Genomic DNA, 50,468 nt, shown 5'->3' with positions numbered 1-50,468 from the left:
CACCATGGCAAAGGCAAAGTTTGAACGGAATAAACCGCACGTGAACATCGGGACCATTGGTCACGTTGACCACGGCAAGACGACGCTGACGGCGGCGATCACGAAGTACTTTGGCGACTTCCAGGCCTATGACCAGATCGACGGCGCGCCCGAAGAGAAGGCCCGCGGCATCACCATCTCGACCGCGCACGTTGAGTATGAGACCGAAGCGCGTCACTACGCGCACGTCGACTGCCCCGGCCACGCCGACTACGTCAAGAACATGATCACCGGTGCCGCCCAGATGGACGGCGCGATCCTGGTGGTGAACGCAGCCGACGGCCCGATGCCACAAACGCGCGAGCATATCCTGCTCGGTCGTCAGGTGGGCATCCCCTACATGGTTGTTTACATGAACAAAGTTGACCAGGTGGACGACGAAGAGCTGCTGGAACTGGTGGAAATGGAAATCCGCGAGCTTCTGTCCTCTTACGAGTACCCCGGCGACGACATTCCTGTGATCCCTGGCTCGGCCCTGGCCGCGATGGAAGAGCGTGATGACAACATCGGCAAAGACAGCATCGTTGCCCTGATGGCCGCTGTCGACGAATACATCCCGACCCCTGCACGTGCGGTTGACCTGCCGTTCCTGATGCCGATCGAGGACGTGTTCTCGATCTCTGGCCGTGGTACGGTTGTGACCGGTCGTGTTGAGCGTGGCGTGATCAACGTCGGCGACGAGATCGAGATCGTGGGCATCAAGGACACCTCCAAGACCACCTGTACCGGTGTTGAGATGTTCCGCAAGCTGCTGGATTCCGGTGAAGCTGGCGACAACATTGGTGCGCTCTTGCGCGGTGTTGACCGTGACGGTGTTGAGCGTGGCCAGGTGCTGTGTAAGCCGGGTTCGGTGAAGCCGCACACCAAGTTCGAGGCCGAGGCCTACATCCTGACCAAGGACGAAGGTGGCCGTCACACGCCGTTCTTCGCCAACTACCGCCCGCAGTTCTACTTCCGTACAACGGACGTGACCGGCACGGTTGAGCTGCCTTCTGGCACCGAAATGGTGATGCCGGGCGACAACCTGAAGTTCAACGTTGAGCTGATCGCGCCGATCGCGATGGAAGAAGGCCTGCGCTTCGCCATCCGCGAAGGCGGCCGCACTGTTGGTGCCGGGGTTGTCTCGAAGATCACTGAGTAACGGGGTGCGGGCGTAGCCCGCGCACCGGGTGGGATGCGGCAGTGACTTCGCAGAAGTCATGAGAGCGTCCCACTCAGACGATCTCTGGGCCTGACCCGGTTGAGAATGAAGAAAGGCCGCTGGAGAAACCCGGCGGCCTTTTGCTGTGACGCATCCCACCCTACGCGCCCCAGACCTTTCGAAAGGTCTGGTCAAAATCCTTCGAAGGATTTTTCGCCACCGGCAAAGGAAGTGCGCAGAGGGCGGAGAGCGCCTCGTGTCGTTTTGGCCAACCGGTGACCGTTTCCCAAGCCGGGGTAAAACCCCGGCTTAACCACAGCACAACCGTCGCGAACCTCAAACCACGACACCGCCCGCTTTGCCGTCGCGCGAACGATGGGCTATCACCATCGACATGACGACATTCCCATCACCCGACACGCTTTACCCTATGAAACTCGCGTCCGCACGGGATCATTCAGGCACGGTTTTTCTGACCCCTGCGACAAAGGACCACCCGCGGCTCGACGTCGGCGACTTCACCTATGCCAGCGCCCATCAGCCACCCGATGACTGGGCGTTTCACCTGGCACCCTACCTCTATCCGTTCTCGCCGGAGATGCTGCGCATCGGCAAATTCTGCCAGATTGCGGATGGCGTCACCTTCATCACATCCTCGGCCAATCACCGGTTCGACGGGTTTTCCAGCTTTCCCTTTGGCATCTTCGATGGCGGGCTGCTGGACACACCTGCAATGCCTGATCCCGGCCCTGACACGACCGTGGGCCACGATGTCTGGCTGGGGCAGGGGGCGACGGTCATGCCCGGTGCCAGTATTGGCAACGGCGTGATTGTGGCCGCCCGGGCCGTGGTGGCAGGCAAGGTGCCGGATTATGCCATTGTTGGCGGAAACCCCGCGCGGGTCATTCGCATGCGGTTTGATGACACGACGATTGCGGCCCTCAACTCCATCGCCTGGTGGGACTGGCCGATTGCGGACATCCGCGCGCAAGAGGCCGCGATTGTCGGCGGTGATCTGATCGCGCTCCGCGCTGTGGCAGATCAGATCGGGCGCGCCACCTGATCGCTCTGGTCGTTCAGAAACCCGGTCAGACTGTCCCGCCACGCCGCGTTGTCGTCTCGCCGCCCCGGCGCACCGTCCCACCGCGCAAAAACCACCCGACCGCGGGCGAAGGGCAGGGGCAGCCACATCTGATCCCATGTCTTCAGCTTTCGCCCACGAGACGTGCGATAGGCAAAGCCGTAAACCGGGCGCTGCATCGCACGAGCCCAATCAAGCGGCGCGTCCTTGACCTGCCGCGCAGGGCCCAAAGGCCCGTCAGCAGCGATCCCAATGCTTGATCCTTCGCGCACCCGGCGCAGCACAACGCGCGACGCCGCCAAGTTGGATGTGCCCTCGGCCATTTCCATCGGCTGCAGTCCCGATTGCCGCTGCAACGCGCCCGAGACACGGCCAATCGGCGAACTGGCGTAAAGGGTCGACAGTGGTCCCATCTCAAGCGGCCACAAGAGCGGGCCCATCAACGAACACTCGTGCCACATCACCACCAGCACTGGCCCCTCGGCCAGATCAGCCGCCAGATCGTCAAACCCTTCGCGCTGCCAGCGCGTTGTTGCCCGGCAAAACCGCAGGTACGCCCCGGCCAACCCGGCCAAAACGCCCGCCAACAGCTTTGAATGTTCGATCCGCCTGCGCAATGTCATGCCCCTTCATGACATTTTACGCGTGCCGTGCAAGTCAGCCCCTTGCGCGGCCCGCTTGGCTGGGCTAACCCATGCCTCGGTCTTAGGGGTATAGCTCAGTTGGTAGAGCGGCGGTCTCCAAAACCGTAGGTCCCGGGTTCAAGTCCTGGTGCCCCTGCCAGACCACATTCCCCGGACATCAGTGATCATCGGGACGGCGGTGCAGCCTATGGACAAGCAACCAGACCAGACCACTGTCGCGCTGCATATCGGCGCGCACAAGACGGCCACCACCCATCTGCAACGGTCCTTGCTGGCAGCAACGGACGATCTGCGCCAGCACGGCGTGCAGTTTCACGGGCCGCGCAGCTTTCGCTGGGGCGAGCCCTCTTTGTTGCAGCGGTTTTCAATTGCAGACGGGCCGAAAGGCCCAGTGCAGACCGTGGATGCACAGGCCTTTGACGTGCTCGCGCAAGGGGCCCGGCGGCTGATCCTGTCAGAAGAAAATTTTGCCGGCACCCTGATGAATGACAAGGGTCGGTTGCGCCGCCCGCTTTACCCCGATGGGCCGCGCCGGATTGCAGAACTTGCAGCACGAATGCCGGTAGACGGGATAGACCTCTACTTGGGCATCCGCCACCCCACGACGCTGCTGAATTCCGCCTTCAGCCAGCGCCTGCATGCCAAACGCGACATCACGCTTGAGAAGTTTCTCAAGCGCAATGCGATTGAACTGGTCGATTGGGTCGGGTTGATCGCCCGCCTGCGTGACCTTGCCGGAATCAACAGCCTCACCGTCTGGTGTTACGAGGACTACGCCACGCTTTTTGACCGCATCGTCGCGGGGCTGACGGGGGGGCTTGTGCCGGGCGGCGTGCCTGCATTGGCGGAAACGATGCATGGCGGCCTGTCAGAACTGGCGGTGACCCTGCTGCTGGCGGATGACACGATCAGCGTGGCGGATGCGATGCAAAGCTGCCCGGTGGATGCCGACAACCCGCGCTTTGACGCCTTTGACGCGGCCGCCCACGCTCTGGGGCAGGAATTCTACGCCGCACAACTGGCGCAGATTGACGCGATGCAGGGTGTCACGCGCATCACGCCGTGAACTGGGCTTGAAAACGTGCGCCGGGGGCCGTATGTCGCGTGGATCAACGCAGCAAAGGCACCTCACATGGCCATGAACCCCGTCAAGTTTGTCAACGAAACCCGCGCAGAGATTGCCAAGGTTGTCTGGCCCACACGGCGCGAAGTCATCATGACAACCATCATGGTGTTCATCATGGCGGCGTTGACGGCAATTTTCTTTTCGCTTGTTGATCTGGTGATCCGTTCGGGCCTGCAAGGCGTGCTCGCCTACTTCGGCTAAGGCCCGGTTGCCAGAAATCGCCGCCCGCCACTTGAAAACACAAGGGCAGGGCGGTAGTAGGCCAACATCCCCGAAAAAGGCGCGCTGCGAATCAAGTTGCGCGCCCGTTTTTTATCTTTCGGGCGGATGGCAGACCCATCCGGAACAATGGAACAATCTGGCCCGTCAGGGTCATGCGCACGAAGGTGGCCCAGACATGGCGAAACGTTGGTATTCGGTGAGCGTTCTTTCAAACTTTGAAAAGAAGATCGCTGAACAGATCCGCCAAAAGGCAGAAGAACAGGGTCTTGAGGACCAGATCGACGAAGTGCTGGTGCCGACCGAAGAAGTGATCGAGGTGCGCCGCAACAAGAAGGTCACGACCGAACGCCGCTTCATGCCCGGCTATGTGCTGGTGCATATGGAACTGTCCGACGAAGGCTATCACCTGATCAATTCGATCAACCGCGTCACCGGTTTTCTGGGCCCGCAAGGCCGCCCGATGCCCATGCGCGACGCCGAAGTGAACGCGATCCTGAACCGTGTCCAGGAAGGCGAAGAAAGCCCACGCACCCTGATCCACTTCGAGATCGGCGAGAAGGTCAAGGTCAACGACGGCCCGTTCGAAGACTTCGACGGCATGGTCGAAGAAGTCGACGACGAGAACCAGCGCCTCAAGGTCACTGTCTCAATCTTTGGCCGCGCCACACCGGTGGAACTGGAATACACGCAGGTGACAAAGCAGGGTTAGGCTCTGCTGTTGACGACAAACAAGCGCCGCTCTTTGGGGCGGCGTTTTGCGTTGATGTTCGTTGAATGATGTGTGGCGAGGCGGGACGAAGCAGAACTTCGCGACGAGCCGGGACCTTCGCCGATCCGCGGGTGGGCGACCCAACAGAAACGCTTCTGCGCTTTATGGTTGTCAGGTCATCTTCCACATCAGCGGTGCGCGCGGGTGGCAAATCGCCAACCCGTCGGGGCGGCATCGTCCATTGTCTCTCGGACCAATGGCGAGACACAGGACGATCGCTGGGCCCGGCGGGCTAAAGCCCTTGTTCCGGGCCCAACAGCGCGCTGAATGAATGTCGGCTCTGAGCTCAAAGCAGACAGTTAGTGTAGCTGGCTCTAAGACACCGAAGCTTCAAAGCATTCGGTGTGAAACACCGCCCATTGTCTCCGCGCCATCATCCCTCACGAACCCAGCATCGGCATTGTCCCTTGCGGCACGTGGCGCGGCACTCAACACGCTGTTTCACCGCACTTTGGGCTTGATTTGCCCGCCCGCCCGTTCTATCTGCCGCCAGTCGCCACAAGCGACACCCCTGTGGGAGGCGAGCGGCACGCGTGGCGCGACCCGGACCACACAACGAAAGGCCCCGCGGTCGCGACCAAGGGGCGTTGCATAAGGAGATGGCCAATGGCCAAGAAAGTTATGGGCACGCTCAAGCTGCAGGTTCCTGCAGGTGCGGCCAACCCCTCGCCCCCCGTGGGCCCTGCGCTGGGTCAGCGCGGCATCAACATCATGGAATTCTGCAAGGCCTTCAACGCCAAGACCGAAGCGCTGGAAAAGAACGCGCCTTGCCCCACCGTGATCACCTACTACCAGGACAAGTCCTTCACGATGGAAATCAAGACGCCACCTGCGTCTTATTACATCAAAAAAGCGGCCAAGCTGCAGTCGGGTTCAAAAGAGCCGGGCAAATCCGTGGCAGGTTCGATCACCGGTAAGCAGGTGCGCGAAATCGCCGAAGCCAAGATGAAGGACCTCAACGCGACGTCCATCGAAGGCGCTATGCTGATCATCGCGGGTTCTGCCCGCTCTATGGGCATCGAGGTAAAGTAAGATGGCAAAACTTGGTAAGCGCACAACCGCAGCCCGCGCAGCTTTTGCTGGCAAAGACAACGTCACCGTCGCCGAGGCTGTCAGCCTTGTGAAGGACAACGCCAAGGCGAAGTTCGACGAAACCATCGAAATCAGCTTGGTGCTGGGTGTTGACCCGCGTCACGCCGACCAGATGGTCCGTGGCACCGTATCCCTGCCCAACGGCACGGGTAAAACAGTCCGCGTGGCTGTCTTCGCCCGTGGCGAAAAGGCAGACGAGGCGAAAGCCGCAGGCGCTGACATCGTTGGCGCAGAAGATCTGATGGAAACCGTACAAGGCGGCACCATCGACTTTGATCGCTGCATCGCCACGCCCGATATGATGGGTGTTGTCGGGCGTCTTGGTAAGGTCCTTGGCCCACGCAACCTGATGCCCAACCCGCGCGTTGGCACCGTGACGATGGACGTGGCCCAAGCCGTGGCAGACGCCAAAGGCGGTCAGGTGCAGTTCAAGGCCGAGAAAGCCGGCGTTGTGCACGCAGGCATCGGCAAGGCGTCCTTCTCTGCGGCACAGATCGAAGAGAACGTGAAAGCCTTCGTTGACGCGGTGCAAAAGGCAAAGCCGACCGGCGCCAAAGGCACCTACATGAAAAAGATCGCGCTGACCTCAACCATGGGTCCGGGCGTGTCTTTGGACATCGCAAACGCAACCGGCAACTAAGCCAGGGTCTTGTGAGCTCAGAATTGAAGGGGCGGTCCGCGAGGGGCCGCCCTTTTTTCATTGGCAGGTGGCCGGGTCACCGTCACACAGCTTTGATCCCGCCTCAAATGCGGCGACCATCGCTTGCAACTGCGCAAAACGCCCAGTCCCGCGATACGCCATCGCGCCCAGATCGCGCAGGTCTGACGCGCCATCATATTCGGCACAAACAAAGGCATCGGTGTTGCAGGCCAAAAAATGCTCATTCGGTCGGTCATAGTAGAACATGCGGTCCAGCCGCACGTTGCCAAAAATGAACACATCGCGCGCGTCCATCAGATTGGCGACCGCATCCGCGTCATAAGCCCCGGTCAGCATCAGGATCAAATTGCGCAGATCAATCATCGCAAATGCGTCGTCATGCATGGCCTGCACTCCGTCCGGGTGCCGTATGATCAGCGGCAGCCAATTGCGCAAAATCTCACCCTCCAGCGCGGTCCCCGGTGCCGTTTCGCGCGCCTCGTCCGAGGTGATGATGACCACCGTATTGTCCAACACACCGCGTGCCTCTAACCCCTCCATCAGTGCTGCAATCGCCGCGTCCGCATAGCGTGCGGCGCGAACGCGGGGGTTTGTCACCTGCGGCTCAAACGCCTTCGGCACGTTGTAGGGGCTGTGGGTGCCTGTGGTCAGCATGGTCGTCAGCCATGGCGCATCGGGGCGAAAGCTGTCGATCTGCGCCAGCGTTTGTTCCACCAGCGTCAGATCATCAACACCCCAGCCATTGCGGCTGTGGGCATTGGTGAAGTCCGCGTCGCCTTTGATGGTGTCATACCCCAGATGCGGCAGCGTCGCGCCTTTGTTCATATAGGCCAGCGGGGCCGCCTGCAGGAACGCGGTCTGATAACCCGCGTCGCGCAAGATACCGGGCAGGGCGATGGTGGATTCCGGCGCGCCGGGCGCGATGTCATACCAACGCATGGCGACCCCGGTCACATAAGGCTGCAACCCGGTGTGACTGGCATAAAGCCCATTGGCGGTAATCATCTGATGGCCGAAATACTGGGTAAACTGGATGTTCTCTGCCGCCATCGCTTGCAGGTGGATCATCTGCGCCTTGGCTAGCGTGTGTTGCGAGATGCCTTCGACAAACACCAGCAACACATTGTGTTGCCCCGCGAACCCGGTCAGCGGCGGGTTGTCATTGGCCAGCGAACCCGGCGCAAGCGTACGGCTGTCCAGCGGCGCATCCGCGGCCCCCAGCATCGGCGCGATGGGGTGCGATTGCACCCAGATCGGATGCTGCAGGTTCGCCGTGACCGGCACCGCCAGCACCAGCGCCAAAGCGGGCACACCAATGCGCGCCAGCCCCCGCAACGGGGGCCACTGTACCAGCGCCAGCAGGATCAGCCCAAGACCTGCAAACTGCGCAAACTTGCGCAGCAGCGCCGGGGTGGTCTGTCCGGCCACGAACGTGGGATCAAACGCCAACCCCAGAAATGCCAGATCAATATGTGCATCGTTGGTGCGGATATGGTCCAGATTGGCAGCATAGAAGAACGCCAGCAGCACGATCCCCACGATGGCCCCGATCCGCCCCGCCGGCAGCAGCGCCAGCGCCGCGATCAGGCTGAACAGGATGTCATTGCGGACCCCCAGAAAGACCTCTCGCCAATGCAGACGCAGGTATTCATGCAGAATGTTCAGTCCTTCGGCGGTGTTGTAATGCCAATGGAACGTGGTCCCATAGGCAAAGTGTTGCAGGCATTCATAGCGGTGCGCAAAGCTGAGTGCCGTGATCACGGCCACAAGCAGACACCAGCGCGACCACAGATCACCGCGGCCCGTGCGCGGGCGAAGGATGGTCGCCAATTGGGTGTCAAACGCCATCCAGTGACGCTAAGCAGCATTGGTTAACGGTTTGCTAACGCTGTCTGGTCCAGCGGCACGGTATCCTACTCTGCCACACAAATCGAAGAGCAGATGGAAATGCGGGACCACCCCGTCACGGTGGCCTCTATCTCTGGCGTAACTCGGTTGGCCGTCTTTGGCTTGTTAACTCCTTCTCATGTTGGTGAGGCTATATCCGTCGCAAAGTAAGATTCGAAGGAGCGCCAGAATGTCGGTGCAAAGTCTGAACTCACAAGAAGAACGTTTTCGAAAACGTGCTCTTTCCGTATACATTTCTTGCCTTGTGATTTTTGTGGCCATGACGGCGGTCCAACGGTTTTCGTCCGAAGCAGCGAACGAAAAAAGCTGGATTCCCTTCATCCTCGTTACAGCATTCACCATCTCAGCGTCGGTCTGTGTCTATCGACGTTGGCACGCCTATGCTGTGTCGCGGGTCGCGCTTTATGTTGGTGGGGCAGAGACTTTCTTTTTTACGGGTGTCAGTGGCGGGCTGACGGGGTTCCATGCGTCGGCCGTCTTCCTCTTGCCATCCATCTGCGCGTTGCTTTTTGGCAGCAAAGAAACGGTCGTGTTCACCATATTTATGCTTCTTGGTGTCTACGGCCTTTATGTATTTGATCCGGTTCTTCCGCCGTTTTTCATCGATTCTGTCACCGACTTGCGGCTTTCGGCCCTGGCACTTGGCTGCATGTTGATGGGAAATGTTATTATCCTTGTGTATCTGGTCCGTGAAACCGAACACCGGGAAAAGGAACTTCGCGAACTGCTTGCCGCACAACTCTATGCCGCCACACATGATGAACTGACCGGGCTGGCGAACCGGTCAGCCGTGAAATCCTATCTCAATGGACTTGATCCCGACAAAGATGAAGTATCGATCTACCTGATCGATTTGGATGGCTTCAAGCATGTGAATGACACATACGGGCACGGCGCAGGGGATGAGGTTCTGGTTAAGGTCGCCCGGGCGCTGCAAAAAGCCGCAGCCGGCTCGAACCTTGTTGCGCGACTTGGCGGGGACGAATTCTTGATCGCATCACAACATGCGCCCGCGGATCTGGCAGCGCAACTCGATGCCACGGGGCTCGGCCGCAAATTGGTGGATGCACTGAATGTGACACTGACATTTGGTAGCGACAAGGTAACATTGTCCGGCTCCGTGGGGAGCGCACATTACCCAAGCGATACACGTGACGCCGCCGATGTCTTGCAAAAGGCGGACGTTGCACTTTACCGCGCCAAAGATATGGGGAAGGCGCGCTATGTGCGTTTTCTGAAAGAACTTGAGGAATTAGGGCGGATGCGCGCCTGAGATGCGCGCCTGACAGGATGTGAAGGTTCCGTGTGGGGTTCGGGCGTCAGCCGGGTCCGCTGAATGCAGCAAACGCTTGGCAATTTGACCTCAAGGCATTATGCGAACCCCTGAATTGGGGCGTTTGATTCGTCCCGGTTCATATTCGTCCAAGACGGTGGGTGGCCCATAGGGCCGTAATTCCTGCCTGAGACGGGATAGACCAGAATGCACCTGCGGTTCTCCGCGGCTTCACCCTGGCTCCACCCCGTATCACGGACTGTGAATGTTGGGGTGTTCGCATCCCAGCAAAATTGAGCCGGAGGGGAAACCCTCCAAACTTGGAGTGAAACTGTGGATAGAGCCCAGAAAGAGAAACTGGTCGACGAACTCGGCCAAATCTTTGAAAGCTCTGGCGTCGTTGTGGTTGCCCACTACGAAGGCATGACAGTTGCTGAAATGCAGGACCTGCGCGCGAACATGCGTGAAGCGGGCGGGTCTGTGCGCGTTGCCAAGAACAAGCTCGCCAAGATCGCCCTTGCTGGAAAGCCATGCGAAAGCATCGCTGAATACCTGGGCGGCATGACCGTACTTGCCTATTCCGAAGACCCTGTCGCTGCTGCGAAGGTCGTCGATGCATATGCCAAGGAAAACGACAAGCTTGTCGTTCTTGGCGGTGCAATGGGTGACACGGCACTTGACCCTGCTGGTGTGAAATCAGTTGCCGGTATGCCAAGCCGCGAGGAGCTTATTGCTTCCATCGCGGGTTGCATCGGTGCACCTGCTTCCAACATTGCCGGGGCCATTGGCGCGCCTGCTTCCAACATCGCGAGCGTTCTTTCGACCATCGAAGAGAAAGCTGCATAACGCACCTGACACACCTTGGGGCATCTGCCCTGACGTTAGAACACACTATTTAGAAACGGAAAAAGCAAATGGCTGATCTGAAGAAACTGGCGGAAGAGATTGTTGGTCTGACCCTTCTCGAAGCACAAGAACTGAAAACCATCCTCAAGGACGAGTATGGCATCGAGCCCGCCGCTGGCGGCGCAGTGATGATGGCTGGCCCCGCTGATGGCGGCGGTGACGCTGCTGCGGAAAAGACAGAATTTGACGTGGTCCTGAAGAACGCAGGCGCACAGAAAATCAACGTCATCAAAGAAGTCCGCGGCATCACAGGTCTCGGCCTGAAAGAAGCCAAAGACCTGGTCGAAGCCGGTGGCAAGATCAAAGAAGGTGTCGACAAGGCAGAAGCCGAAGACATCAAAGGCAAGCTGGAAGCAGCTGGCGCCGAGGTCGAACTGGCCTAATCTACTTTGGGCGGGCGCGTTTTGCGCGCCTGCCCATTTTGCTGCAGTATGTAAGGGGGGATAACAGGTGCGATACCTTTTTCTGTGCCCCGATTCACGCAGCGCCTCCGGCGGGGTTGCCGTCATCTACAACACCGTGAAGGTCCTGATTGATGCAGGATATGACGCGCAACTCGTGCATAACGCGCCTGATGCAGGTCATCCTGATTATCTGATCGACATTCCCATTTGCTATACGCCACAGGTGCACAAGATCGCGCGCCGCTGGGCCGGTCGGCGGCACCGCCTGATGGGCGCGCTGACCGATCTGATGCCCAAAGCCCGACCCGCTAAGGCGTTGCCACTGCTGCAATTGGCACCAAGCGACGTGATCGTTGTGCCAGAGTTTCTGACGGCCGAGGCGCTGCTGGCCTTTCCCGACAACCGCGTGATCGTCTATGCGCAGAACCCCTTTGCCTATCTGCGGTCTCATGCGCGCGCAGTTGAGGCGGGCGTTGATCCGGTTGCACGGGTCAGCTGGTTCCTGGGCATTTCCGATGTGAACCGCGATGCCTATGATCTGGTCGGGGCCAGCCCCACATCCTATTTCACCGTCAATCCCGAATTGCAGCTGTTTCCGTTCCAAAAGGACAAGAAACCGCTGATCTCTTACATGCCGCGCAAGCGCCCGGAAGAGGCAATTTTCATCGACCGTGCCCTGCGCCGCCGTGGTCTGATCGGCGATTACGATCTGGTGGCGATTGACGGCATGACCCGCGCCGAAGTGGCAGAGGTGCTGAAAGACACGCGCATCTTCATATCGCTCTTGCGGACCGAGGCGCTGGGTTTCCCCGCAGCAGAGGCGATGGCGGCAGGCTGTATCACCGTCGGTTATACCGGGCTCGGGACGCGCGAGTATTTTGATGAGACGACTGGCATCGAAGTGACCGAAGGCGACACCTTTGGCGTTGTCAAAGCGGTTGAGGCTGCGGTGGCCGAATATGCGCAATCGCCGGATCGGCTGGATGCCATGCGCGCCCATGCCTCTAAGCGGATTCACGACAATTACAACGCCACGACGTTCCAAACGCAGCTGCGAGCAGCGTGGCAGGAAATCGATCAAACTCTAAACGCAGTTTAGGGCTGGCAGGGTGGCGCCGCACGGTCCGAAAAGGTGCAGACTTGATTTTTCCAGAAAACCCGTTCGGACCCTTGAACTTTGACCGAATCTCACTTAATTGGGCGTTTCTTGGCCCAACCACGGAAAACTTAATGCTTTAGCACTTGTCTTTCAAAATACCGAACTCCGGTGTTTTGACAGGTAAGTTGGTCGTTTCGAGCGAGATGTTTGGGCGCATCTCAAGGATGGAAGCGACATTACCGCAATCGGACGCGTTTTGGTTCCCACCCAAAGCGCGTTTACGACATTATGGAGACCCGGCTTTATGGCTTCAACCTTCCTTGGTCAGAAACGTCTGCGCAAATACTACGGTAAAATTCGCGAAGTCCTTGAAATGCCGAACCTTATCGAGGTTCAAAAATCATCCTACGATCTGTTCCTGCGCTCTGGCGACAGTGACACGCCGCTTGACGGCGAAGGCATCAAGGGTGTGTTCCAATCGGTATTCCCGATTAAGGACTTCAATGAAACCGCCGTGCTTGAATTCGTCAAGTACGAGTTGGAAAAGCCCAAGTACGATGTTGAGGAATGTCAGCAGCGCGACATGACCTACAGCGCACCGCTCAAGGTCACACTACGTCTGATCGTCTTTGATGTGGACGAAGACACCGGTGCCAAATCGGTCAAGGATATCAAGGAACAAGACGTGTTCATGGGCGACATGCCCCTGATGACGCCCAACGGGACGTTCATCGTGAACGGCACAGAGCGTGTGATCGTGTCCCAGATGCACCGCTCACCCGGCGTGTTCTTTGACCACGACAAGGGTAAGACTCATTCTTCGGGCAAGCTGTTGTTCGCCTGCCGGATTATCCCATACCGTGGCTCCTGGCTCGACTTTGAATTTGACGCCAAGGACCTTGTTTTCGCGCGGATCGACCGCCGTCGTAAGTTGCCTGTCACCACGCTGCTTTATGCGCTGGGCCTCGACCAGGAAGGCATCATGGATGCCTACTATGACACCGTCGACTACAAGCTCGACAAAAAGGGCAAAGCCTGGACCACCAAGTTCTTCCCTGATCGCGTACGCGGCACCCGTCCGGCGATGGATCTGGTTGACGCCAAAACCGGTGAAGTGATTGCCAAAGCAGGTGAGAAAGTCACCCCGCGTTCGGTCAAGAAACTGATCGACGAAGGCAAGGTCACTGACCTGCTGGTCCCCTATGACAGCATCGTCGGCAAATTTGCCGCGCGTGACATCATCAACGAAGAAAACGGCGCGATCTATGTCGAAGCCGGTGATGAGCTGACGCTGGAAATGGACAAGGACGGCGAAGTGATCGGCGGCACGCTGAAAGAACTCGTCGATGCGGGCATCAAGACGATCCCCGTGCTGGACATCGATAACGTCAACGTCGGCGCCTACATGCGCAACACGATGGCCAACGACAAGAACATGAACCGCGAAACTGCGCTCATGGACATTTACCGCGTCATGCGCCCGGGCGAGCCGCCCACCGTTGATGCGGCCTCGGCCCTGTTTGATACGCTGTTCTTCGATTCCGAACGCTATGACCTCTCGGCCGTTGGCCGGGTCAAAATGAACATGCGTCTCGATCTGGATGCCGAAGACACCATGCGCACCCTGCGCAAGGAAGACATCGTCGCCTGTATCAAGGCGCTGGTCGAACTGCGTGACGGCAAAGGCGATGTGGACGACATCGACCACCTCGGCAACCGTCGTGTGCGGTCCGTGGGCGAGCTGATGGAAAATCAGTACCGCGTCGGCCTGTTGCGGATGGAACGCGCGATCAAGGAACGCATGTCTAGCGTCGAAATCGACACCGTGATGCCGCAGGACCTGATCAACGCCAAGCCCGCAGCGGCGGCTGTGCGTGAATTCTTCGGCTCAAGCCAGCTGTCGCAGTTCATGGACCAAACCAACCCGCTGTCCGAAGTCACGCACAAGCGTCGCCTGTCGGCCCTCGGGCCGGGCGGTCTGACCCGCGAACGTGCAGGCTTTGAGGTGCGCGACGTGCATCCGACCCACTATGGCCGGATGTGTCCGATTGAAACGCCGGAAGGTCCGAACATCGGTCTGATCAACAGCCTCGCGACCTTTGCGCGCGTGAACAAGTACGGCTTTATCGAAACACCCTACCGCAAGGTCGAGAACGGCACCGTGACTGACGAAGTCAGCTATATGTCCGCGACCGAGGAAATGCGTCACACCGTGGCGCAGGCCAACGCGAACTTGGATGAGAACGGCTCGTTCAAGAACGAACTGGTGTCGACACGGATGAACGGCGACTACACGCTGGCATCGCGCGACACGGTTGACCTGATCGACGTCTCGCCCAAGCAGCTGGTGTCTGTTGCCGCCTCGCTGATCCCGTTCCTTGAAAACGACGACGCCAACCGCGCGCTGATGGGCTCGAACATGCAACGTCAGGCCGTGCCACTGCTGCAGGCCGAAGCACCGCTTGTCGGCACCGGCATCGAAGAGGTCGTGGCCCGCGATTCAGGTGCTGCGATCATGGCGAAACGTGCGGGTATCATCGACCAGGTCGATGCGTCCCGTATCGTTGTGCGCGCCACCGCAGATCTAGAGGTCGGCGACCCCGGCGTTGACATCTACCGGATGCGCAAGTTCCAGCGTTCCAACCAGAACACCTGCATCAACCAGCGTCCGCTGGTGAAGGTGGGTGACACCGTCCAGAAAGGCGAAGTGATTGCCGATGGGCCAAGCACCGACATGGGTGAACTGGCGCTGGGCAAGAACGTGGTCGTCGCGTTTATGCCGTGGAACGGCTACAACTACGAAGACTCGATCCTGATCTCCGAGCGTATCGTGCGCGACGACGTCTTCACCTCGATCCACATCGAGGAATTTGAAGTCGCCGCCCGTGACACCAAGCTTGGGCCAGAGGAAATCACCCGCGACATCCCGAACGTGGGCGAGGAAGCCCTGCGCAACCTCGACGAAGCCGGCATCGTCTACATTGGTGCCGAAGTGGGCCCGGCAGACATTCTGGTTGGTAAGATCACACCAAAAGGCGAAAGCCCAATGACGCCAGAAGAAAAGCTGCTGCGCGCCATCTTTGGTGAGAAAGCGTCCGACGTGCGCGACACCTCCCTGCGCCTGCCGCCGGGTGACTTTGGCACGATCGTTGAGGTCCGCGTCTTCAACCGTCACGGCGTCGAAAAAGACGAACGTGCGCTGCAGATCGAGCGGGAAGAGGTCGAACGCCTCGCCCGCGACCGCGACGACGAATTGGTGATCCTTGACCGGAACATCTACGCCCGTCTGAAAGGCATGATCCTTGGCAAAACGGCTGTCAAAGGCCCCAAAGGCTTCAAGGCCAACTCTGAGATCACCGAAGAGGTGCTGGAAGAGCTGTCCAAAGGCCAGTGGTGGCAGTTGGCGCTGAAAGACGAGGCTGACGCACAAGTGGTCGAGGCCCTGAACGAGCAGTACGAGGCGCAAAAGCGCACGCTGGATGCCCGTTTTGAAGACAAGGTCGAAAAGGTCCGCCGCGGCGATGATCTGCCCCCGGGCGTGATGAAGATGGTCAAGGTCTTCGTGGCTGTGAAGCGCAAGCTGCAGCCCGGCGACAAGATGGCCGGTCGTCACGGCAACAAGGGTGTCATTTCCAAGGTTGTGCCGATGGAAGACATGCCGTTCCTTGCGGATGGTACACCGGTTGACTTCTGTCTGAACCCGCTGGGTGTGCCGTCGCGTATGAACGTGGGGCAAATCCTTGAAACGCACATGGGCTGGGCCGCGCGCGGTCTGGGCCTTGAGATTGACGAAGCCTTGGGTGAATACCGCCGCTCCGGCGATCTGACACCTGTGCGTGAAGCGATGAAGATTGCCTACGGCGATGATGTCTATTCCGAAGGCCTTGAAGGCATGGATGAGGATCATCTGGTCGAAGCCGCAGGCAATGTCACACGCGGTGTGCCGATTGCCACGCCGGTCTTTGACGGTGCCAAAGAGGGTGACGTGAACGACGCGCTGGTGCGTGCCGGGTTCTCAACCTCTGGTCAGTCGATCCTGTTTGACGGTCGCACCGGTGAACAGTTCAGCCGTCCAGTAACGGTCGGGGTCAAGTACCTGCTGAAACTGCACCACCTGGTCGATGACAAGATCCACGCGCGTTCCACCGGGCCTTACAGCCTTGTCACGCAGCAGCCTCTGGGTGGTAAAGCCCAGTTCGGCGGCCAGCGTTTCGGGGAAATGGAAGTCTGGGCACTGGAAGCCTACGGCGCGGCTTACACCTTGCAGGAAATGCTCACGGTCAAGTCGGACGATGTGGCAGGCCGGACCAAGGTCTATGAGTCGATCGTCAAGGGCGAGGACAATTTCGAGGCCGGTGTGCCTGAATCGTTCAACGTGCTCGTGAAAGAAGTCCGGGGCCTCGGCCTCAACATGGAACTCCTGGATGCGGAGGATGGCGAGTAACGGAAACTTTCAAAGTTTCCGGGCCGCAATCTTTCAAAGATTGCGGCACCTCCACCCAATGCACCCCAATTCAAGGAATTGAAGATGAACCAGGAACTGACAAACAACCCGTTTAACCCGCTCACCCCGGCAAAAACGTTTGACGAAATCAAGGTCTCGCTGGCCTCTCCCGAACGGATCCTGTCGTGGTCCTTTGGTGAGATCAAAAAGCCCGAGACCATCAACTACCGCACGTTCAAGCCAGAGCGTGACGGCCTGTTCTGCGCACGCATCTTTGGCCCGATCAAGGACTACGAATGCCTCTGCGGCAAATATAAGCGCATGAAGTATCGCGGCGTTGTCTGCGAGAAATGCGGCGTGGAAGTCACGCTGCAAAAGGTCCGTCGCGAGCGTATGGGCCACATCGAGCTGGCCGCACCTGTCGCTCACATCTGGTTCCTCAAGTCGCTGCCATCGCGTATCGGCCTGATGCTGGACATGACGTTGCGCGATCTGGAACGCATCCTGTATTTCGAAAACTACGTCGTGATCGAACCCGGCCTGACCGACCTGACCTACGGCCAGTTGATGAGCGAAGAGGAATTCCTCGACGCGCAAGACACCTATGGCATGGACGCCTTCACCGCCAACATCGGTGCCGAAGCGATCCGCGAAATGCTGTCCCAGATCGACCTGGAATCCGAAGCGGAACAGCTGCGCGCTGATCTGAAAGAGGCGACAGGCGAACTGAAGCCCAAGAAGATCATCAAGCGTCTGAAAATCGTCGAGAATTTCATCGAATCCGGCAACCGCCCGGAATGGATGGTCATGACCGTCGTGCCCGTGATCCCGCCAGAGCTGCGCCCGCTGGTGCCGCTCGATGGTGGCCGCTTTGCGACGTCCGACCTCAACGACCTTTATCGTCGTGTGATCAACCGCAACAACCGTCTGAAGCGTCTGATCGAACTGCGCGCACCTGACATCATCGTCCGCAACGAAAAGCGGATGCTGCAGGAATCTGTGGACGCTCTGTTCGACAACGGCCGCCGTGGCCGCGTGATCACCGGTGCCAACAAGCGTCCGCTGAAATCGCTGTCCGATATGCTGAAAGGCAAGCAGGGCCGCTTCCGTCAGAACCTTCTGGGCAAGCGCGTCGACTTCTCCGGTCGTTCGGTCATCGTGACCGGCCCGGAACTGAAACTGCATCAGTGCGGTCTGCCCAAGAAGATGGCGCTCGAACTGTTCAAGCCGTTCATCTACTCGCGTCTTGAAGCCAAAGGCCTGTCTTCCACCGTCAAGCAAGCCAAGAAGCTGGTGGAAAAGGAACGCCCCGAGGTCTGGGATATCCTCGACGAGGTGATCCGTGAACACCCTGTCATGCTGAACCGTGCGCCCACGCTGCACCGTTTGGGCATTCAGGCGTTTGAACCCGTGCTGATCGAAGGTAAAGCGATCCAGCTGCACCCACTGGTGTGTTCGGCCTTTAACGCTGACTTTGACGGCGACCAAATGGCTGTTCACGTGCCACTTTCGCTGGAAGCCCAGCTAGAGGCCCGCGTGCTGATGATGTCCACCAACAACGTGCTGTCGCCCGCAAACGGCAGCCCGATCATCGTGCCGTCGCAGGATATGATCCTGGGTCTCTACTACACCACCATCATGCGCGAAGGCATGAAGGGTGAAGGCATGAGCTTTGCCAACATCGAAGAGGTCGAGCACGCGTTGAACGCGGGCGAGGTCCACCTGCACGCCAAGATCAACGCGCGCATGGTGCAGATCGACGAAGAGGGCAACGAGGTGATGACCCGGTTTGAAACCACACCGGGCCGCCTGCGCCTTGGTGCGCTTCTGCCGCTCAACACCAAAGCGCCGTTCAGCCTTGTGAACCGTCTGCTGCGCAAGAAAGAAGTGCAGCAGGTCATCGACACCGTCTACCGTTACTGCGGTCAGAAGGAATCTGTCATCTTCTGTGACCAGATCATGACCATGGGCTTCCGCGAAGCGTTCAAAGCCGGCATCTCGTTCGGCAAGGACGACATGGTTGTGCCAGACACCAAGTGGGATCTTGTGAACGAGACCCGCGAGCAGGTGAAGGACTTTGAACAACAGTATATGGACGGCCTGATTACCCAGGGCGAAAAGTACAACAAGGTTGTCGATGCCTGGTCCAAGTCAAACGACAAGGTCACCGACGCGATGATGTCCACCATTTCGACCACGCCAAAGCTGGACGATGGGGCAGAAGGTGAACCGAACTCGGTCTACATGATGGCCCACTCCGGTGCCCGTGGCTCTGTCACTCAGATGAAGCAGCTGGGCGGGATGCGCGGCCTGATGGCCAAGCCGTCGGGTGAGATCATCGAGACGCCGATCATCTCGAACTTTAAGGAAGGTCTGACCGTTCTGGAATACTTCAACTCCACCCACGGTGCCCGTAAGGGTCTGTCGGATACGGCGTTGAAAACGGCGAACTCGGGCTACCTGACCCGTCGTCTGGTGGACGTGGCACAAGACTGCATCGTGCGCGAACAGGACTGCGGTACTGAGATGGCGATCACGGCAGAGGCTGCGGTCAACGACGGTGAGGTTGTCGCCTCACTGGCCGAACGTGTGCTGGGCCGTGTGGCCGCCGAAGACGTGCTCAAGCCGGGCACGGACGAGGTTCTGGTTGAGTTGGGAGAGCTGATTGACGAACGCAAGTCCGATCTGATCGATCAGGCAGGCATCGCCAAGATGCGTATCCGCAGCCCGCTGACCTGTGAAGCCGAAGATGGCGTTTGCGCCATGTGCTACGGGCGTGACCTTGCGCGCGGTACGCGCGTGAACATCGGCGAGGCTGTCGGCATCATCGCGGCACAATCCATCGGTGAACCCGGCACGCAGCTGACGATGCGGACATTCCACATCGGCGGTGTTGCGCAGGGTGGCCAGCAGTCGTTCCTTGAAGCGTCCCAGCCCGGTAAGGTTGAATTCCGCAACGCGTCGTTGTTGGAAAACACCGCAGGCGAGCAGGTCGTCATGGGCCGGAACATGGTCATCGCGATCATGGGCGAAAACGGTGAAGAGCGTGCCAACCACAAGGTCGGCTATGGCTCCAAGGTCTTTGTGAAAGAAGGCGCTGACATTCACCGTGGTGACAAGCTGTTTGAATGGGATCCATTCACGCTGCCAATCATCGCCGAGAAAGCCGGTAAGGTGAAATACGTCGATCTGGTGAACGGCATCGCCGTGCGCGAGGACACCGATGATGCAACGGGCATGACCCAGCGCATCGTGTCGGACTGGCGTGCCGCACCCAAGGGCAACGAGCTTGCGCCCAAGATCATTATCGCTGGCAAAGACGGCGAACCGATGGTCAAGGACGACGGCAACCCTGTCAGCTATGCGATGTCCGTTGATGCTGTTCTGTCTGTTGAAGATGGTGAAGACATCGCCGCCGGTGACGTGGTTGCACGTATTCCGCGCGAAGGTGCCAAGACCAAGGACATCACCGGTGGTCTGCCGCGTGTGGCCGAACTCTTTGAGGCACGTCGCCCCAAGGATCACGCCATCATCGCGGAAATCGACGGCTATGTGCGCTTTGGCAAGGACTACAAGAACAAGCGCCGCATCGCGATCGAAAGCGCCGAGGACGCAGACGTCAAAGTCGAATACATGGTGCCCAAGGGCAAGCACATCCCGGTTGCGGAAGGTGACTTTGTCCAAAAGGGTGACTACATCATGGACGGCAACCCAGCACCGCACGATATTCTTGCGGTCATGGGGGTCGAGGCGCTTGCAGACTACATGATCGACGAAGTGCAGGACGTTTACCGTCTGCAGGGCGTGAAGATCAACGACAAGCACATCGAGGTGATCGTGCGCCAGATGCTCCAGAAGTGGGAGATTCAGGACAGCGGTGATACCGTTCTGCTGAAGGGCGAGACCGTCGATAAGGCCGAGTTTGATGAAGCCAACGAAAAGGCACTTGCGCGGGGCGACCGTCCGGCACAGGGCGAGCCGATCCTGTTGGGCATCACCAAAGCGTCGCTGCAAACCCGCAGCTTCATCTCTGCCGCGTCGTTCCAGGAAACCACGCGTGTCCTGACCGAAGCATCGGTGCAGGGCAAGCGGGACAAACTGGTTGGTCTGAAAGAGAACGTGATCGTGGGCCGTCTGATCCCCGCCGGGACCGGTGGTGCGACCAGCAACGTACGCAAGATCGCGGCCAGCCGCGACAACGTGGTGATCGAGGCGCGCCGGGAAGAGGCCGAACAGGCCGCAGCCCTTGCCGCTCCGTCTGCCGACGAGATGGCGAACGATGTGGTTGGCGGTGACGAGTTCGACACAATGGTCGTCGACACACCTGAAAGCCGCGACGAATAAGCCGCAGCTTTCACCAAGACTTCAAAAAGGCCCCCGGACATCGCGTCCGGGGGCCTTTTTCGTGGGGCAGGACAAAAGCCATTTTTGCACGGTCACTTTTCACGTTATGCAGGTCCCATTGATTGCGAATTTTTGGCATACCATGCGACACCTCCTGAAAGTGCTTTGCGCGACATGTTTTCTTTTGCCCGCCGCGGCACATTCCGAACGGTTTGCTGACGGTACTTTGGCCCTTGGCGTATTGACCCAAAACGACATCCAGACACGCTATGCCTTTGGTGATTTTAGCCTTGGCGCAACCTATGGCGCATGGGGTGCAGAACTGGGGTTCTTTGGTGTTGTGGGGCGGCTGCATGAAACCTATGCCAACCTGTCTTACAGGGCAGGGGATGCGACCTTTCGGGTGGGTTTTCCCCGACCCGCCTACGATCTAGTCGCGCCGTCAGCGCTGACCGCTATGATGCCCCGCGCGGCGCTCGACGACATTGGCCGCAGCCGCAGCCGGGCCACCTATGGCACGATGTTCGAACCCGACTTCCTGCCTTACGGCGCATCCGTCGCCCATAACTTTGGAACAGGCCGTGCCTACGCGTCCTCCCACGGTTTTCCAAATCAGGACGTGACGATTGCCGGTTTTGGTTTTACCCAACACCGCGGTGAATTCACCTACGCCCTCGCGGCAGAGGCTGTGGCCGAAAACGATGCGATCACCTGGAACACCAAGGCCCAAGCAACCGCGAAGGTTGGCTACTATTCCTTGGGTCTCGGCCTTTTCAACCCCGCCGCCAATGGTCTGCCCCGCATGGCAGAGGTTTCAGCCAGCTACACTTGGGACGGCGGCACGACGCTCACAGGCGTCTATCGCGCAGCGCAAGACGGCGCGTCTGACCTGACGCTGGGCCTGCGCCAGCCGATCACTCGCGCCATCGACCTGCAGGCGGCGGTTCGTCAGAACGAAACAGGCGAGACCCGCCTCAGTGCCGAAATTGCACTGAATTTCTAGCGCATTCCGTGCCGAACTTGATCGGCACCCGCCTTTCCCCTAGCGTCTGCGCACTGCCGCACGCATTTGCGGCGCATGTTCGATTTTGCTTATGGGGAAGCAATGAATATTCGTAAGATGACGCAGGCCTATGCGTCGCCCGATGACCTGCGCGGGGTGTTTCATCTGGTCGTGTCGCTTGCCCTTTATGTGATCTCGATCACGCTGGGCACCATGTTCTATGGTAATCTGGTTGTGATGGCCGTGGCTGTGTTGATGTTCACTGGGGCCTCAATCCGGCTTTTTGGGATCCAGCATGACAACGGCCACAACAGCTATTTCACGTCCCGACGGGTGAACCGGATCAGCGGCGTGCTGCTTGGGGCCTTTACCAACAACGCCTTTCACGCCATGCGCTACAACCACAACCAGCACCACGCCCATATCGGCAACCTCGACCGGATGGAGGCGCACGAGGTGCTGACCTGGACCGTGGCGCAATACAAAGCCGCCGGGTTCTGGCAAAAGGTCTACTACCGTATCTACCGCTCGGCCCCGGTGATCTTTGTGATCGGGCCGCTTTTCATCATCTTCATCCGCTACCGGTTCCCTAAGAACGCGCTGAAAACCGGGTTGGCCGACGTCGCGATGCAAAACGCGCTGATGGCAGCACTGTGGGCCAGCGTCTACCTGATTGGCGGCCCTGTCGCCTTCAAATTCTTCCTGATCGCCGCCGTGATCACCGCCTGTCTGGGCGTGTTCATGGTCTATGTCGGCCATAACCATGAAGAGACCTATTGGTCCTCGGCCCCCGACTATGACTTTGAAGAAGGCTGCCTGAAAGGCGCCTCGGTGCTGGATCTGGGGCCGGTCTTTGACTTCATGACCTTCAACTTTGCCTATCACGACATCCACCACCTGAACCCGATGGTGCCTGCCTACCGGTTGAAACACTGCCACGTCGCCCTGTCGCCGCATCTGACGCCGACCCGTCTGGGCGCGTGGGAGGCGCTGAAATGCATCCAGTGGAAACTCTGGGACGAAGATCAGGGCCGGATGGTTCGCTTTGGCGATATCCGCGACGACAAAGTGTTGCACCCGGCGGAATGATCATGCTGGCGCAGGGTGGGGCGGGCTGATACGCCGCTGTTATGGCACTCTCTGACAACATGCGCGGTGCGGCTCTGATGGCGGCGTCGATGACAGCCTTTGTCATCAATGACGTCTTTATGAAGGCCGTGCTTGTCGACATTCCGGTGTTTCAGGCCACGTTCCTGCGCGGACTGGGCATTACCGCCTGCCTGATCATCCTCTGCCGGATGCTGGGGCAACTTCGGTGGAACTTCGCCCGCAAAGACTGGGCGCTGATCGTGCTGCGCAGCCTGTCGGAACTGATCAGCACCGTGTTCTTCCTGTCTGCCCTGCGCACCATGCCGCTGGCAAACCTCTCTGCGATCCTGCAGGCGCTGCCCCTGACCGTCACACTGGCCGGGGCCTTGGTATTCCGCGAGGCGATTGGCTGGCGGCGGATGCTGGCGATCCTTGCAGGCTTTGCCGGTGTGCTGCTGATCATTCAGCCGGGGGCGGCGGGGTTCACCACCGCGTCGGTCTATGCGCTGGGGGCCGTAGCCTTTGTGACGGTGCGCGATCTGTCCGTCCGGCGGCTGTCACCCGATGTGCCATCGGTGATGGTGGCGCTGCTGGCCGCAATAGGTGTGACGCTGTTTTCCGGCCTTGGATCAACGCTTGTGGACTGGGCCCCGGTCACAGGCCAGTCCCTGGGGCTTTTGGTCTGTGCGATGCTTTGCCTTGTCTGCGGCTATGTCTTTTCTGTGCAAACCATGCGCGTGGGCGAAATCAGCTTTATCGCGCCGTTCCGCTATACCAGCTTGCTTGTGGCGCTGATCCTCGGCTTTGTGGTCTTCGGCGATTTCCCCGATGCGGTCACGCTTCTGGGGGCCTTGATTGTTGTGGCAACCGGGCTCTTTACGCTCTACCGCGAAGCGCGGCTGAAACGCCCCGCGCCACAGCAAATCGGGCGGCTGCGCTAGGGGCCGGGGGCGCTGTTGACAGGGTTGGCGACTCCTTCTATACGCCGCTCATCCGGGCCTGTGGCACCTGCCAGACGCCCGAAATCAAAGTTGAAGTGGCCAAGAACCGACCTAATGCTGGTTTGTTCCTCTGGATACCCAACCGCACCGAACCTCCGGTAAGGGTTCGACTGCGGAATTTTTGTGCTTTGCGGGTCTCGCAGGGCATTTTTGAAACCCCCGCGTCCAATTCGGGCGCATACGTGAAGAGATGGGAACATCAAACGATGCCAACGATTCAGCAGCTGATCCGCAAACCGCGCCAGCCAAAAGTTACACGCTCCAAGTCACAGCACATGGAAGGCTGCCCGCAGAAACGCGGCGTCTGCACACGTGTTTACACAACCACACCGAAAAAGCCGAACTCGGCCATGCGTAAGGTCGCCAAAGTGCGCCTGACCAACGGCTACGAGGTGATTTCCTACATCCCCGGTGAAAGCCACAACCTGCAGGAACACTCTGTTGTCCTGATCCGTGGCGGCCGTGTGAAAGACCTTCCCGGTGTCCGCTACCACATCCTGCGTGGTGTTCTGGATACCCAAGGCGTCAAAGACCGTAAGCAGCGCCGCTCCAAGTACGGCGCCAAGCGTCCGAAGTAAGCCGCGTGGTGGGCAGATTGCCCACCCTACACGCCACCGTAGGGTGGGCAATCTGCCCACCACCGCCCGAAACAAGAGAGAGACCGACACATGTCACGTCGTCACGCCGCTGAAAAACGCGAAGTTCTGCCAGACGCAAAGTTTGGCGATATCGTTCTGACCAAGTTCATGAACAACCTGATGATCGACGGCAAGAAAGCCGTCGCTGAACGCATCGTCTACAACGCTTTTGACCGCGTTGAAGACAAGCTGAAAAAGGCACCTGTGGAAGTCTTCCACGAGGCGCTGGACAACATCAAACCTTCCGTCGAAGTGCGCTCGCGCCGCGTCGGTGGTGCCACCTATCAGGTGCCCGTTGACGTGCGGCCCGAACGCCGCGAGGCGCTGGCCATCCGCTGGCTGATCAAAGCCGCCAAGTCGCGCAACGAAAACACGATGGAAGAACGCCTTGCCGGTGAGCTGCTGGATGCAGTCAACGGCCGAGGCACCGCTGTGAAAAAGCGTGAAGACACCCACAAGATGGCCGACGCGAACAAAGCGTTCAGCCATTACCGCTGGTAAAAGGGAACAACTGATATGGCACGCGAGTATCCACTCGAACTTTATCGCAACTTTGGCATCATGGCGCACATCGACGCCGGTAAGACCACATGTTCCGAGCGCATCCTGTATTACACAGGTAAAGAGCATAACATCGGCGAAGTGCACGATGGTGCGGCCACCATGGACTGGATGGAGCAAGAGCAGGAGCGGGGTATCACCATTACTTCGGCTGCGACCACCACGTTCTGGGAGCGGACAGAAGACGGCACAACGCCAGATTCCGAAAAGCACCGCCTGAACATCATCGACACCCCCGGCCACGTCGACTTCACCATCGAAGTTGAGCGTTCGCTGGCCGTCCTCGACGGCGCTGTTTGCGTGCTTGACGCAAACGCAGGTGTTGAGCCTCAGACAGAAACCGTGTGGCGTCAGGCTGACCGCTACAAGGTGCCGCGCATGGTGTTCGTCAACAAGATGGACAAAATCGGCGCTGACTTCTTCAAGTGTGTTGCCATGGTCGAAGACCGCACAGGCGCACGCGCGATCCCCGTCGCATTCCCCATCGGTGCAGAGACAGAGCTGGAAGGCCTTGTTGACCTGGTCACCATGGAAGAATGGCTGTGGCAGGGTGAAGACCTGGGCGCGTCCTGGATCAAAGCTCCCATTCGCGACAGCCTGAAGGATCAGGCCGACGAATGGCGCAACAAGCTGGTCGAAGCTGCGGTCGAGCAGGACGACGACGCGATGATGGAATACCTCGAAGGCAACGAGCCTGACGTTCCAACACTGCGCGCGCTGATCCGCAAAGCATGTCTGTCGATGGCCTTCGTGCCGGTTCTGGGCGGTTCTGCGTTCAAGAACAAAGGCGTGCAGCCACTGCTGAACGCTGTTGTCGACTACCTGCCAAGCCCGCTCGACGTTGTGGACTACATGGGCTTTAAGCCCGGCGACGAAGACGAAGTCCGTGACATCCCACGTCGTGCCGACGATGAGATGGCGTTCTCTGGCCTTGCGTTCAAAATCATGAACGACCCGTTTGTTGGCTCGCTGACCTTCACACGGATCTATTCCGGTACGCTCTCCAAGGGCGACAACCTGCTGAACTCCACCAAAGGTGGTAAAGAGCGTGTTGGCCGGATGATGATGATGCACTCCAACGACCGTGAAGAAATCAACGAAGCATTCGCTGGTGACATCATCGCGCTGGGTGGTCTGAAGAACACAACAACCGGTGACACGCTGTGTGACCCGCAGGATCCTGTTGTCCTCGAAACAATGACGTTCCCCGATCCCGTGATCGAGATCGCCGTTGAGCCAAAGACAAAAGGCGACCAAGAGAAGATGGGCATCGCGCTCCAGCGTCTCTCGGCCGAAGATCCGTCCTTCCGCGTGGAAACTGACCTGGAATCAGGCCAGACCATCATGAAGGGTATGGGCGAATTGCACCTCGACATCCTCGTCGACCGCATGAAGCGTGAATTCAAGGTCGAGGCCAACATCGGTGCACCGCAGGTGGCCTACCGCGAGACCATCGGTCACGAAGTTGAACACACCTACACCCACAAGAAACAGTCGGGTGGGTCTGGTCAGTTCGCTGAGGTGAAGATGATCATCACGCCAACAGAGCCGGGCGAAGGTTATTCCTTCGAAAGCCGCATCGTTGGTGGTTCCGTGCCCAAGGAATACATCCCGGGCGTTGAAAAAGGCATCCTGTCTGTCATGGATAACGGCCCGCTGGCCGGCTTCCCTGTGATCGACTTCAAGGTGGCTTTGATCGACGGTAAATTCCACGATGTTGACTCCTCCATCATGGCGTTCGAAATCGCGGCCCGTATGTGTATGCGTGAAGGCATGCGCAAGGCTGGCGCGAAACTGCTCGAGCCGATCATGAAGGTCGAGGTTATCACGCCCGAGGAATACACCGGTGGTATCATCGGTGACCTGACATCTCGCCGCGGCATGGTGCAGGGGCAGGATACCCGTGGTAACGCCATCGCCATCGACGCGATGGTGCCGCTGGCGAACATGTTCGGCTACATCAACACACTGCGTTCCATGTCTTCGGGCCGCGCGCAGTTCACGATGCAGTTCGACCACTACGATCCGGTGCCAAACAACATCTCCGAAGAGATTCAGGCCAAATACGCTTAATCGGTGCGGCGGGGTAAACCCCGCCCTACCCACCACCCCGTAGGGTGCGTGATTGCACGCACCGCACACATCAAATCCAAGGAGCCACACCATGGCAAAGGCAAAGTTTGAACGGAATAAACCGCACGTGAACATCGGGACCATTGGTCACGTTGACCACGGCAAGACGACGCTGACGGCGGCGATCACGAAGTACTTTGGCGACTTCCAGGCCTATGACCAGATCGACGGCGCGCCCGAAGAGAAGGCCCGCGGCATCACCATCTCGACCGCGCACGTTGAGTATGAGACCGAAGCGCGTCACTACGCGCACGTCGACTGCCCCGGCCACGCCGACTACGTCAAGAACATGATCACCGGTGCCGCCCAGATGGACGGCGCGATCCTGGTGGTGAACGCAGCCGACGGCCCGATGCCACAAACGCGCGAGCATATCCTGCTCGGTCGTCAGGTGGGCATCCCCTACATGGTTGTTTACATGAACAAAGTTGACCAGGTGGACGACGAAGAGCTGCTGGAACTGGTGGAAATGGAAATCCGCGAGCTTCTGTCCTCTTACGAGTACCCCGGCGACGACATTCCTGTGATCCCTGGCTCGGCCCTGGCCGCGATGGAAGAGCGTGATGACAACATCGGCAAAGACAGCATCGTTGCCCTGATGGCCGCTGTCGACGAATACATCCCGACCCCTGCACGTGCGGTTGACCTGCCGTTCCTGATGCCGATCGAGGACGTGTTCTCGATCTCTGGCCGTGGTACGGTTGTGACCGGTCGTGTTGAGCGTGGCGTGATCAACGTCGGCGACGAGATCGAGATCGTGGGCATCAAGGACACCTCCAAGACCACCTGTACCGGTGTTGAGATGTTCCGCAAGCTGCTGGATTCCGGTGAAGCTGGCGACAACATTGGTGCGCTCTTGCGCGGTGTTGACCGTGACGGTGTTGAGCGTGGCCAGGTGCTGTGTAAGCCGGGTTCGGTGAAGCCGCACACCAAGTTCGAGGCCGAGGCCTACATCCTGACCAAGGACGAAGGTGGCCGTCACACGCCGTTCTTCGCCAACTACCGCCCGCAGTTCTACTTCCGTACAACGGACGTGACCGGCACGGTTGAGCTGCCTTCTGGCACCGAAATGGTGATGCCGGGCGACAACCTGAAGTTCAACGTTGAGCTGATCGCGCCGATCGCGATGGAAGAAGGCCTGCGCTTCGCCATCCGCGAAGGTGGTCGTACCGTGGGCGCGGGCGTCGTCTCGAAGATTACAGAGTAATCTTCGCCGACGCAGGCGCACACCAGTGTGACGCCCTGTGGCAGTGGATTGCCTGCAATCCATGAGAGCAGGGCGGCAGCACCCGGTTGAGAATAGAGAAGGCCGCCGGAGTGATCCGGCGGCCTTTTTTTGAATTCAGTCGTCCAAAGGCATCTCAATTGTGCTTCCGAACCTTGGCAACGCGCGATCAACAAGTAATTTGAATTGTGCCCAGTCAGACGAGGCCCTCATCAACGCAATTAATGATGCAAGATGTTCTCTTAACGCGGGATCGCCAACGTCTTTAGTTAGCCATTGAAAATGCTTATGTTTTCGTCCCCCAGATGGCTGTCTCGGGTTTTTGCTTCTTAGTTCATTCAGAACCCCTGGTGCTAGTCGCTCATACACTAAATCATTGGTGTATTTGCCGACAACGCCGGGGCGTTTCCTGACTGATTGTGGCTTCCATTCCCAATCTCGCAGCCGAAACATCTGTCGATAAAATTCGTCCGGGAAAGTCTTCGCCCACTTGCGGAGCTCCTCTGCAATGAATTGCTCCAAGATTTCATTGAGCGCATTTCGTGCCCTAACATCCTGAAAACCTGTGGCCTCATCGACTAACGCAATAATCCCAACGTGAGCGAGTGCGCGCATCAATATCTCTGCTTGCGCTGCAACATGTTTTTGGTTTGCAGGTAAGACGCCAGCATCTCGCGCTTTAAGGTATACCTCGCAGATCATCGGTAGAATCTCTGCTCTGTATCCGCTCGCGATGCCTCCTGTAGCCATCTGGAACCGTACTGGTTGGCTTTGATCAATCAGTTCTTGTGTAATAAAGGGATTAATCGATTTTCCTTGCAGGATCGCTGGAAGCCTATCATCGCCACCCTCGTTCCTTACATTTGCTTTGCGATGTCGGCCAAGCGCCTCCAAGAAAGTTGCTTGGGAAAGAACCCGAGTCTCATCTTCCAGTACGAAACACTGAATTTCTTTTCCACCAACGTTTAGTGGTTTGTCCGGTGACCCGTACAATGCTTCCGGGACGTCCTTGTTCCATCGGGCTGTTGCAGCACGCTTTGCGATCCTGCTTCGGTCTTCTGGTGAGAGCTTATCCGCACGGGCTTTGCCACCCTTTGAATGATGATCCAATACTACAACTCCATGCTTGCATAAGGTAATTGATGCAAGCATAGCTGGCAAACGTTCCAAAATCAATATGCTTGCACTTCGATTCCCAGCAAGCAAGTATGTCGCCCGTTGCGAAAACGAGTGCAATTCCTGCCAATTTCCTCTTGCCCCATCCCCCCGACTCCCCCTATACGCCCCACATCCAACAGGGGTGCGCCTTGCCGCGCCCCTTATCCGTTGGACCAAAAGACGCGATGAGGGGGTCGGATGAGCCGGCCTCGTCCAATCCGTTAAGGCCCTGTTTGAAAGGGTGATGACATGGCAGCCAGCCAGAACATCCGCATTCGCCTCAAGGCGTTTGACTACCGCGTCCTTGACGCCTCCACGCAGGAAATCGTCTCCACCGCTAAGCGCACCGGCGCCAGCGTCCGTGGTCCGATCCCACTGCCCAACAAAATCGAAAAGTTCACCGTTCTGCGCGGTCCGCACATCGACAAGAAGTCGCGCGACCAGTTCGAGATCCGCACGCACAAGCGTCTGCTGGACATCGTCGATCCCACACCGCAGACCGTGGATGCCCTGATGAAGCTCGACCTCGCCGCTGGCGTGGACGTGCAGATCAGCGTGTAAGGAGGGTTTCAAATGCTCCGTACAGGATTGATCGCAAAGAAAGTCGGCATGACCCGGCTTTTCATGGAAGACGGCAAGCAGATCCCAGTGACCGTTCTGGCACTGGAAAAGCTGCAGGTTGTCAGCCAGCGTACCGCTGAAAAGGATGGCTATACAGCTGTTCAGCTCGGCGCCGGTGCCGCCAAGGCTCGCCGCGTCAGCAAGGCGATGAAAGGTCACTTCGCGGCCGCCAAGGTGGAACCCAAGCGCAAAGTCGCAGAGTTCCGCGTGGCCGAAGAGAACATGATCAACGTCGGCGAAGAAATCACCGCAAACCACTACTTTGAGGGCCAGTTCGTTGACGTTTCCGGCACCTCGATCGGTAAAGGTTTCGCCGGTGCGATGAAGCGTCACAACTTCGGCGGTCTGCGCGCGACACACGGTGTCTCGATCAGCCACCGTTCGCACGGCTCGACGGGTCAGTGTCAGGATCCGGGCCGCGTCTTCAAAGGCAAGAAGATGGCCGGTCACATGGGTGCGGCGAAAGTCACCACCCAGAACCTGCAGGTCGTTAAGACCGACGCTGACCGTGGTGTCATCATGGTCAAGGGCGCTGTTCCCGGCTCCAAGGGTGGCTGGGTCACAATCAAGGACGCGGTGAAAAAGCCGACGCCGGAAAACGTGATCTACCCCGCTGGCCTGAAGTCCATGAAGGAAGAGGCAGAGCGTCTGGCCGCTGAAGCCGCAGCCGCTGCCGCCGCTGAAGAGGAAGCCGCCGCAAAGGCCGCAGCCGAAGCAGAACAGGCCGCACTGGAAGCTGCTGAAGCCGAAGCCGCAAACGAAGCCCCGGCAGAAGACGCCGCAGATGAGGGTGACAAAAATGAAGGCTGATGCAATCAAGCTGGACGGCAAGAAAGCCGGTTCCGTCGATCTGGATGACGCGATTTTCGGCCTCGAGCCGCGCGCAGACATCCTGCACCGCGTTGTCCGCTGGCAGCGCAACAAGGCCATGGCAGGCACACACGACGTGCTGGGCCGGTCCGAGGTCAAATTCTCGACCAAGAAGATCTACCGCCAAAAGGGCACCGGTGGCGCACGTCACGGCTCTCGCGGTGCGCCGATCTTCCGTGGTGGTGGTACCTACAAGGGCCCAACGCCCCGCAGCCACGCCCACGACCTGACCAAAAAGTTCCGCAAGCTGGGTCTGCGCCACGCGCTGTCCGCCAAGCAAGCAGCGGGTGAGCTGGTTGTGATCGACAGCATCGAGATGAAGGACGCGAAAACATCCGCTCTTGCCAAGACCCTTGGCGAACGCGGCTGGAAGCGTGCCCTGATCATCGACGGCGCCGAAGTGCCCGCAGAATTCCTGCAGGCCTCGCGCAACATCGAAACCGTAAACGTTCTGCCCAGCCAGGGCGCGAACGTCTATGACATCCTGAAGTCGGACACGCTTGTCCTGACCAAAGCCGGTGTCGAAGCATTGGAGGCTCGTCTGAAATGAGCGCGAAAGCAGAACACTACGACGTGATCCGCAAGCCGATCATCACCGAGAAAGCAACCATGGCCTCAGAGGCCAACGCAGTTGTGTTCGAAGTGGCCATCGACGCCAACAAGCCGATGATCAAGCAAGCCGTTGAGGCGCTGTTTGACGTGAAGGTGAAAGCGGTCAACACCACGATCACCAAGGGCAAGGTCAAGCGCTTCCGCGGCAACCTCGGCACCCGTAAGGACGTCAAGAAGGCTTACGTGACGCTGGAAGAAGGCAACACGATCGACGTCTCGACCGGTCTGTAAACAGACCTGCATGATTTGGAAAAGCCCTCGCACCTGCGGGGGCTTTTTCTTTTGGAGCGCTGCCGTGCTAGGATCAGCGCAGGAGGGCCAGCCATGTCACACCCCGTCTTCAAAATGAGCTTTGCATCCGTCTACCCGCACTACGTCAACAAGGCGGAGAAAAAGGACCGGACCAAGGCGCAGGTCGACGAGATCATCCACTGGCTCACCGGCTACGACGCCGACGGATTATCCGCCGCCCTGGACGACAAACGCGACTTTGAGGCGTTCTTCGCCCAGGCCCCCGCAATGAACCCCAACCGGTCCCTGATCAAAGGCGTCGTCTGCGGCCACCGCGTCGAGGAGATCGCAGACCCCCTGATGCGCGAGATCAGGTATCTGGACAAGATGATTGATGAGTTGGCGCGTGGGAAGAAGTACGAGAATATTTTCCGTTGAATGACGTAGGTCATTCAACGGTGTGCGCAAAGTCATGTTTCGCAGAAACGTGACAGCGGCACTCATTAGCCATTCCAGAAACCAACCACGCCTGAAACCTGTCGCAACCCAAGCCGGACGCGCGCCTGCCCGTGGGATGGCGCAACAACGGCTCTTCTGCCGTGCTTTATGCCTGCCAAACCCGTCTTCCATACCCGCGAAGCACCCAGCCCCACAAAAGCGCCAGCCCGCCGGAACGGGCAGTCGCTCGCCCGGCGCCTTCGGCTTGTTTCGGGCGGGATTGCGAAACTAGTTTGTTTTCCTGCTCGCCAACAATTCAAAAGCTTCTTCATTTTCGGTGAGTCTTGCCCCGACCATGGCGACGTAGGGCAACAAATTTGATAGCTCGTTCAAGCAACGAACCTTACCTGTCTCTTGTTGAAAAGGTCCGACATGCGCTCTCTTGCCAAATTTGTTGGGTGCCGTTTGAGGTGTAGGGTGCGTCGCCGCTTCACAGAGTTCTCTATACAATTCTGCGTCGACAGGAGGACCCAGCGCGGATTGGCTTTCGATCGCAATACGGACGGCCATGGGTGAAAATTTCTGTGTTCGAGTTTTCCGGGAACTATTCAGCCATTCGTTTCCTGCTGTTGGGTCGACAGCGAATAGCGCCAATAGATTTGCAATCTCTCCCATCGAGCGGCAGAGGTTTAGCGCCTCATCGTAGTAACCCATTGAGATTAGGGTGAGGGCAGCGGAACCGCTGTTAAAGACTCTACCAACAAGCCGTTCAATTACATGACCTCCACCTAAGCAATGATCTTCACAAGTCGAGATGCGATAGATGATGTGTAGAGATATCGCGATGAGCGAGTCGTCGGTCAATTCATCAAGCTTAGTTGCGCGAGATAGGTTGAGTTCCAGCAAGCGACTACAATAGTGAACCTGCTGCCCATAGGTGGCGCCTAAGAATTCGTAGTCTGACATAGTAGACTTTCGTGTGGTTGGATTCGAAGCAACGTTACTATGGACCAGTGTCTTCCCGATACTCCCCTTGCCACCCCCACCAACGCCCCCTATAAGCCGCCCATCTACTCAGCCTCGGATTCGTCCGGGGCTGTGTGTTTGTGTCCCACCGCCGGGGTAAACCCCGGCTTGCGGACATAGGGTAGGTCGGGGTTTACCCCGACTCGCCACGTCTAAACCGGGCACCTACGGGGGCCTCAACCACATAGGGTTCCTTCAAGAACCCGCCAAGCAAACGGAAGAAGCTAACATGGCACTCAAGTCGTATAAACCGACGACGCCGGGCCAGCGTGGGCTGGTGCTGATCGACCGTTCGGAGCTTTGGAAAGGACGTCCTGTCAAATCCCTTACTCAGGGTTTGACCAAATCGGGCGGCCGGAACAACACCGGACGGATCACCATGCGTCGCATTGGTGGGGGCGCAAAACGCCTTTACCGGATCGTTGATTTCAAGCGCAACAAGATGGACATGTCCGCTGTTGTTGCTCGCATCGAATACGATCCAAACCGGACCGCTTTCATCGCGCTGATCCAGTACGAAGATGGCACACAGAATTACATCCTTGCACCACAGCGCCTCGCGATTGGTGACAAGGTGATCGCATCCGCCAAGGCTGACATTAAGCCCGGCAACGCGATGCCCTTCAGCGGCATGCCTATCGGCACAATCGTTCACAACATCGAACTCAAGCCCGGCAAAGGCGGCCAGATCGCCCGTGCTGCGGGGACTTACGCACAGTTCGTTGGTCGTGACGGTGGCTACGCCCAGATCCGCCTGTCTTCTGGCGAGCTGCGTCTGGTCCGTCAGGAATGCATGGCCACCATCGGTGCCGTGTCCAACCCCGACAACTCCAACCAGAACTTTGGTAAGGCTGGCCGCAACCGCCACAAGGGCATCCGCCCGTCTGTGCGTGGTGTTGCCATGAACCCGATCGACCACCCGCATGGTGGTGGTGAAGGCCGCACATCCGGTGGCCGGACACCTGTGACCCCATGGGGCAAGGACACCAAGGGTAGCCGTACCCGCAACAAGAACAAGGCGTCGCAAAAGCTGATCATCCGCTCGCGTCACGCCAAGAAGAAAGGCCGTTAAGAATGGCACGTTCCGTCTGGAAAGGCCCGTTCGTCGACTCCTATGTCTTGAAAAAGGCAGAAACGTCGCGCGAAAGCGGTCGCAACGAAGTGATCAAGATCTGGTCGCGTCGTTCCACCATCCTGCCTCAGTTCGTTGGTCTGACGTTCGGCGTCTACAACGGCAAGAAGCACATCCCCGTCAACGTCACAGAAGACATGATCGGTCAGAAGTTCGGCGAATACAGCCCGACCCGCACCTATTACGGTCACGCTGCTGACAAAAAAGCAAAGCGGAAATAAGCCATGAGCAAGGATAAAAATCCCCGCCGCGTGGCCGACAACGAAGCACGTGCAAAACTGCGCATGCTGCGGACGTCCCCGCAGAAACTGAACCTCGTTGCCGGTCTGATCCGTGGCAAGAAGGTGGAACAGGCCCTCAATGACCTGACCTTCTCCAAAAAGCGGATCGCAGAGGACGTGAAGAAATGCCTTCAGTCCGCCGTCGCCAACGCTGAAAACAACCACAACCTGGATGTGGATGAACTGGTCGTCGCAGAAGCATACTGCGGCAAGAACCTGATCATGAAGCGCGGTCGCCCGCGTGCACGTGGCCGGTTCGGCAAGATCATCAAGCCATTCTCAGAGATCACCATCGTGGTCCGCCAGGTCGAGGAGCAAGCATAATGGGTAACAAAGTCAATCCCGTCGGCATGCGTCTTCAGGTCAACCGCACCTGGGACAGCCGCTGGTATGCAGATACCAAAGACTATGGCGATCTTCTGCTGGAAGACCTTGCAATCAAGGACTTCATCAAGAAGGAATGCGCACAATCCGGCATCAGCCGCGTGATTATCGAACGTCCGCACAAAAAGTGCCGCGTCACGATCCACGCCGCCCGTCCGGGTGTCATCATTGGCAAGAAAGGTGCGGACATCGAAGGTCTGCGCCGCAAGCTGGCCAATCTGACCGCATCGGAACTGCACCTCAACATCGTTGAGGTCCGCAAGCCAGAGCTGGACGCGGCCCTTGTCGCTGAAAACATCGGTCAGCAGCTTGAGCGTCGTGTATCCTTCCGTCGCGCAATGAAGCGCGCGGTCCAGAACTCCATGCGTATGGGCGCACTCGGCATCCGGGTGAACCTTGCTGGTCGTCTGGGCGGTGCTGAAATTGCACGGACAGAATGGTACCGTGAAGGCCGTGTGCCGCTGCACACCCTGCGTGCCGACATCGACTATGCGCTGTACGAAGCGATGACGCCTTATGGCATCATCGGGATCAAGGTCTGGATCTTCAAAGGTGAGATCATGGAACACGATCCGGCAGCGCGTGACCGCAAAAATGCAGAGCTGCAAGAGGGCGCCGTCCCTCGCGGCCCGCGTCGCTAAGGAGCTGATGAAATGCTGCAACCAAAGCGTACAAAACACCGCAAATTGCACAAAGGCCGGATCAAGGGTCAGGCAAAGGGCGGGTCTGACCTGAACTTTGGCACCTATGGTCTGAAAGCGGTCGAGCCTGAGCGTATCACTGCGCGTCAGATCGAAGCCGCCCGTCGCGCGATGACCCGCCACATGAAGCGTCAGGGCCGCGTCTGGATCCGTATTTTCCCAGACACACCTGTGACGTCGAAGCCGGTCGAAGTCCGGATGGGTAAAGGTAAAGGTTCCATCGATTTCTGGGCATGCAAGGTCAAACCTGGCCGCGTGATGTTCGAAATCGACGGTGTGAACGAAGACATCGCCCGCGAGGCTCTGCGCCTTGCTGCGATGAAGCTTCCGATCAAAACCCGCACCATCGTCCGCGAGGACTGGTAAGGTAGGGTGGGCAATCTGCCCACCAGACCCGCAACATCAAAAACCCCCGCCCATCCGGCGGGGGTTTTCTTTTGCGGCGGGTTTGAGTGCGGCTTGAGTCCGGGCCAATTACGTGCTGCATGGATGGCGGCTCGGCCCAAATTTCTGTCACTGCAAAATTCCTTGGCCAACGTCTGGAAAGAACCCAATCTGTAAGATTGTTTTTCTCACCGCTAACCAAAGCAAGACCGAAAGGCCGGTTCGGTTTGAATTGGCCGAGAACAGACGAGACGCCGTCATCACTTGGGCGAGGTCACCGGAGATGATCGGTTCCCGAGATGTTTCCACGACCGCCCACACATCTCAATACGTCAATAAGGTCGGCCCGTTCGTGATTGGGTGACTACGATTGAATTGGAACCGAACGGCTACGGACCCATTCACTCCGCCGGGCCAAAGCCGCAGAGATGTACCGCAAGACCGGCAATCAGCGCGCAGCACAACCTTTGCTGGGCCACGCAAAGGTCAATAGCACTCTGCGCTACCTCGGTGTCGAGCTAGAAAAAGCACTGACCCTCGCAGTGCCTCGGGCTCGGTGTCACAAAACCTTCACTTCGAATCGACCCATAATTCAATTATTCATGAATTATGGACAAAACGATTCCCGATCGACTTTCAACGCTTGGACATCCCAAAAGGTTGGCCGTGTTTCAGTTGCTTATGCGTCGCTACCCAGACCGGGTTCCAGCGACTGAACTGGCACATGCGCTGGACCTAAAGCCCAATACGCTTTCCACCTATGTCAACGCGCTGATGCAAGCCGGCCTGATTAGCCAAGTCCGGGTCGGCACATCGCTGCGCTACGCGGTGGATATGGAGGCGACGCAGGCGACAATCGGGTTCCTTCTTCACGACTGCTGTCGGGGGCGCCCCGAAATCTGCCTTCCTTTTGATCATGATGTCACAAACAGGAATTCTGAAGTGACGGATGAAAAGTTCAATGTCTTGTTCATCTGCATCGGCAATTCTGCCCGGTCAATCTTTGCCGAAGCCATCCTGCACGACCTCGCGCCGGATCGTTTCAACGTCTATTCTGCAGGCACCCAGCCGAAATCGGACCTTAACCCCTTCGCGCTCGAGGTGTTGGAGCAAAATGGCCATGACGTGTCAGCTTTGCGCGCAAAGAACATCGGCGAATTTCAGACCGAGGATGCGCCTGCCCTCGATTTTGTGTTCACCGTTTGTGATCAAGCCGCCAACGAAGCATGCCCCGCGTGGCAGGGGCAGACGATCAGTGCCCACTGGGGTCTGCCTGATCCGGTCAAGGTTGATGGCACGGATGCAGAAAAAAGTCTCGCATTCCGTCAGACTTATGGCGCGTTGCGCAACCGCATGACGGGGTTTACCGCCCTGCCGATTGCGTCGCTTGATCGTATTTCCCTGCAAAAGGCCGTGGATGACATCGGCCAATTCAAAGACAAAGGATAGACCAATGACAGTCTACGCCCTGAACGGCCTTGGCCGGATTGGTAAGCTCGCGCTGAAACCGCTGTTGGCGCGCGGTGTGCAGATCGCCTGGATCAATGACGCTGTGGGCGATCCAGAGATGCACGCGCATCTGCTGGAGTTTGACACGGTGCATGGACGTTGGGACGCCCAATTTAGCCATGACGACGACAGTGTGACAATTGACGGCACACGCCTGCCGTTCATCGGCACGCGCGACATCGCGGACCTGCCGCTGGACGGGGTCGATGTGGTCATCGACTGCACAGGGGTGTTCAAGTCTGAGGCCAAGATCGCGCCCTACTTCGCGGCAGGCGTAGAAAAGGTCGTCGTATCCGCCCCGGTCAAGGATGGTGATGCGGCCAATATCGTCTACGGCGTAAACGATGACATCTATGGTGCGGACCGCCACCGCATCGTGACCGCCGCCAGTTGCACAACGAATTGCCTCGCGCCAGTGGTGAAAGTGATCCATGAAAACCTGCGGATCAAACACGGATCAATCACCACGATCCATGACGTGACAAACACGCAGACCATCGTAGATCGCCCCGCCAAGGATTTGCGCCGCGCACGTTCGGCGCTCAACTCCCTGATCCCCACGACGACGGGAAGTGCGACGGCAATTACGCTGATCTACCCCGAACTTAAGGGGCGGTTGAATGGTCATGCGGTACGGGTGCCGCTGCTCAACGCCTCACTGACCGATTGTGTGTTTGAGGTTGAGCGAGAGACAACAGCAGAAGAGGTGAACGCCCTTTTCAAAGCAGCTTCAGAAGGCCCGCTGAAAGGCATTCTGGGCTATGAGGAACGTCCGCTGGTATCAACCGATTACACCAATGACGAACGCTCCAGCATCGTCGATGCGCTATCGACCATGGTAATCAACGGCACGCAGGTGAAAATCTATGCGTGGTATGACAACGAAATGGGTTACGCGCATCGCTTGGTGGATGTGGCACTCATGGTCGGGGAAGGTCTGTGACGACGGCGCGGCCCGAGGGTTTGTCGGCCTATGTCGCGGTGACGGCGGCGTATTGGGCGTTCATGCTGACGGACGGGGCGTTGCGGATGCTGGTTCTGTTGCATTTTCATATGCTGGGGTTCAGCCCTGTGCAGCTGGCCTATCTGTTTGTGCTGTACGAAGTCGCAGGAGTTGTGACGAACTTGTGTGCAGGCTGGATCGCGGCGCGGTTCGGTTTGACGTCGACGCTCTATGCGGGCCTAGGGTTGCAGGTGGTGGCGCTGGCCGCCTTGGCGCAGCTTGACCCTGCGTGGGCTGTTGGTGCGTCTGTGGTGTTTGTGATGTTGGTGCAAGGGGCCAGCGGTGTGGCCAAGGACCTGGCCAAAATGTCATCCAAATCGGCGGTTAAACTGCTTGCTCCGGCGGGTGATGCAGGATTGTTCCGCTGGGTTGCCCTGCTGACAGGGTCCAAGAACATGGTCAAAGGACTAGGTTTCTTGCTGGGTGCTGCCCTTTTGGGAACGGTTGGATTTGTCGGTGCCGTACTGGGGATGGCGGCGGTCTTGGCGGTGATCCTGATCGCTTTGCCGGTGTTCATGCCGGCAGGGCTGCCCAAGGGCCGCAAAGACGCGAAGTTCACCGATGTCCTGTCCAAATCGCCAAACATTAACTGGCTGAGTGCGGCGAGGGTCGTCTTGTTCGGCGCGCGCGATGTCTGGTTCGTGGTCGGTATCCCGATCTATTTCTATGCGGTCTTGTCGGACGGATCGACAGATGGCAACCGCACAGCGTTCTTCCTGATCGGAACGTTCATGGCTGTGTGGGTCATTCTATACGGATTAGTGCAAGCAAACGCCCCGCGCATCCTGCGTGCCAGAATGCGCCCCACCTCAGATCTGATCTCGGCGGCAAAAGGTTGGGCGTGGGCACTCGCACTAGTGCCAGCGGCGTTGGCCGTGGCGGCTTTGGTTGCGAATGGCCCGCAGAATTGGCTGACGCTCAGCGTGGTTGTGGGCCTTTTGGTGTTCGGGGCCCTGTTTGCAGTGAACTCGTCGCTTCATTCCTTCCTTATCCTGTCTTTCACCAAGGCGGAGCGTGTCACCATGGATGTGGGGTTCTATTACATGGCGAACGCTGCAGGGCGTTTGATTGGGACGCTCGCATCAGGGCTAAGCTATCAGATGGGGGGGCTTCCCCTGATGCTGGGGATCGCGGCGGGCATGGTCGCACTATCCGCCGTCGCGGTCAGCTTCCTGACACCCGAGGAGGGGCAAGCGGCATGACGCAGGTTGCTGGACTCGGCGGAGCGCGCTTAACAGTGTGTGAGGAAGCTTCAAACGGATCATTCACCTCAGCCAAACACCGGCCCCTACAACAGACCGACTTGTAGAAGCTTTGCCGCGTTTACGCTGGTGCGGGTGTCAGATCTTCCCAATTTTCGCCCATCGCAATGATGCAGGACGTGCCGTTGGTATAGGTCTGCACCAAAGTCCAATCTTGGGTGCGCGGGTCAATCCAGACCTCTAGCAGTGTCTCAGGCCCCCGCAAACCAAGGGCGCGGCGTTCGGATTGCATCACAGTGCTGAGCATCCGTTCCAAGCGCGCGCTGTCGTCGCAAGTCACATCTGCCGTTTGCGCCTGTGCCACAGCGGGAAAGGCCAAGAAAGCCGCCAGCAAAGTAAGAATATAGCGTGTCATGGGATCACATTAGCCGGGGGAGCGTTAATGTAACAAGTATATGACAGCATTAGTCCCAAGTCTGTTGCAACAGCGATTTTGTTGCAGGTTTTGAAGCCCGGTACCCTTCAGCGGCCGACTTGCTGTCACGTAGCCATTAAGAAACCATCAATAAACTGACTCAAAACTGTCACCCAAGTGTTGAATTGCAGGCTTAGCAACTCCGAGAACGCATCGGGGGATGACATGCTAAGCATTAGCGGACTGACCAAACGGTTTGGCGACAAAGTCGCCGTAGACGCTGCCAATATTCAGATTGATGCACCCGCAATGATTGGCATCATCGGACGATCTGGTGCTGGCAAGTCGACGCTTCTGCGGATGCTCAATCGGCTCAGCGACGTATCGAGCGGGCAGATTTTGTTTGAGTGTGAAGACGTGACCGCGATACGCGGTGCCGCGCGGCGCCATTGGCAGTCGCGCTGCGCGATGATCTTCCAGCAATTCAATTTGGTACCGCGGATGGATGTGGTGTCGAATGTTTTGCACGGCACGTTGAACCGCCGTTCGACATTGGCGACGATGTTCAACCTTTATCCGCAGTCCGACATTCACAAGGCCATCGACATACTGGATCGACTTGGCATCGCTGAACAGGCGCCGAAACGCGCCGAAGCTCTGTCAGGTGGCCAACAACAGCGTGTCGCGATTGCGCGCGCGCTGATGCAGGACCCCGCAATCATTCTGGCGGACGAACCAATTGCTTCGCTTGATCCAATGAACGCGCAAGTCGTGATGCAATCCCTGCGCGACATTCACGAAGAAGACGGCCGCATGGTCATCGCAAACCTGCATACACTGGATACCGCACGGCGCTACTGTGACCGCGTGATCGGTATGCGCGATGGCCGTATCGTCTTTGACGGTACGCCCGCACAACTCACAACCGGTGTCGCTCGCGACATCTATGGGGCGGGCGCAGACTTCTCCGAAGCAGCCACATCCACCGAAATCGAAACACTGGACAGAACTGACGCCCTCAAAATCGAAGTCGTCGCCTGAGCCAGTTTACCCGCGCTCACAGGCGCCCAATTCCCTCCATGGAGACACTGATGAAAAAGTTTATCGCAGCCGCTTTGGCCACAACCGCTCTTGCTGCCCCTGCCTTTGCTCAGGACGCAGAAATCACCGAATTCCGCATCGGAATCTTGGGAGGTGAAAACGCACAGGACCGTATGAACAACTATGCCTGCATGCAGGACTACACCACCGAAGCGCTTGGTGTTGAGACAAAGCTGTTCGCACCTGCCGATTACAACGGCGTTATTCAGGGCCTGCTGGGTGGCACGATTGACATGGCATGGCTCGGCGCGTCCTCTTATGCAGCGACCTATCTGCAAGACCCCGAAGCCGTTGAGCCTGTGCTGGTCAAGCAGAACCTGGACGGCTCCATCGGCTATCACTCCATCGGTTTTGCCCGTGTGGACAGCGGCATCGAAGCCCTCGAAGACGTTCAGGGCAAGGTCTTTGGGTTTGGTGATCCGAATTCCACATCCGGCTACCTGATCCCATCTATCGAAATCCCGCAGGCGACTGGCGCGACGATGGAATCTGGCGACTATTTTGGTGAAGTCAAATTCACTGGCGGCCATGAGCAGACGATCATTGCCGTGGCAAATGGTGACATCGACGCGGGCGTCACCTGGGCTGACGCGCAGGGTGAATGGGAAGATGGCTACAACTCCGGTGCGCTGCGCCGTGCGGTTGATGCGGGTCTTGTCGACATGAACGACCTGCAGCAGATCTGGATCTCCAACGTGATCCCTGAAGGTCCGGTTGTGCTGCGCGCCGACCTGCCAGCGGACGTCAAGGCGACAATGACCGAATTGGTCGACACTCTGTATGAGCGCGATCAGGATTGTGCTTATGGCGTTGCTGCGGGTGACACGCTCGGCTTTGTGCCAGTGACCCACGAAACATACGAAAGCATTGTTGCGGCCCGTCAGTCAGTGATTGGCAACTAAATTTTTTCATGACGACACCGGTCGCTTCGCTTGCGGGGCGGCCGGTATTTTGTGCGGGGACACCATGACAGCAACAGACACTGCAGGCGCGTCAAGCGTCGGTGACATTCGCGAAAGCTACCTCGCTCAGGTCGGGCGGCGCAGGCTTTACAGCGGTTTGGCTCTGCTGATCTTCGTAGTCTTGATGGTGTCCGGCTTTAACGTAGCTGATGAGCGCAATGCCGGCGGGTTCTGGGAAGGGTTGCATCAGATTGGCGACTACCCCAGCGAAGTGCTGGCCGAAGCCTGGGAAAAGCGCGCCGACCTGCCGGGCCTGATTGCCAAATTTTTCCCAGCCCTGGTCGAGACGATAAACATCGCGGCGATGTCGACGATCATCGGGGCCATTGCTGGCCTGATCCTGTCGTTGTTGGGGACGCGGGGCCTCGCAAAATGGCCACGCTTGATCCCGCTGTTTCGCCGGTTCTCCGACATTCTGCGTGCGATCCCCGAAATCGTGATCGCGCTGGTTTTGATCTTTGTTTTGGGCGGCGGTCCTGTTCCCGCGATGATCGCGATTGCGCTGCACACGGCCGGTGCGCTGGCCAAAATGTTTTCCGAGGTTGCCGAAAATGCTGACCTCAAGCCCGTCGAGGGGTTGGCGTCAACCGGTGCCACATGGACTCAGCGGATGGTGCTGGGCGTGTTGCCGCAGGTCGCGCCAAACTACGTCAGCTACACGTTGCTACGGTTCGAAATCAACATCCGCGCGTCTGCGATCCTTGGCTTTGTTGGCGCGGGCGGCCTTGGGTACGAGTTGCGAAATGCGATGGCATGGGGGCCGGGCCGATTTGATGAAGCCGCAGCGATCTTTGTGCTTCTGTTCGGCACGATCGTCTTCTTCGACCAGGTTTCAAGCCGCTACCGTAACCGTCTGACCGAAGGACAGGCCCAATGACTTCAGTTGATATTCAAGCAACTAAGGCGCATGCAGAAGGTCTGTTTCGCCGCAAACGCTTGTTCGCCTTTGGCATCCCCGCGGTGATCCTTGTCTATTTCACCTACATCTTCTTTGCGTTTGATGTGCCCGGCTTGGTCCAGCGCGCGAATATGGACAATGCGCGCACGCTGACGTCCGATGTTTGGTCCCACAAGGTTCACGTCACCCGCGACAACCGGAACGGCGAAATCGCCTATGCGGTTGAGGGCGAGCGCAAGGGCGCATACCCCGAAGGCGCACGTCCCGCTTGGGTCAGCGGCACTGACGTTGTTACAGTTGATTTAGGTAGCGATACGATTGTGCGTTTCTTGCCCGACAACCGAACAGAGGTGGACATTCCGGGCTTTGGGCTGGTCGCGGCACAGGCCGAAGGCCGCACGGTCACCACCAATCTGCCCGCCGACCTGCCTGACTGGATCAACGCGTCGGACCGCCGTGTTGCGATTACCACGCCCGCGGGTCGGATTACCCTCACAGGGTCCAGAACCGAAGTCTTCAACTATTTCGCAGGTTGGGAGTTGTTCTGGTTCACGCTCGACAGTCCCTATCATGATATCGGTATTGGACAAATCCTGTTTGGCGCTCAGATTGACCCAGACCGTAGCAATATCAGCGGTGCTGTCTCAGACTTTTGGCACAACAAAATGTGGCGCCACAAGGATATCGCTTGGGCCATCGGTGAAACGATCCTGATGGCGTTCCTTGGCACCATGGGGGCGGCGATGATCGCGCTGCCGCTTGCATTCATGGCCGCCAAACGGTTCACCCCAGTCCTGTTGTTGCGCGCGGCCACCCGCCGGCTGTTTGATTTTGTACGCGGCGTGGACGCGCTGATCTGGACAGTGGTTCTTGCCCGTGCGTTCGGACCGGGGCCGTTGACTGGCACTTTGGCGATCTTGATTACGGACACAGGCACATTCGGTAAGACTTTCTCAGAGGCGCTTGAAAACGTCGATGACAAACAGATCGAAGGCGTGACGTCGACGGGGGCCAAACCACTGCAACGGTATCGGTTTGGGGTGATCCCGCAGGTTGTTCCGGTGCTGCTGGCGCAGGTCCTCTATTTCCTTGAATCCAACACCCGGTCCGCGACAATCATCGGCGCGATCACCGGCGGAGGCATCGGGCTTATGCTGACGCAGGCAATCCAGACCCAAAAAGATTGGGAGGAAGTCGCCTATTACATCATCCTGATCATCGTAATGGTCATGCTGATGGATTGGCTGTCCGGCTGGTTGCGTGGCAAATTGATCGGAACGAAAGACGGATGATGGTCAACACGATGACGCATTCTGCCGTGCTCCAGGCGGTGTTGCCGTGCCTGCGCAAAAAACTGACCGCAACGGGCAAGTTCTTCTGCTATGCCTGCGAAGAAAAAGAATTCTGATCATGCCAAGACTGAGTGCGACAGACCCTTTCATCCACTCCGATTGTGAAATCACCGACAGCACTTTTGGGGCCTATGTCGAAATTGGGCGCGGCAGTAGGCTGAACAACGCAACCTTTGGGGATTACTCCTATTGCGACCGTTACGCCGATATTGCGAATGCGCGGATCGGCAAGTTCGCGAATATCGCGGCGTTTTAGCGGATCGGTGCGACGGACCATCCCTTAGATACCGCCGCCTGTCACCATTTCCTCTATCGTTCGGCGGATTATTGGGATGATGCGACCCGCGATGAGACGTTTTTTGCGCATCGCCAGTCCCGCATCGCCCACATCGGACACGATACTTGGATTGGTGCGGGTGCCATGATCAAGCCCGAGGTGACTTTGGGTGATGGCGCGGTCGTCGCGGCAGGGGCCGTGGTCACAAAGGACGTCGATCCCTACACGATCGTCGCCGGTACGCCTGCCAGACCCTTGCGGTTGCGTCAGCCGCACGCGATCGCGGAACGCCTTATCGCGCTGGGGTGGTGGGATTGGAATCATAAGACGTTGCGTGTGGCACTGAACGACTTTCGGTCAATGAAGGCCGAAGCGTTCTTGGAAAAGTACGAAGTTTAGCGCGCTCGCGCCCCCACGTTCATAAACCTTTGACAATTCTGTTATGTGCCCTTCGCATGGCCCGATCACCCTGTGCGGACATGAGCACCAAAGGGGATTACCATGCTTCGTATCATTGCACTCACGACAGCGACACTCGCAGCTGCGCCCGCCATTGCGCAGACGCCTGAACGGGTCGAATACGGTCCGCGTCCGTTCTATCTGATTGATCGGATGGAAGATGGGCCGCTCAAGGATCAGTTGCAGTCTTGCCAGAACCAAGAGGCGTCCATGTCCTCATTTTCCATCGGGCACCGTGGCGCGCCGATGCAGTTTCCAGAGCATACAGTCGAATCCAACCGCGCCGCGGCCCTGATGGGGGCGGGCATTCTGGAATGTGATGTGACGTTCACCGCAGACCTCGAGTTGGTGTGCCGTCACGCACAGAACGACCTGCATACGACGACCAATATTCTTGCCACGCCATTGGCCGCGACCTGCACAACGCCGTTTTCGCCAGCGAGTGGCGATGCAAGTGCCACCGCCGAATGCCGCACATCCGAAATTACGCTGGACGAATACCGCACACTGACGCCCAAGATGGACGCGGCCGACAGCTCTGCCACAACGGTCGAGGCCTACCTTGGCGGCACAGCCGGTTGGCGAACCGATCTCTATTCGGTCGAACCGGCGACACTGATGACACACGCGGAGTCCATTGAATTGTTCCGCGACCTGGGTGCGCGGTTTACGCCTGAACTGAAGTCGCCCTCGGTCGAGATGCCGTTCAACGGCTTCACGCAAGAAGACTATGCACAAAAGCTGGTGGATGAATACGTGGCCGCCGGTGTTCCGGCGTCGGATGTCTGGTTGCAGTCGTTCAACCTCGACGATGTGCTCTATTGGATCGAGGCCGCGCCAGAGTTCGGCGCGCAGGCTGTTTACCTCATGGATGAATACGATATCGACGGCTATTCCCCCATGGACCCCGCCACATGGCCGAACACCATGGAAGAGCTGAAGGCGATGGGCATCAACTATATCGCGCCGCCTACGTGGATGTTGGTGACGCTCGAAGACGGTGAAATCGTCCCGTCCGAACTGGCCATTCAGGCTAGGGCTGCGGACCTCAAAATCATCACATGGACCATCGAACGCTCTGGCCCGCTGGTGAATGGTGGTGGCTGGTACTACCAGTCTATCGCAGATGCGGTGAACAGCGACGGTGTGATGTATAAGCTGATCGACGTTTTGGCACAGGACGTCGGGGTTGAGGGGATCTTTTCCGATTGGCCCGCCACGGTGACCTATTACGCGAACTGCATGGGTCTCGAATAACCCTGTTCATCGGAATGCATCGGCCTCGCCAGTTTCGGGCGGGGCCGCTTTAGTTTTCCAAGGTGAGTGTGATCCGATCTCCGACAAACCACGTGCGCCCGTATTCGACCGGGTTGCCGTCTTGATCGACATTCACCCCGGACGAGCGTAGCAGCGGGTCGCCCTCAGTGACCTGTAAATGCAGGGCATGTGTCGCGCCAGCGCGCACCGCCGTCAGCCGCGTAGACGCACGGGTATAATCTGCCACACCTACGGTGGCCAAGGCCTCGGTGACGCTGCCTTGCGCGCCAAAGGCTGCTGAAATTCCTGGGGTCCGCGCCAGTGGAAAAACGCTTTCGAACACCGCGATGGGCTGGCCGTCAGCCAAGGATAACCCGTGGTACGAACAGACCGGGTCACCCGCATTGATGGCGAGCGCCCGTGCTTCGCCGTCTGTCGCGAACCGGTCTTCGACCAACAGGACGCGTTTTTCCGGCAATCGCCCTGCTGCGATCAGATTGTCGTGGAACCTGACCTTGCGCCCGATGGGATAGTCAGTGGGCGTTGAGGCCACAAAAGCGCCCGCGCCGCGCCGGGTGCGGATCAGCCCTTCCTCCACCAACGCAGAAATCCCATGGCGCACGGTGTGGCGGTTGACACCGAACCGTTCAGCCAGCGCCGCCTCGGTCGGAAGTTTGTCGCCCGGCGCATAGCGGCCCTCGGCCAGATCACTGCGCAGGGCTTGCGCGATGGCCTGCCAAATCGGCGTTTTAGAGGATGTGTCACGCAAAATTCACAAATCTCCGCTGGGGGAATCGAAGGGATATGTTATGATGTGTCTAGTTGTATAGTATACCGAAAAGTTGTCGAGATGAAAGATATCAGCGAAGACCATGCGCCGCGCCAGCTCTGGCTCGGCCTTATGGCCAAGGCCCCCAAGGGACGCGTTGCCACCCTGCTGGACGAGGCTGTAACGCGCCCCGCTTTCACATGGCTGCGTGCGCCCGAGGTCGGCAGCACCATGGTCCGGGCCCGCGCAGGTGCCACAGGTAGTCAGTTCAATCTGGGTGAAGTCACTGTAACGCGCTGTGCGCTGACCCTTGCGACGGGCGAAGTCGGCCATGCGTATATTCAAGGACGCAGTAAGGCCGATGCAGAGGCCGTGGCGGTGGTGGACGCCCTGATGCAAACCACGGCAGCAACGACATTGCAGGCGCAAGTCTTGGATGTGCTCGACGCAGAACAGTCCGCAAAAAGGGACGCGCGCGCTGCCAAAGCTGCCGCCACCAAGGTCGATTTCTTTACAATGGTGAGAGGAGAAGACTGATGCAGGCCCAGACCCTCAGCGGCGGCTTCGCGGACCCGGCCATTGCCTCAGCGGTTGCGTTCCGTCAGGTAATGGAAGCGATGGCGCGGCCCGGTACGATCCACACGCTCACCGGTTCCGCACCGCCTGCGCCTCTTTCCCCTGCGACCGGCGCTGTTTTGCTCACGTTGTGTGACCCTGATACGCCGATTCACCTGACAGGCTCGCTGGATTGCGATGCGGTGCGGACTTGGGTCGCTTTCCACACGGGCGCACCGGTTGTTGGGCCGTCTCATTGCATGTTCGCGCTGGGCGCCTGGGATGACCTGACGCCATTGAACGCTTATCAAATCGGGACACCGCAATACCCTGACCGCTCTGCCACGCTGATCGTTCAGGTCGAGCGGTTAGAGCCGATTGGTGCCACATTGTCCGGCCCGGGCATCAAAGACACGCACAGCTTGTCGCTGCCAAAGACCCCGGCGTTTCAGCAGAATGCAGGGCATTTCCCCCTTGGCCTCGACTTTATCTTTACGTGCGGCGACCGCGTGGCGGCCCTGCCGCGCACGACAGTTGTCACACAAACAGGAGCTATCTGATGTATGTGGCCGTCAAAGGCGGCGAGCGCGCGATTGAGAACGCACACGCTTGGCTTGCCGAAGAACGCCGCGGCGATACGTCCATTGCTGAACTCAGCATCGGGCAAATCCGCGAGCAGCTTGCATTGGCCGTCAATCGTGTCATGGCCGAAGGATCGCTTTATGATCCGGACCTTGCCGCATTGGCGATCAAACAGGCGCGCGGGGATCTGATTGAGGCGATCTTTCTGATCCGCGCCTACCGTACCACGCTGCCCCGTTTTGGCGCATCCTTGCCCGTCGACACCGGCAAAATGGCCTGCGACCGACGCATCTCGGCGACATTCAAAGACCTGCCCGGCGGACAGGTTCTGGGGCCAACCTTTGACTACACGCACCGCCTTCTGGATTTCAAACTGGCCGCCGATGGAGAGGTGCCAGAGGCCGCAACGCGCGAGGCGACCCCCGGCGACGTTCCCCATGTGACCGACTTCCTCAACCACGAAGGGTTGATCGAAGAGGCCGTTCATGATGACACACCACCGCCGGATCTCACCCGCGAACCGCTTGAAATGCCTGCAGAGCGCAGCTTACGTCTGCAGGCACTCACCCGTGCGGACGAAGGCTTCACGCTTGGCATGGCCTATTCCACTCAGCGTGGCTATGCGCGCAACCACGCCTTTGTGGGTGAATTGCGCATTGGGGCCGTGCCTGTCGAAATGGATGTCCCCGAGCTTGGGTTCAGCATCGAGATTGGCGAGGTCACGCTGACCGAATGCGAAACCGTCAATCAGTTCACCGGGTCAAAGTCTGAACCACCCCAGTTCACGCGTGGCTACGGGCTGGTCTTCGGCCAGACCGAACGCAAAGCGATTTCAATGGCGCTGGTCGATCGGGCGCTGCGTTGGGAAGAACTTGGCGAGGAAGACGAAGGCGCCCCCGCGCAGGACGCTGAGTTTGTGCTGTATCATGCGGACAACATTCAGGCGACAGGGTTCCTAGAGCACATCAAACTGCCCCACTACGTCGATTTCCAAGCCGAATTGGAACTGGTGCGAAAGCTGCGTGAAGAGGCGGGCGCGCACATAGTGCCCGAGGCTGCAGAATGACCCCCGACACTGTGGTTTTTGACATCGGCGGCGTGTTGATCGACTGGCAACCGCATTTGGCTTGGGCCGATGAGATGGACGCGGCTGAAGCACAGGCGTTTTTGGATCGGATCGCCTTCGACAGGCTGAACCTCGCCTGTGATGCGGGGGCGTCGTTTGCGCTGGCAGCATCGCGGATTGCAAACCCCGAAGATGCGGCTCGGCTCGGCCGATACGTCGCGCGGTATCAACACACAGTCCCCTCCAAGATCACCGGCACTTGGGATATTTTGTATGCCCTGAAAGGCGCGGGCACGTCCGTGCATGCGATCACCAACTGGTCGGCTGAAACATGGCCCCAAGGCTGCAAGGCGCATCCAGAGTTGTTGGAGGTATTCGACACGACTGTCGTGTCCGGTGAGGTCGGTATCATCAAACCCT

At 58.5% G+C, this 50,468-nt stretch carries 48 protein-coding genes, 1 tRNA gene and 2 pseudogenes (1 of these 51 only partly in view); 45 read left to right on the top strand and 6 right to left on the bottom strand.

Annotated elements, in window-relative coordinates; all coding sequences use genetic code 11:
• The first annotated feature begins 4 nt into the window (after positions 1–4).
• Positions 5–1,180, top strand: a complete 1,176-nt coding sequence (gene tuf / locus AB3Y40_RS14900; protein WP_369439547.1) for an elongation factor Tu — start codon at positions 5–7, stop codon at positions 1,178–1,180.
• Positions 1,181–1,574: 394 nt separating this feature from the next.
• Positions 1,575–2,243 (top strand): CatB-related O-acetyltransferase, encoded by a 669-nt coding sequence (locus AB3Y40_RS14895; protein ID WP_369439567.1) that lies wholly within the window; start codon positions 1,575–1,577, stop codon positions 2,241–2,243.
• Here AB3Y40_RS14895 and AB3Y40_RS14890 read toward each other — a convergent pair.
• On the bottom strand, positions 2,222–2,884 hold the full coding sequence (locus AB3Y40_RS14890; protein ID WP_369439566.1) for a lysophospholipid acyltransferase family protein: 663 nt from the start codon (positions 2,882–2,884) through the stop codon (positions 2,222–2,224). The two genes, AB3Y40_RS14895 and AB3Y40_RS14890, sit on opposite strands and share 22 nt — an antisense overlap.
• A gap of 84 nt (positions 2,885–2,968) precedes the next feature.
• Here AB3Y40_RS14890 and AB3Y40_RS14885 point away from each other — a divergent pair.
• The 6 genes from AB3Y40_RS14885 to rplA all read left to right on the top strand — a co-directional run bounded on the left by AB3Y40_RS14885 (position 2,969) and on the right by rplA (position 6,754).
• Positions 2,969–3,044, top strand: a tRNA-Trp gene (locus tag AB3Y40_RS14885).
• Between the two features lie 48 nt (positions 3,045–3,092).
• Positions 3,093–3,971 carry a hypothetical protein gene (locus AB3Y40_RS14880; protein WP_369439565.1) on the top strand — a complete coding sequence of 293 codons (879 nt, stop codon included), beginning with the start codon at positions 3,093–3,095 and terminating at the stop codon, positions 3,969–3,971.
• Between the two features lie 66 nt (positions 3,972–4,037).
• Positions 4,038–4,232, top strand: coding sequence for a preprotein translocase subunit SecE (secE, locus tag AB3Y40_RS14875; protein WP_369439564.1), 195 nt, complete (start codon positions 4,038–4,040; stop codon positions 4,230–4,232).
• Positions 4,233–4,428: 196 nt separating this feature from the next.
• Positions 4,429–4,962 carry a transcription termination/antitermination protein NusG gene (gene nusG / locus AB3Y40_RS14870; RefSeq protein WP_369439563.1) on the top strand — a complete coding sequence of 178 codons (534 nt, stop codon included), beginning with the start codon at positions 4,429–4,431 and terminating at the stop codon, positions 4,960–4,962.
• 666 nt (positions 4,963–5,628) lie between these two features.
• A complete protein-coding gene (gene rplK / locus AB3Y40_RS14865) occupies positions 5,629–6,054 on the top strand; it encodes a 50S ribosomal protein L11 (protein ID WP_369439562.1) in 426 nt (141 codons plus the stop codon).
• A 1-nt stretch (position 6,055) separates the two neighbouring features.
• Positions 6,056–6,754, top strand: a complete 699-nt coding sequence (gene rplA / locus AB3Y40_RS14860) for a 50S ribosomal protein L1 (RefSeq protein WP_369439561.1) — start codon at positions 6,056–6,058, stop codon at positions 6,752–6,754.
• 57 nt (positions 6,755–6,811) lie between these two features.
• Here the strand turns inward: rplA and AB3Y40_RS14855 are convergent, their stop codons facing one another.
• A complete protein-coding gene (locus AB3Y40_RS14855) occupies positions 6,812–8,605 on the bottom strand; it encodes an LTA synthase family protein (protein WP_369439560.1) in 1,794 nt (597 codons plus the stop codon).
• A gap of 247 nt (positions 8,606–8,852) precedes the next feature.
• Between AB3Y40_RS14855 and AB3Y40_RS14850 the strand changes: the two genes are divergently transcribed.
• The 13 genes from AB3Y40_RS14850 (at position 8,853) to tuf (AB3Y40_RS14790) (ending at position 28,785) form a co-directional block, all read left to right on the top strand.
• Complete coding sequence (locus AB3Y40_RS14850; protein WP_369439559.1) at positions 8,853–9,956, top strand: diguanylate cyclase domain-containing protein; 1,104 nt, start codon at positions 8,853–8,855, stop codon at positions 9,954–9,956.
• A gap of 333 nt (positions 9,957–10,289) precedes the next feature.
• Entirely contained in the window at positions 10,290–10,802 is a 513-nt protein-coding gene (gene rplJ, locus AB3Y40_RS14845) for a 50S ribosomal protein L10 (protein ID WP_369439558.1), read from the top strand.
• Positions 10,803–10,870: 68 nt separating this feature from the next.
• Positions 10,871–11,245, top strand: a complete 375-nt coding sequence (gene rplL, locus AB3Y40_RS14840) for a 50S ribosomal protein L7/L12 (protein ID WP_369439557.1) — start codon at positions 10,871–10,873, stop codon at positions 11,243–11,245.
• A 67-nt stretch (positions 11,246–11,312) separates the two neighbouring features.
• Positions 11,313–12,365, top strand: coding sequence for a glycosyltransferase family protein (locus AB3Y40_RS14835; RefSeq protein ID WP_369439556.1), 1,053 nt, complete (start codon positions 11,313–11,315; stop codon positions 12,363–12,365).
• Between the two features lie 304 nt (positions 12,366–12,669).
• The gene (gene rpoB, locus AB3Y40_RS14830; protein ID WP_369439555.1) at positions 12,670–16,809 is read left to right on the top strand and encodes a DNA-directed RNA polymerase subunit beta; all 4,140 of its coding nucleotides are present in this window, start codon (positions 12,670–12,672) and stop codon (positions 16,807–16,809) included.
• Between the two features lie 84 nt (positions 16,810–16,893).
• Positions 16,894–21,153, top strand: coding sequence for a DNA-directed RNA polymerase subunit beta' (gene rpoC, locus AB3Y40_RS14825; protein ID WP_369439554.1), 4,260 nt, complete (start codon positions 16,894–16,896; stop codon positions 21,151–21,153).
• A 142-nt stretch (positions 21,154–21,295) separates the two neighbouring features.
• Positions 21,296–22,156, top strand: a complete 861-nt coding sequence (locus tag AB3Y40_RS14820) for a hypothetical protein (RefSeq protein ID WP_369439553.1) — start codon at positions 21,296–21,298, stop codon at positions 22,154–22,156.
• Between the two features lie 102 nt (positions 22,157–22,258).
• Positions 22,259–23,245: a fatty acid desaturase family protein gene (locus AB3Y40_RS14815; RefSeq protein WP_369439552.1), complete on the top strand. Its 987-nt coding sequence runs from the start codon at positions 22,259–22,261 to the stop codon at positions 23,243–23,245.
• Between the two features lie 41 nt (positions 23,246–23,286).
• A complete protein-coding gene (locus tag AB3Y40_RS14810) occupies positions 23,287–24,186 on the top strand; it encodes a DMT family transporter (protein WP_369439551.1) in 900 nt (299 codons plus the stop codon).
• 266 nt (positions 24,187–24,452) lie between these two features.
• Positions 24,453–24,824 carry a 30S ribosomal protein S12 gene (gene rpsL / locus AB3Y40_RS14805; protein WP_369439550.1) on the top strand — a complete coding sequence of 124 codons (372 nt, stop codon included), beginning with the start codon at positions 24,453–24,455 and terminating at the stop codon, positions 24,822–24,824.
• 90 nt (positions 24,825–24,914) lie between these two features.
• A complete protein-coding gene (gene rpsG / locus AB3Y40_RS14800; protein WP_369439549.1) occupies positions 24,915–25,385 on the top strand; it encodes a 30S ribosomal protein S7 in 471 nt (156 codons plus the stop codon).
• A gap of 15 nt (positions 25,386–25,400) precedes the next feature.
• Positions 25,401–27,518: an elongation factor G gene (gene fusA, locus AB3Y40_RS14795; protein WP_369439548.1), complete on the top strand. Its 2,118-nt coding sequence runs from the start codon at positions 25,401–25,403 to the stop codon at positions 27,516–27,518.
• Positions 27,519–27,609: 91 nt separating this feature from the next.
• Positions 27,610–28,785, top strand: coding sequence for an elongation factor Tu (gene tuf, locus AB3Y40_RS14790; RefSeq protein ID WP_369439547.1), 1,176 nt, complete (start codon positions 27,610–27,612; stop codon positions 28,783–28,785).
• Positions 28,786–28,920: 135 nt separating this feature from the next.
• Here tuf (AB3Y40_RS14790) and AB3Y40_RS14785 read toward each other — a convergent pair whose 3' ends face one another.
• Positions 28,921–29,955, bottom strand: a complete 1,035-nt coding sequence (locus AB3Y40_RS14785) for a P63C domain-containing protein (RefSeq protein ID WP_369439546.1) — start codon at positions 29,953–29,955, stop codon at positions 28,921–28,923.
• A 255-nt stretch (positions 29,956–30,210) separates the two neighbouring features.
• Between AB3Y40_RS14785 and rpsJ the strand changes: the two genes are divergently transcribed.
• The 5 genes from rpsJ to AB3Y40_RS14760 all read left to right on the top strand — a co-directional run bounded on the left by rpsJ (position 30,211) and on the right by AB3Y40_RS14760 (position 32,733).
• Entirely contained in the window at positions 30,211–30,522 is a 312-nt protein-coding gene (gene rpsJ, locus AB3Y40_RS14780) for a 30S ribosomal protein S10 (protein WP_183524560.1), read from the top strand.
• Positions 30,523–30,534: 12 nt separating this feature from the next.
• A complete protein-coding gene (gene rplC / locus AB3Y40_RS14775) occupies positions 30,535–31,392 on the top strand; it encodes a 50S ribosomal protein L3 (protein WP_369439545.1) in 858 nt (285 codons plus the stop codon).
• Entirely contained in the window at positions 31,382–32,002 is a 621-nt protein-coding gene (gene rplD, locus AB3Y40_RS14770) for a 50S ribosomal protein L4 (RefSeq protein ID WP_369439544.1), read from the top strand. Before rplC ends, rplD begins: the two co-directional genes overlap by 11 nt.
• The gene (locus AB3Y40_RS14765) at positions 31,999–32,295 is read left to right on the top strand and encodes a 50S ribosomal protein L23 (protein ID WP_369439543.1); all 297 of its coding nucleotides are present in this window, start codon (positions 31,999–32,001) and stop codon (positions 32,293–32,295) included. The genes rplD and AB3Y40_RS14765 overlap by 4 nt, the downstream gene beginning before the upstream one ends.
• 93 nt (positions 32,296–32,388) lie before the next feature.
• Positions 32,389–32,733 carry a DUF2200 domain-containing protein gene (locus AB3Y40_RS14760; RefSeq protein ID WP_369439542.1) on the top strand — a complete coding sequence of 115 codons (345 nt, stop codon included), beginning with the start codon at positions 32,389–32,391 and terminating at the stop codon, positions 32,731–32,733.
• A 288-nt stretch (positions 32,734–33,021) separates the two neighbouring features.
• Here the strand turns inward: AB3Y40_RS14760 and AB3Y40_RS14755 are convergent, their stop codons facing one another.
• Complete coding sequence (locus AB3Y40_RS14755; protein WP_369439541.1) at positions 33,022–33,699, bottom strand: hypothetical protein; 678 nt, start codon at positions 33,697–33,699, stop codon at positions 33,022–33,024.
• A 289-nt stretch (positions 33,700–33,988) separates the two neighbouring features.
• Here AB3Y40_RS14755 and rplB point away from each other — a divergent pair, with 289 nt between their 5' ends.
• The 9 genes and pseudogenes from rplB (at position 33,989) to arsJ (ending at position 40,355) form a co-directional block, all read left to right on the top strand.
• Positions 33,989–34,831 (top strand): 50S ribosomal protein L2, encoded by an 843-nt coding sequence (rplB, locus tag AB3Y40_RS14750; protein ID WP_369439540.1) that lies wholly within the window; start codon positions 33,989–33,991, stop codon positions 34,829–34,831.
• A gap of 2 nt (positions 34,832–34,833) precedes the next feature.
• Positions 34,834–35,112 carry a 30S ribosomal protein S19 gene (rpsS, locus tag AB3Y40_RS14745; protein ID WP_369439539.1) on the top strand — a complete coding sequence of 93 codons (279 nt, stop codon included), beginning with the start codon at positions 34,834–34,836 and terminating at the stop codon, positions 35,110–35,112.
• Positions 35,113–35,115: 3 nt separating this feature from the next.
• Positions 35,116–35,496 carry a 50S ribosomal protein L22 gene (rplV, locus tag AB3Y40_RS14740; protein WP_369439538.1) on the top strand — a complete coding sequence of 127 codons (381 nt, stop codon included), beginning with the start codon at positions 35,116–35,118 and terminating at the stop codon, positions 35,494–35,496.
• Positions 35,496–36,197 (top strand): 30S ribosomal protein S3, encoded by a 702-nt coding sequence (gene rpsC, locus AB3Y40_RS14735; RefSeq protein WP_369439537.1) that lies wholly within the window; start codon positions 35,496–35,498, stop codon positions 36,195–36,197. Before rplV ends, rpsC begins: the two co-directional genes overlap by 1 nt.
• A 12-nt stretch (positions 36,198–36,209) precedes the next feature.
• Entirely contained in the window at positions 36,210–36,623 is a 414-nt protein-coding gene (rplP, locus tag AB3Y40_RS14730; RefSeq protein ID WP_369439536.1) for a 50S ribosomal protein L16, read from the top strand.
• Positions 36,624–36,840: 217 nt separating this feature from the next.
• A pseudogene (locus AB3Y40_RS14725) lies at positions 36,841–37,183 on the top strand (tyrosine-type recombinase/integrase); the annotation flags it as partial.
• Positions 37,184–37,250: 67 nt separating this feature from the next.
• The gene (locus AB3Y40_RS14720; protein ID WP_369439535.1) at positions 37,251–38,090 is read left to right on the top strand and encodes an arsenate reductase/protein-tyrosine-phosphatase family protein; all 840 of its coding nucleotides are present in this window, start codon (positions 37,251–37,253) and stop codon (positions 38,088–38,090) included.
• A gap of 4 nt (positions 38,091–38,094) precedes the next feature.
• Positions 38,095–39,093, top strand: coding sequence for an ArsJ-associated glyceraldehyde-3-phosphate dehydrogenase (locus AB3Y40_RS14715; protein ID WP_369439534.1), 999 nt, complete (start codon positions 38,095–38,097; stop codon positions 39,091–39,093).
• Positions 39,090–40,355, top strand: a complete 1,266-nt coding sequence (gene arsJ / locus AB3Y40_RS14710; RefSeq protein ID WP_369439533.1) for an organoarsenical effux MFS transporter ArsJ — start codon at positions 39,090–39,092, stop codon at positions 40,353–40,355. Before AB3Y40_RS14715 ends, arsJ begins: the two co-directional genes overlap by 4 nt.
• A gap of 121 nt (positions 40,356–40,476) precedes the next feature.
• On the opposite strand, the gene AB3Y40_RS14705 is transcribed toward arsJ, so the two are convergent.
• A complete protein-coding gene (locus AB3Y40_RS14705) occupies positions 40,477–40,770 on the bottom strand; it encodes a hypothetical protein (RefSeq protein WP_369439532.1) in 294 nt (97 codons plus the stop codon).
• A gap of 225 nt (positions 40,771–40,995) precedes the next feature.
• Here AB3Y40_RS14705 and phnC point away from each other — a divergent pair, with 225 nt between their 5' ends.
• From phnC to AB3Y40_RS14675, 6 genes and pseudogenes are all read left to right on the top strand, one after another.
• Entirely contained in the window at positions 40,996–41,811 is an 816-nt protein-coding gene (gene phnC, locus AB3Y40_RS14700) for a phosphonate ABC transporter ATP-binding protein (protein ID WP_369439531.1), read from the top strand.
• A 50-nt stretch (positions 41,812–41,861) separates the two neighbouring features.
• A complete protein-coding gene (gene phnD, locus AB3Y40_RS14695; protein WP_369439530.1) occupies positions 41,862–42,773 on the top strand; it encodes a phosphonate ABC transporter substrate-binding protein in 912 nt (303 codons plus the stop codon).
• A gap of 64 nt (positions 42,774–42,837) precedes the next feature.
• Complete coding sequence (gene phnE / locus AB3Y40_RS14690; protein WP_369439529.1) at positions 42,838–43,710, top strand: phosphonate ABC transporter, permease protein PhnE; 873 nt, start codon at positions 42,838–42,840, stop codon at positions 43,708–43,710.
• A complete protein-coding gene (gene phnE / locus AB3Y40_RS14685) occupies positions 43,707–45,023 on the top strand; it encodes a phosphonate ABC transporter, permease protein PhnE (RefSeq protein ID WP_369439528.1) in 1,317 nt (438 codons plus the stop codon). The genes phnE (AB3Y40_RS14690) and phnE (AB3Y40_RS14685) overlap by 4 nt, the downstream gene beginning before the upstream one ends.
• Positions 45,024–45,141: 118 nt before the next feature.
• Positions 45,142–45,759: pseudogene (locus tag AB3Y40_RS14680) on the top strand (DapH/DapD/GlmU-related protein).
• Positions 45,760–45,861: 102 nt separating this feature from the next.
• Positions 45,862–47,076, top strand: coding sequence for a glycerophosphodiester phosphodiesterase family protein (locus AB3Y40_RS14675; protein WP_369439527.1), 1,215 nt, complete (start codon positions 45,862–45,864; stop codon positions 47,074–47,076).
• A gap of 49 nt (positions 47,077–47,125) precedes the next feature.
• Here AB3Y40_RS14675 and phnF read toward each other — a convergent pair whose 3' ends face one another.
• Complete coding sequence (gene phnF, locus AB3Y40_RS14670) at positions 47,126–47,845, bottom strand: phosphonate metabolism transcriptional regulator PhnF (protein ID WP_369439526.1); 720 nt, start codon at positions 47,843–47,845, stop codon at positions 47,126–47,128.
• Between the two features lie 81 nt (positions 47,846–47,926).
• Between phnF and phnG the strand changes: the two genes are divergently transcribed.
• The 4 genes in view from phnG to AB3Y40_RS14650 are tightly spaced (each overlapping or abutting the next) and all read left to right on the top strand, a layout consistent with a single transcriptional unit that may run on beyond the window.
• The gene (gene phnG, locus AB3Y40_RS14665) at positions 47,927–48,382 is read left to right on the top strand and encodes a phosphonate C-P lyase system protein PhnG (protein WP_369439525.1); all 456 of its coding nucleotides are present in this window, start codon (positions 47,927–47,929) and stop codon (positions 48,380–48,382) included.
• The gene (phnH, locus tag AB3Y40_RS14660) at positions 48,382–48,960 is read left to right on the top strand and encodes a phosphonate C-P lyase system protein PhnH (protein WP_369439524.1); all 579 of its coding nucleotides are present in this window, start codon (positions 48,382–48,384) and stop codon (positions 48,958–48,960) included. The genes phnG and phnH overlap by 1 nt, the downstream gene beginning before the upstream one ends.
• Positions 48,960–50,048, top strand: a complete 1,089-nt coding sequence (locus AB3Y40_RS14655) for a carbon-phosphorus lyase complex subunit (RefSeq protein WP_369439523.1) — start codon at positions 48,960–48,962, stop codon at positions 50,046–50,048. The genes phnH and AB3Y40_RS14655 overlap by 1 nt, the downstream gene beginning before the upstream one ends.
• On the top strand, positions 50,045–50,468 hold the 5' portion of the coding sequence (locus tag AB3Y40_RS14650; RefSeq protein ID WP_369439522.1) for an HAD family hydrolase. Its footprint extends 176 nt past the window's final position; 424 of the gene's 600 nt are visible here — the first part of the coding sequence; it begins with the start codon at positions 50,045–50,047; its stop codon lies off the right edge, out of view. The genes AB3Y40_RS14655 and AB3Y40_RS14650 overlap by 4 nt, the downstream gene beginning before the upstream one ends.

The organism is Yoonia sp. R2331, assembly GCF_041103235.1.
Taxonomy (GTDB): domain Bacteria; phylum Pseudomonadota; class Alphaproteobacteria; order Rhodobacterales; family Rhodobacteraceae; genus CANMYO01.
The sequence above is the reverse complement of the archived record's forward strand: the minus strand, read 5'-3'. Positions and strand labels throughout refer to the sequence as shown.

Excerpts from the sequence above, each read along its gene's own strand:
- phnG (WP_369439525.1), top strand. The coding sequence starts at position 47,927 with ATGAAAGATATCAGCGAAGACCATGCGCCGCGCCAGCTCTGGCTCGGC.
- rplP (WP_369439536.1), top strand. The coding sequence starts at position 36,210 with ATGCTGCAACCAAAGCGTACAAAACACCGCAAATTGCACAAAGGCCGG.
- AB3Y40_RS14785 (WP_369439546.1), bottom strand. The coding sequence starts at position 29,955 with ATGCTTGCATCAATTACCTTATGCAAGCATGGAGTTGTAGTATTGGAT.
- tuf (WP_369439547.1), top strand. The coding sequence starts at position 27,610 with ATGGCAAAGGCAAAGTTTGAACGGAATAAACCGCACGTGAACATCGGG.
- AB3Y40_RS14815 (WP_369439552.1), top strand. The coding sequence starts at position 22,259 with ATGAATATTCGTAAGATGACGCAGGCCTATGCGTCGCCCGATGACCTG.
- rpoC (WP_369439554.1), top strand. The coding sequence starts at position 16,894 with ATGAACCAGGAACTGACAAACAACCCGTTTAACCCGCTCACCCCGGCA.
- AB3Y40_RS14655 (WP_369439523.1), top strand. The coding sequence starts at position 48,960 with ATGTATGTGGCCGTCAAAGGCGGCGAGCGCGCGATTGAGAACGCACAC.
- AB3Y40_RS14810 (WP_369439551.1), top strand. The coding sequence starts at position 23,287 with ATGGCACTCTCTGACAACATGCGCGGTGCGGCTCTGATGGCGGCGTCG.
- nusG (WP_369439563.1), top strand. The coding sequence starts at position 4,429 with ATGGCGAAACGTTGGTATTCGGTGAGCGTTCTTTCAAACTTTGAAAAG.
- AB3Y40_RS14880 (WP_369439565.1), top strand. The coding sequence starts at position 3,093 with ATGGACAAGCAACCAGACCAGACCACTGTCGCGCTGCATATCGGCGCG.
- AB3Y40_RS14755 (WP_369439541.1), bottom strand. The coding sequence starts at position 33,699 with ATGTCAGACTACGAATTCTTAGGCGCCACCTATGGGCAGCAGGTTCAC.
- AB3Y40_RS14820 (WP_369439553.1), top strand. The coding sequence starts at position 21,296 with ATGCGACACCTCCTGAAAGTGCTTTGCGCGACATGTTTTCTTTTGCCC.
- AB3Y40_RS14895 (WP_369439567.1), top strand. The coding sequence starts at position 1,575 with ATGACGACATTCCCATCACCCGACACGCTTTACCCTATGAAACTCGCG.
- AB3Y40_RS14890 (WP_369439566.1), bottom strand. The coding sequence starts at position 2,884 with ATGACATTGCGCAGGCGGATCGAACATTCAAAGCTGTTGGCGGGCGTT.
- AB3Y40_RS14850 (WP_369439559.1), top strand. The coding sequence starts at position 8,853 with ATGTCGGTGCAAAGTCTGAACTCACAAGAAGAACGTTTTCGAAAACGT.
- phnC (WP_369439531.1), top strand. The coding sequence starts at position 40,996 with ATGCTAAGCATTAGCGGACTGACCAAACGGTTTGGCGACAAAGTCGCC.
- rpsS (WP_369439539.1), top strand. The coding sequence starts at position 34,834 with ATGGCACGTTCCGTCTGGAAAGGCCCGTTCGTCGACTCCTATGTCTTG.
- AB3Y40_RS14720 (WP_369439535.1), top strand. The coding sequence starts at position 37,251 with ATGGACAAAACGATTCCCGATCGACTTTCAACGCTTGGACATCCCAAA.
- rplC (WP_369439545.1), top strand. The coding sequence starts at position 30,535 with ATGCTCCGTACAGGATTGATCGCAAAGAAAGTCGGCATGACCCGGCTT.
- rplB (WP_369439540.1), top strand. The coding sequence starts at position 33,989 with ATGGCACTCAAGTCGTATAAACCGACGACGCCGGGCCAGCGTGGGCTG.
- secE (WP_369439564.1), top strand. The coding sequence starts at position 4,038 with ATGGCCATGAACCCCGTCAAGTTTGTCAACGAAACCCGCGCAGAGATT.
- rplD (WP_369439544.1), top strand. The coding sequence starts at position 31,382 with ATGAAGGCTGATGCAATCAAGCTGGACGGCAAGAAAGCCGGTTCCGTC.
- AB3Y40_RS14760 (WP_369439542.1), top strand. The coding sequence starts at position 32,389 with ATGTCACACCCCGTCTTCAAAATGAGCTTTGCATCCGTCTACCCGCAC.
- AB3Y40_RS14675 (WP_369439527.1), top strand. The coding sequence starts at position 45,862 with ATGCTTCGTATCATTGCACTCACGACAGCGACACTCGCAGCTGCGCCC.
- fusA (WP_369439548.1), top strand. The coding sequence starts at position 25,401 with ATGGCACGCGAGTATCCACTCGAACTTTATCGCAACTTTGGCATCATG.
- tuf (WP_369439547.1), top strand. The coding sequence starts at position 5 with ATGGCAAAGGCAAAGTTTGAACGGAATAAACCGCACGTGAACATCGGG.
- AB3Y40_RS14715 (WP_369439534.1), top strand. The coding sequence starts at position 38,095 with ATGACAGTCTACGCCCTGAACGGCCTTGGCCGGATTGGTAAGCTCGCG.
- rpsL (WP_369439550.1), top strand. The coding sequence starts at position 24,453 with ATGCCAACGATTCAGCAGCTGATCCGCAAACCGCGCCAGCCAAAAGTT.
- rplA (WP_369439561.1), top strand. The coding sequence starts at position 6,056 with ATGGCAAAACTTGGTAAGCGCACAACCGCAGCCCGCGCAGCTTTTGCT.
- rplV (WP_369439538.1), top strand. The coding sequence starts at position 35,116 with ATGAGCAAGGATAAAAATCCCCGCCGCGTGGCCGACAACGAAGCACGT.
- phnD (WP_369439530.1), top strand. The coding sequence starts at position 41,862 with ATGAAAAAGTTTATCGCAGCCGCTTTGGCCACAACCGCTCTTGCTGCC.
- AB3Y40_RS14705 (WP_369439532.1), bottom strand. The coding sequence starts at position 40,770 with ATGACACGCTATATTCTTACTTTGCTGGCGGCTTTCTTGGCCTTTCCC.
- rpsG (WP_369439549.1), top strand. The coding sequence starts at position 24,915 with ATGTCACGTCGTCACGCCGCTGAAAAACGCGAAGTTCTGCCAGACGCA.
- rplL (WP_369439557.1), top strand. The coding sequence starts at position 10,871 with ATGGCTGATCTGAAGAAACTGGCGGAAGAGATTGTTGGTCTGACCCTT.
- phnE (WP_369439529.1), top strand. The coding sequence starts at position 42,838 with ATGACAGCAACAGACACTGCAGGCGCGTCAAGCGTCGGTGACATTCGC.
- rpsJ (WP_183524560.1), top strand. The coding sequence starts at position 30,211 with ATGGCAGCCAGCCAGAACATCCGCATTCGCCTCAAGGCGTTTGACTAC.
- rpoB (WP_369439555.1), top strand. The coding sequence starts at position 12,670 with ATGGCTTCAACCTTCCTTGGTCAGAAACGTCTGCGCAAATACTACGGT.
- rplK (WP_369439562.1), top strand. The coding sequence starts at position 5,629 with ATGGCCAAGAAAGTTATGGGCACGCTCAAGCTGCAGGTTCCTGCAGGT.
- rpsC (WP_369439537.1), top strand. The coding sequence starts at position 35,496 with ATGGGTAACAAAGTCAATCCCGTCGGCATGCGTCTTCAGGTCAACCGC.
- phnE (WP_369439528.1), top strand. The coding sequence starts at position 43,707 with ATGACTTCAGTTGATATTCAAGCAACTAAGGCGCATGCAGAAGGTCTG.
- AB3Y40_RS14765 (WP_369439543.1), top strand. The coding sequence starts at position 31,999 with ATGAGCGCGAAAGCAGAACACTACGACGTGATCCGCAAGCCGATCATC.
- phnH (WP_369439524.1), top strand. The coding sequence starts at position 48,382 with ATGCAGGCCCAGACCCTCAGCGGCGGCTTCGCGGACCCGGCCATTGCC.